37 protein-coding genes (1 of these 37 running past the window's edge) are annotated in these 48,525 nt (G+C 58.6%); 23 read left to right on the top strand and 14 right to left on the bottom strand.

Annotated elements, in window-relative coordinates; genetic code table 11:
- Positions 1-149: 149 nt before the first annotated feature.
- From ACU680_RS07675 to ACU680_RS07665, 3 genes are all read right to left on the bottom strand, one after another.
- Positions 150-1,079: an alpha/beta hydrolase gene (locus ACU680_RS07675; protein ID WP_448179139.1), complete on the bottom strand. Its 930-nt coding sequence runs from the start codon at positions 1,077-1,079 to the stop codon at positions 150-152.
- Between the two features lie 90 nt (positions 1,080-1,169).
- A complete protein-coding gene (locus ACU680_RS07670) occupies positions 1,170-2,432 on the bottom strand; it encodes an MFS transporter (protein WP_448179125.1) in 1,263 nt (420 codons plus the stop codon).
- Between the two features lie 52 nt (positions 2,433-2,484).
- Positions 2,485-3,426: a DMT family transporter gene (locus ACU680_RS07665; RefSeq protein WP_367084730.1), complete on the bottom strand. Its 942-nt coding sequence runs from the start codon at positions 3,424-3,426 to the stop codon at positions 2,485-2,487.
- Between the two features lie 99 nt (positions 3,427-3,525).
- Here ACU680_RS07665 and ACU680_RS07660 point away from each other — a divergent pair, with 99 nt between their 5' ends.
- Positions 3,526-4,392: a LysR substrate-binding domain-containing protein gene (locus tag ACU680_RS07660; RefSeq protein ID WP_448179124.1), complete on the top strand. Its 867-nt coding sequence runs from the start codon at positions 3,526-3,528 to the stop codon at positions 4,390-4,392.
- 48 nt (positions 4,393-4,440) lie between these two features.
- Here the strand turns inward: ACU680_RS07660 and proP are convergent, their stop codons facing one another.
- Positions 4,441-5,943: a glycine betaine/L-proline transporter ProP gene (gene proP / locus ACU680_RS07655; RefSeq protein WP_448179123.1), complete on the bottom strand. Its 1,503-nt coding sequence runs from the start codon at positions 5,941-5,943 to the stop codon at positions 4,441-4,443.
- Positions 5,944-6,182: 239 nt separating this feature from the next.
- On the opposite strand from proP, the gene ACU680_RS07650 reads away from it, so the two are divergent.
- Positions 6,183-8,387: an OsmC domain/YcaO domain-containing protein gene (locus ACU680_RS07650; RefSeq protein WP_367084727.1), complete on the top strand. Its 2,205-nt coding sequence runs from the start codon at positions 6,183-6,185 to the stop codon at positions 8,385-8,387.
- Between the two features lie 338 nt (positions 8,388-8,725).
- Here the strand turns inward: ACU680_RS07650 and ACU680_RS07645 are convergent, their stop codons facing one another.
- The gene (locus ACU680_RS07645; RefSeq protein WP_367084726.1) at positions 8,726-9,007 is read right to left on the bottom strand and encodes a hypothetical protein; all 282 of its coding nucleotides are present in this window, start codon (positions 9,005-9,007) and stop codon (positions 8,726-8,728) included.
- A gap of 88 nt (positions 9,008-9,095) precedes the next feature.
- Between ACU680_RS07645 and ACU680_RS07640 the strand changes: the two genes are divergently transcribed.
- A complete protein-coding gene (locus ACU680_RS07640) occupies positions 9,096-9,593 on the top strand; it encodes a P-loop nucleotide/nucleoside kinase family protein (RefSeq protein ID WP_448179122.1) in 498 nt (165 codons plus the stop codon).
- 74 nt (positions 9,594-9,667) lie between these two features.
- Here the strand turns inward: ACU680_RS07640 and ACU680_RS07635 are convergent, their stop codons facing one another.
- A complete protein-coding gene (locus ACU680_RS07635; protein ID WP_123588110.1) occupies positions 9,668-10,576 on the bottom strand; it encodes a LysR family transcriptional regulator in 909 nt (302 codons plus the stop codon).
- 178 nt (positions 10,577-10,754) lie between these two features.
- On the opposite strand from ACU680_RS07635, the gene ACU680_RS07630 reads away from it, so the two are divergent.
- Positions 10,755-11,192 (top strand): DoxX family protein, encoded by a 438-nt coding sequence (locus tag ACU680_RS07630; protein WP_123588109.1) that lies wholly within the window; start codon positions 10,755-10,757, stop codon positions 11,190-11,192.
- A gap of 36 nt (positions 11,193-11,228) precedes the next feature.
- The gene (locus tag ACU680_RS07625; protein ID WP_448179121.1) at positions 11,229-12,152 is read left to right on the top strand and encodes an NADP-dependent oxidoreductase; all 924 of its coding nucleotides are present in this window, start codon (positions 11,229-11,231) and stop codon (positions 12,150-12,152) included.
- Between the two features lie 121 nt (positions 12,153-12,273).
- Here ACU680_RS07625 and ACU680_RS07620 read toward each other — a convergent pair whose 3' ends face one another.
- Both ACU680_RS07620 and ACU680_RS07615 read right to left on the bottom strand, forming a co-directional pair.
- Complete coding sequence (locus ACU680_RS07620) at positions 12,274-12,795, bottom strand: P-loop nucleotide/nucleoside kinase family protein (protein ID WP_367084723.1); 522 nt, start codon at positions 12,793-12,795, stop codon at positions 12,274-12,276.
- Between the two features lie 57 nt (positions 12,796-12,852).
- Positions 12,853-13,329 carry a hypothetical protein gene (locus ACU680_RS07615; protein WP_367084722.1) on the bottom strand — a complete coding sequence of 159 codons (477 nt, stop codon included), beginning with the start codon at positions 13,327-13,329 and terminating at the stop codon, positions 12,853-12,855.
- A 376-nt stretch (positions 13,330-13,705) separates the two neighbouring features.
- Between ACU680_RS07615 and ACU680_RS07610 the strand changes: the two genes are divergently transcribed.
- Positions 13,706-15,625 carry a tyrosine-protein phosphatase gene (locus tag ACU680_RS07610; protein WP_448179120.1) on the top strand — a complete coding sequence of 640 codons (1,920 nt, stop codon included), beginning with the start codon at positions 13,706-13,708 and terminating at the stop codon, positions 15,623-15,625.
- A 114-nt stretch (positions 15,626-15,739) separates the two neighbouring features.
- Here ACU680_RS07610 and ACU680_RS07605 read toward each other — a convergent pair whose 3' ends face one another.
- Both ACU680_RS07605 and ACU680_RS07600 read right to left on the bottom strand, forming a co-directional pair.
- On the bottom strand, positions 15,740-17,263 hold the full coding sequence (locus tag ACU680_RS07605) for an EAL domain-containing protein (RefSeq protein WP_448179119.1): 1,524 nt from the start codon (positions 17,261-17,263) through the stop codon (positions 15,740-15,742).
- A gap of 197 nt (positions 17,264-17,460) precedes the next feature.
- On the bottom strand, positions 17,461-18,447 hold the full coding sequence (locus ACU680_RS07600; protein ID WP_448179118.1) for an AraC family transcriptional regulator: 987 nt from the start codon (positions 18,445-18,447) through the stop codon (positions 17,461-17,463).
- A 537-nt stretch (positions 18,448-18,984) separates the two neighbouring features.
- Here ACU680_RS07600 and ACU680_RS07595 point away from each other — a divergent pair.
- Genes ACU680_RS07595 through ACU680_RS07570 form a run of 6 tightly spaced genes read left to right on the top strand, consistent with a single transcriptional unit; the run spans position 18,985 to position 24,764 of the window.
- Entirely contained in the window at positions 18,985-19,455 is a 471-nt protein-coding gene (locus tag ACU680_RS07595; RefSeq protein WP_367084720.1) for a hypothetical protein, read from the top strand.
- 41 nt (positions 19,456-19,496) lie between these two features.
- The gene (locus ACU680_RS07590) at positions 19,497-20,177 is read left to right on the top strand and encodes a 2OG-Fe(II) oxygenase (RefSeq protein WP_007969042.1); all 681 of its coding nucleotides are present in this window, start codon (positions 19,497-19,499) and stop codon (positions 20,175-20,177) included.
- Between the two features lie 14 nt (positions 20,178-20,191).
- A complete protein-coding gene (locus tag ACU680_RS07585; RefSeq protein WP_007969043.1) occupies positions 20,192-21,043 on the top strand; it encodes a hypothetical protein in 852 nt (283 codons plus the stop codon).
- Positions 21,040-22,989: a nitroreductase family protein gene (locus tag ACU680_RS07580; protein ID WP_400759644.1), complete on the top strand. Its 1,950-nt coding sequence runs from the start codon at positions 21,040-21,042 to the stop codon at positions 22,987-22,989. The genes ACU680_RS07585 and ACU680_RS07580 overlap by 4 nt, the downstream gene beginning before the upstream one ends.
- The gene (locus ACU680_RS07575; protein ID WP_367084718.1) at positions 22,979-24,241 is read left to right on the top strand and encodes an MATE family efflux transporter; all 1,263 of its coding nucleotides are present in this window, start codon (positions 22,979-22,981) and stop codon (positions 24,239-24,241) included. The genes ACU680_RS07580 and ACU680_RS07575 overlap by 11 nt, the downstream gene beginning before the upstream one ends.
- A 10-nt stretch (positions 24,242-24,251) precedes the next feature.
- The gene (locus ACU680_RS07570) at positions 24,252-24,764 is read left to right on the top strand and encodes a GNAT family N-acetyltransferase (protein WP_007969048.1); all 513 of its coding nucleotides are present in this window, start codon (positions 24,252-24,254) and stop codon (positions 24,762-24,764) included.
- A 311-nt stretch (positions 24,765-25,075) separates the two neighbouring features.
- Here ACU680_RS07570 and ACU680_RS07565 read toward each other — a convergent pair whose 3' ends face one another.
- The gene (locus ACU680_RS07565) at positions 25,076-25,438 is read right to left on the bottom strand and encodes a DUF6124 family protein (protein WP_448179117.1); all 363 of its coding nucleotides are present in this window, start codon (positions 25,436-25,438) and stop codon (positions 25,076-25,078) included.
- A 460-nt stretch (positions 25,439-25,898) separates the two neighbouring features.
- Between ACU680_RS07565 and ACU680_RS07560 the strand changes: the two genes are divergently transcribed.
- From ACU680_RS07560 to ACU680_RS07550, 3 genes are all read left to right on the top strand, one after another.
- Positions 25,899-26,771 (top strand): helix-turn-helix domain-containing protein, encoded by an 873-nt coding sequence (locus tag ACU680_RS07560; RefSeq protein WP_448179116.1) that lies wholly within the window; start codon positions 25,899-25,901, stop codon positions 26,769-26,771.
- A gap of 117 nt (positions 26,772-26,888) precedes the next feature.
- Positions 26,889-28,157: a YbiU family protein gene (locus ACU680_RS07555; protein ID WP_448179115.1), complete on the top strand. Its 1,269-nt coding sequence runs from the start codon at positions 26,889-26,891 to the stop codon at positions 28,155-28,157.
- A gap of 370 nt (positions 28,158-28,527) precedes the next feature.
- Positions 28,528-28,779, top strand: coding sequence for a DUF2790 domain-containing protein (locus ACU680_RS07550; RefSeq protein WP_448179114.1), 252 nt, complete (start codon positions 28,528-28,530; stop codon positions 28,777-28,779).
- 44 nt (positions 28,780-28,823) lie between these two features.
- On the opposite strand, the gene ACU680_RS07545 is transcribed toward ACU680_RS07550, so the two are convergent.
- Positions 28,824-29,768 (bottom strand): LysR family transcriptional regulator, encoded by a 945-nt coding sequence (locus tag ACU680_RS07545; RefSeq protein ID WP_367084714.1) that lies wholly within the window; start codon positions 29,766-29,768, stop codon positions 28,824-28,826.
- Positions 29,769-29,855: 87 nt separating this feature from the next.
- Between ACU680_RS07545 and mug the strand changes: the two genes are divergently transcribed.
- Complete coding sequence (mug, locus tag ACU680_RS07540; RefSeq protein WP_448179113.1) at positions 29,856-30,371, top strand: G/U mismatch-specific DNA glycosylase; 516 nt, start codon at positions 29,856-29,858, stop codon at positions 30,369-30,371.
- Between the two features lie 89 nt (positions 30,372-30,460).
- Here mug and ACU680_RS07535 read toward each other — a convergent pair whose 3' ends face one another.
- A complete protein-coding gene (locus tag ACU680_RS07535; protein ID WP_448179112.1) occupies positions 30,461-32,062 on the bottom strand; it encodes a hypothetical protein in 1,602 nt (533 codons plus the stop codon).
- 11 nt (positions 32,063-32,073) lie between these two features.
- A complete protein-coding gene (locus ACU680_RS07530) occupies positions 32,074-33,132 on the bottom strand; it encodes a hypothetical protein (protein WP_448179111.1) in 1,059 nt (352 codons plus the stop codon).
- A 182-nt stretch (positions 33,133-33,314) separates the two neighbouring features.
- Between ACU680_RS07530 and ACU680_RS07525 the strand changes: the two genes are divergently transcribed.
- From ACU680_RS07525 to ACU680_RS07495, 7 genes are all read left to right on the top strand, one after another.
- Positions 33,315-34,595: a hypothetical protein gene (locus ACU680_RS07525; protein WP_448179110.1), complete on the top strand. Its 1,281-nt coding sequence runs from the start codon at positions 33,315-33,317 to the stop codon at positions 34,593-34,595.
- A 315-nt stretch (positions 34,596-34,910) separates the two neighbouring features.
- Entirely contained in the window at positions 34,911-35,426 is a 516-nt protein-coding gene (locus tag ACU680_RS07520; RefSeq protein WP_027613808.1) for an Hcp family type VI secretion system effector, read from the top strand.
- Positions 35,427-35,553: 127 nt separating this feature from the next.
- Complete coding sequence (locus ACU680_RS07515) at positions 35,554-38,460, top strand: type VI secretion system Vgr family protein (RefSeq protein WP_448179109.1); 2,907 nt, start codon at positions 35,554-35,556, stop codon at positions 38,458-38,460.
- Positions 38,457-43,142, top strand: coding sequence for an RHS repeat-associated core domain-containing protein (locus tag ACU680_RS07510; protein WP_448179108.1), 4,686 nt, complete (start codon positions 38,457-38,459; stop codon positions 43,140-43,142). Before ACU680_RS07515 ends, ACU680_RS07510 begins: the two co-directional genes overlap by 4 nt.
- Positions 43,132-43,614, top strand: a complete 483-nt coding sequence (locus ACU680_RS07505; protein WP_007969242.1) for a DUF4265 domain-containing protein — start codon at positions 43,132-43,134, stop codon at positions 43,612-43,614. The genes ACU680_RS07510 and ACU680_RS07505 overlap by 11 nt, the downstream gene beginning before the upstream one ends.
- 59 nt (positions 43,615-43,673) lie before the next feature.
- A complete protein-coding gene (locus ACU680_RS07500; RefSeq protein ID WP_007969244.1) occupies positions 43,674-43,937 on the top strand; it encodes a PAAR domain-containing protein in 264 nt (87 codons plus the stop codon).
- A 124-nt stretch (positions 43,938-44,061) separates the two neighbouring features.
- A protein-coding gene (locus tag ACU680_RS07495) for an RHS repeat-associated core domain-containing protein (RefSeq protein WP_448179107.1) crosses the window boundary here: on the top strand, positions 44,062-48,525 show its 5' portion. The gene runs 240 nt beyond the window's last position; 4,464 of the gene's 4,704 nt are visible here — the first part of the coding sequence; the start codon lies at positions 44,062-44,064; its stop codon lies beyond the right edge, outside the window.

Below are 48,525 nucleotides of genomic sequence, written 5' to 3'. Positions count from 1 at the left end.
AAGTGAAACGATGCATCGCCGATGGTAGTGTGGGGTTTCCCCATGTGAGAGTAGGTCATCGTCAAGATTAAATTCCGAAACCCCAATTGCGAAAGCAGTTGGGGTTTTGTTTTGCCCGCAGGAAAGTGTTTTGCCTGCCAATACAGGCCCTAACTGCTTGTTTTTGCCCCGATCTGACGCGAAAGCCACGCCCGGCTGTAGGCCAGAACACGGCTGGCCATGGTGGTTGGAAAATGGATAAAGCCATGGGCGGACGAGGGCAGTAGATGTACTTCAACAGGTGCTGATCGTTGCCAGCGCTCAGCCAATTCCAGCGTGTCATCTCGCAGCGGATCCAGTTCACCGGTGAACATCAACGCCGGTGGCAATCCGCTCAAGTCGCCGTACAGCGGAGACAATGGCGCCTGCCGGCGTTCATCATCGCTCAATCCTGGAGTCAACAAACGTAGCGCCTCGACCATGCCCGGCCCGTCGAGCACCAGCGTTTCAGCGGGTGCTGCGTGCACGCTTGGGGTGCCCGCGAGATCGTAGACGCCGTAATAAAGCAGGGCGCCGCTGACCCGCTGCAGTAAATCGGCTGATTGCTTGAGCGCCAACAGCGTGGCGACGGCCAGGTGCGCGCCCGCCGATTCGCCGACAACGATCACCGGCAGACCGACGAACTCCGTGCAATCGTCGCTTAGCAGCCAGCGCGCGGCGCACAGACAATCCTGCATGACATCCTCAATAGGCGTATTGACTGCCAATCGATAGTCAACCGATACCACTGCCACGTTGCATGCCTTGACCATGGCGATATTGAGGTCGTCGTTCATCTGCGCATTGCCGATCACCCAGCCGCCACCGTGGTAATCCAGCACCACACCTTGAGCCTTCCCTTGCGGTCGGATGATTCGGACGGGCACTGAAGCACCTTGCGAATAGACCACAGTGTTTTGCGCAAGCAGGTCATATTTGAGCGGTTTGTCCGTGCCGACAATCTGACAGAAGCGCAGCAATGCCTGGATCAAACGCGGAGTCAGCCGATTGCGGATGCGAAACCGCGGCAGCCAGGCGAGTTTGCGGTTGAAGCGCTGCATCTGCGCCAGATCACTTTCGCTGAATTCAAGCGTGTTATCAGCCAAATCCTTTCTCCCTCATCAGCAATCCCCCCTTAAAGATACATGCCGTTACGGCGGAGAGGTGAAAGGCGCCGCGCGGTCAGGAACATGTGCATCATTCCCCACACGCTGCAATGTTTCCGGCACCGCCAACCACAACAGCACAAACGCCACCCCGGCAATCACCGCCAGGGTCAGAAAAGCCGCGTTGTAACCGGCCTCCTGCAACACAATGCCCGCGACACTACTGCTCAATGCCGCGCCCAGGCCGAACACCGTCGAAAGAGCGCCGAGGCTGATGTTGAAGTGGCCGGTGCCCAGCGTCAGGTCTTTCACTACCACCGGGAACAGTGCACCGAAAATCCCCGCACCGAGGCCGTCGAGCATTTGCACCGCAACCAGCCAGTAAGGATCAGCAGACAAGGTGTAGAGCACGCCACGCAACGGCAGAATCAGGAAGCCTGCGAGCAGCAGCGGCTTGCGTCCCCACACATCGGCTTTGGCCCCGACCAGCAAGGCGACCGGCACCATGACCAGTTGCGCGGCGACAATGCAGGCCGAGGTCAACGGCGTCGCCATCTGCAAGTTGACCTGCGCCAGTTTCTGGCTCACCAATGGCAGCATCGCCGCGTTGGCCAAGTGGAAGAGGGCACAGCAGATGGCGAACATCAGCAGCGCCTTGTTGGTCAGCAGCACCGCCAATCCCGAAGGTGCCTTACTGTGTGTGGCGTCGCTGGGGTCCAGTCCCCGGGCCAGATCATGGTTGATCGCGTTGCCATCGACGAAGCTCACGGCGATTACACTGCACAGCGCCATGACCGCCATCAGATAGAACACCGCCACCGGCCCGAACAGGTAGGCGAAACCACCGGCCAGCAGCGCCGCGCAGGCGTTGCCGGCATGGTTGAAGGTTTCGTTGCGTCCAGTGCGTCGGGTGAACGCGCGCGGCCCGGTGATGCCCAGGGTAATCGCCGAAATGGCCGGAGCGAACACCGACGCTGCTGCGGCGCTCAGGGCTTGGGTGATCGCCACCAGACTGAAGGACGTGACGAAGGGCAATACCACGCAACTGCCGGTCACCAGTAACGCGGCAATCGCGATCACCGCGCGTTTACTGCGGGTGTTGTCGACCAGGGCGCCGGCGGGTGTCTGGGTGACAAGGGCGGCGATGCCGGCCAGGGTCATCACCAACCCGATGCTGGCCGGCTCCCAGTGGTGAACCGCCAACAGATAAATCGCCAGATACGGCCCGAGTCCGTCGCGCACATCGGCGAGGAAGAAATTCAGGCTGTCCAGCGAGAGGTTGTTGCGACGATCGTTATGAGTGACCACGCTGGCATCTTCAATAAACGAGGTTTGGCGAAATGCCTCAACCTCCGCTAAGTCAGTGACTAGTCGCCCGCGGATTTAGTTTCGTGCAGGGTGCAGGCGCGAGGCTCGAATCGCTCGACGTTCTCCCGAGCAATGGCAACCCGAAAAAGGTCAAGCCAATACCGAACAGGGCGCTGACACTCAGCGGATCGTCGAACTGCAGCCACGCCCACAGCAGCGTCACGGGTGGCGTCAGAAACAGTGCGCAACTGATGCGTTGCATGCTGAAACGCTGCAGGCAAAGCCAGTAAAACCCATAGCCGCCGAAGGTCGAGAAAATCACCAGCCACAGCACGCCACTGGCGAAATCCGTACTGATGGGCGGGCACAATTCACCCTCGACACCGGCCAGCAACGCAAACAGCGGCACCACGGCACACACCTGAATGAACAGCGCTGTAGTGACCGGCATTGCCACGCCGGCGCGGGCTTTTTCAAACAAGGTGGCAGCCGCCAGCGACAGCACCGCCAGCAATGGCAAGCTGTAGACCCACAGCGTCGCATTGGCCCATTCGACACTCGCGGCGCTGGCCAGCAGCATGCCGATCACACACAACGCCAAACCCAGCCATTGCCAGCCGCGCGTGCGCTGGCCCGGGACGCTGCCCGCCAACAATACAATGGTCAGCGGCAACAGATTGGCAAACAGTGACGCGGTGCCCGGCGTGACGCCAAGTTGAATCGAGGCAGCAATCGGTCCGATGTAGCCACCAATAGCAAACAGTCCCAGCAGTGCCTGATGCCGCACATCCTTGCCGCGCAAACCACGCAAGCCAGCCCAGGCGAAGGGCAACAACAACAACGCCGCCAGCATAAATCGCCACAACGAGGCCAGGTACACGCTGCCCTGATCGGCGATGTAGCGATAACCGATGAATCCGGAACTCCAGCTGACCACCATCGCCATCAGCAAGCAAAAATTCAGCAGTGAAAATCGAATCGGCATGACGTTCATCGAATGGCACCTGACAGAGGGCTGAGTTCGATGATATGAATCAACCGATGATGCATTCAAACGATACGATTCGCACCACTGATGCAGGAATTCTCAAGCATGGCCGAAGCCCTTGATATCGAACTGTTGCGCACCTTTCAGGCGATCGTGCGCTTCGGGCAATTTCTCGCCGCCGCGAGTTTCCTCAACAAGAGCCCGTCGGCAGTCAGCCTGCATGTGCGGCGTCTGGAAGCGCTGGCGGGCGGGCGATTACTGGAGCGCGATAACCAGACTGTCAATCTCACGCCGCTGGGTCGACGCTTCGCCCTGCAGAGCGCCGAACTGTTGCGCCATCACGATCAATTGCTGGCGAGTTTCAGCACGCCGCTGGCCAGTGGGCGGGTTCGCCTAGGGATTTCCGAGGAGTATGCCGGCGCGGTACTGGGCTGTACGTTGCCGCACCTGTCGGCAGATTTTCCGCACATCGAGCTGGAAGTCGAAACCGGTGCCAGCGGCCGTCTGAGTGCGCGTCTGGAGCGCGGGCAACTGGATCTGGCGTTGCTGGTGGTCGTCGCCGATGCGCCGTCATCGACGCGTTGCGTAAGGATGCTGGGCCTGACCCAGCCAGTGTGGGTCGCCGCGCACAACTACACGCAGGATCTCACCCGGCCGGTACCGCTGGCGTTGCACGGCAAGGGTTGTCCTTATCGTAGCGTTGCCGTGGATGCATTGAGCGAGCAGAGTCGGCGGTGGCGCGCAGTGATTGTCAGCGCCGGTGCCAGCGCGCTGGAAACAGCCATCGAGGCCGGACTGGCGGTGGGCATTGTTGATCGCGCGCAAGTGCGACCCGGCATGCGGGTGCTGAGCAGTGAAGAGGGATTACCCGAGTTGCCGCTGCACGAGTTGCGCCTGATGCGGGCACCGGGTGAATTGAGTGAGGCGGGGGAGGTTTTGGTGCGTTTGATCGGTGACGGCTTCGTGTTGTGAGGTGTTGATCGACGGCAGCCCTGGGCAGGGCCGCCGTCAGTCATCGCATCAGTTGATCCGCGGATGCTGCTGCACTAACTCCTTGCGCTTGGCTTCCAGCTCGGCAATTTCGGCGTCGATGTCTTCGATTTTCTGCTCGATGTTGTCGTGGTGCTCCTTGAGCAGTTCCTTCGCTTCCTCAAGGTCCGACGCCGCCGGCGCGGCACCGCGCAGCGGTTTGTTGGCGGTCTCTTTCATGGTCACGCCGGTGATCAGGCCGACCACGGCAATCACCATCAAGTAGTAGGCCGGCATGTACAGGTTATCGGTGCTTTCTACCAGCCAGGCCACGGCAGTCGGGGTCAGGCCGGCAATCAGCACCGAGACGTTGAACGCGGCGGCCAGTGCGCTGTAGCGGATATGCGTGGGAAACATCGCCGGCAGGGTCGAAGCCATGACGCCGATGAAGAAGTTGAGCAATACCGCGAGGATCAGCAAACCTGAAAAGATCAGACCGATCTTGCCGCTGTTGATCAGCATGAACGCCGGAATCGCCAGCAGGAACAAGCCGATGCTGCCGATCACAATGAAAGGCTTGCGGCCGATCTTGTCGCTGATAAATCCAATAGCCGGCTGCACGAACAGCATGCCGACCATGATCGCGATGATGATCAGCACGCCACGGTTTTCGCTGTAGTGCAGGTTGTGCGACAGATAGCTCGGCATGTAGGTCAACAGCATGTAATAGGTGACGTTGGTCACCGCCACCACACCGATACAGGTCATCAGGCTGCGCCAGTGTTTGGTCGCGACTTCCTTGAACGAGACTTTCGGGCCGCCGGCCAGACCTTCACGATCGCCTTCTTCGAGCTTCTCGACATGCTGTTGAAACGCCGGGGTTTCTTCCAGCGCATGCCGCAGATAAAGGCCGATCATGCCCAGCGGCAGGGCGAGGAAGAACGGCAGGCGCCAGCCCCATTCGAGGAATTTCTCTTCGCCGATGATCGCCGAGATCAGCACCACCACACCGGCGCCGAGGACGAAGCCGGCAATCGAGCCGAAATCCAGCCAACTGCCGAGGAATCCTCGCTTGCGATCGGGCGCGTATTCGGCGACGAAGATCGAGGCGCCGGTGTACTCACCGCCGACCGAGAAACCCTGGGCCATTTTCGCCAGCAACAACAGGATCGGCGCCCAGATGCCGATCGACTCGTAGGACGGTATCAGGCCGATGGCGAAGGTACTCAGCGACATGATCACGATGGTCGCGGCCAGCACTTTCTGCCGCCCGTACTTGTCGCCCAGCGCACCGAAGAACAGCCCGCCCAACGGACGGATCAGGAACGGCACCGAGAAGGTCGCCAGCGCTGCAATCATCTGCACGCCAGGGTCGGCGCCGGGGAAGAAGATCTTGCCCAGTGCATAGGCGACGAAGCCGTACACCCCGAAGTCGAACCATTCCATGGCGTTGCCCAGTGCGGCGGCGGTGATCGCCTTGCGCATCTTGGCGTCGTCGACAATCGTGATGTCTTTCAATCCGATGGGATTGACCTTGTTTTTCCTTGATTTCATGCGGGTCACTCATAGCTGAACGGATTCGATGCCATTGTTTTGCTGGCATGGCTTCTTTCCGTCAGATACAAGAAGACACGAAAAAATTCACTGCTCAGGGCATTTTTGTCGTTTACCCGTGCTGATGCACCGCGCAAGCAGCGGCTCCCACCCGGCGGCGATTACGCAAAAGCACAAGACGTCAGGCTGAAAACCCGGATAATGGCCGCCAATTCGTTTTTGCTCTCTGGTAAACCCGCATGGAAATCAAGGTCAACTTTCTCGACAACCTTCGACTTGAAGCCAAGTTCGACGACTTCACGGTGATCGCCGATCAGCCCATTCGCTACAAGGGCGATGGCTCGGCACCGGGGCCGTTCGACTACTTCCTGGCGTCGTCGGCCTTGTGCGCGGCTTACTTCGTGAAGCTGTACTGCGAAACCCGCAACATCCCGACCGAGAATATTCGCCTGTCGCAGAACAACATCGTCGACCCGGAAAACCGCTACAACCAGATCTTCAAGATCCAGGTCGAACTGCCGGCGGACATTTCCGAGAAGGATCGTCTGGGCATCCTGCGCTCGATCGATCGCTGCACGGTGAAGAAGGTCGTGCAGACCGGCCCCGAGTTCGTGATCGAGGAGGTCGAGAACCTCGACGCCGATGCGCAAGCGCTGCTGATGCCGCATTCGACCTCTGAAGCGGGAACCTACATCGCGGGTAAGGATCTGCCGCTGGAGCAGACCATCGCCAACATGTCGGGGATCCTCGCTGATTTGGGGATGAAGATCGAAATCGCTTCGTGGCGCAACATCGTGCCTAACGTCTGGTCGTTGCACATCCGCGATGCGCACTCGCCCATGTGCTTCACCAACGGCAAAGGCGCGACCAAAGAGGGCGCGCTGGCCTCGGCACTCGGCGAGTTCATCGAGCGCTTGAACTGCAACTTCTTCTACAACGACCAGTTCTGGGGCGAGGACATCGCCACCGCCGAGTTCGTGCATTACCCGAACGAGCGCTGGTTCAAACCGGGTCCGAAGGACGAGCTGCCCGCAGAGATTCTCGACCAATACTGCCTCGACATTTACAACCGCGACGGCGAGCTCAAAGGTTCGCACCTGTTCGACACCAACTCCGGCAACACCCAGCGTGGCATCTGCTCGCTGCCGTTTGTGCGCCAGTCGGATGGCGAGGTGGTGTACTTCCCGTCGAACCTGATCGAAAACCTGTTCCTGAGCAACGGCATGAGCGCCGGCAACACCTTGGCCGAAGCCCAGGTGCAGTGCCTGTCGGAAATCTTCGAGCGCGCGGTCAAACGCGAAATCCTCGAAGGCGAAATGGCCTTGCCCGACGTGCCGCAGGAGGTGCTGGAGAAGTACCCGAGCATTCTTGCCGGGATCAAAGGCCTGGAAGAGCAGGGCTTCCCGGTGCTGGTCAAGGACGCGTCGCTGGGCGGCGAATTCCCGGTGATGTGCGTGACCCTGATGAACCCCCGCACTGGCGGCGTGTTCGCCTCGTTCGGCGCGCACCCGAGCCTGGAAGTGGCGCTGGAACGCAGCCTCACCGAACTGCTGCAAGGCCGCAGTTTCGAAGGCTTGAACGATCTGCCGCAGCCGACTTTCTCGGGCCAGGCAGTGACCGAACCGAACAACTTCGTCGAGCACTTCATCGACTCCAGCGGTGTGGTGTCGTGGCGCTTCTTCAGTGCCAAGTCTGATTTTGAATTCGTCGAATGGGACTTCTCCGGGCAGGGCGAAAACTCCAACACCGAAGAAGCCGCAACGCTGTTCGGCATCCTCGAAGACATGGGCAAAGAAGCCTACATGGCGGTCTACGACGACCTCGGCGCCAACGCCTGCCGGATTCTGGTGCCGGACTACTCGGAAATCTATCCGGTGGACGACCTGATCTGGGACAACACCAACAAGGCCCTGCAATTCCGCGCCGACATCCTCAACCTGCACAGCCTGAGCAAGGTCGGCCTGCGCAACCTCGCTCAAGGCCTGGAAAACAGCGAGCTGGATGATTACACCGACATCACCACGCTGATCGGCATCGAGTTCGACGACAACACGCCGTGGGGCAAACTGACCATTCTGGAACTGCGCCTGCTGATCTACCTCGCCCTGCAGAAATTCGAACAGGCCAAGGATCTGGTCGAAGCCTTCCTGCAATACAACGACAACACCGTCGAGCGCGGCTTGTTCTATCAGGCGGTAAACGTGTGCCTGGAAATGGAGCTGGATGAGGATCTGGAGCTGGCCGATTACGAGGCCAACTTCCGCCGCATGTTCGGTGACGAGCGCATGGACGCGGCGATCGGCTCGGTCAACGGCAGTGTGCGTTTCTACGGTCTGACACCGACCAGCATGAAACTCGAAGGGCTGGATCGTCACCTGCGTCTGATCGACAGCTACAAGAAGCTGCACGCGGCGCGCGCCAATGCGGCGGGTTTGAATCGCTGATTGGTAAGCCTGTAGTGAGGGGATTCATCCCCGATGGCGTGCAAAGCGAGCCCGGCTTCTTCAACCAATAGAGAAGCGGGCCTGCTACGCAGTCCATCGGGGATGAATCCCCTGGCCACAAATAAGTATTCTGGTGACACAACCTCATGTGGAAGCAAGCCGGCTCGCGAAGAGCGCGTGTCAGTCGCCATCGTCCTGGCTGACAGATCGCATTCGCCAGCAGGCTGGCTCCCACACTGGATCTCTGGCCGCCGCCAATCCTGGGTCCACCCAACAACCCTGTGGGAGCTGGCTTGCCAGCGATTGGGCCGTGTCAGCCAACATCACTTTCGGCGCTCTCAGCGCTTGCACTGCGCCTGCACCACCTGACAGGTGTTCGGCGTGCCTCCGGAGCGGCTCGCATAACGCATGCAGTTATTCATCGACTTCTTGCGCGCCATGCTCAAGGTGTCCCCCCAAGCCAAGCCACCTTCGCCGGAACTGGGCACGGCTTTGGCGTAGCAGTTCGAGCCGTTGGTGGCGTAGCGCTTGCTTGAACAGCCGGCCGTCAGCGCCATGGCGGTGGCGAGCAGGGTCAGTAGCACCCAGGACGAGCATTGGCGTGCGGTGATTGTGGTCATCTGGGTTCCTCGTTGGGTCATGCGCCTCGATTGCCTCGCTGACAGGCGTTGGGCATTATCCAGCAATCGACATAAGGAAGCGTCCCCAATGCGTGCACCCACACTACACCTGATGTGCGGCAAGATCGCCTCGGGCAAATCGACACTGGCCCAATCACTGGCTGAGGAGCACCGCGCGCTGGTGCTCAGTGAGGATCAGTGGCTGTCGCAGCTGTATCCGGAGCAGATCAGATCCGTGGCGGATTACCTTCGATGTGCGCGGCAGATTCGCGGGGTGTTGGGGCCGTTGGTGATCGATGTGCTCGCGGCCGGGGTGAGTGTGGTGCTGGATTTTCCGGCCAATACCGTGGCGGATCGGCAGTGGCTGCGAGGGCTGGCAGATAGCGCGCGAGTGCCGCACTGCCTGCACTATCTCGAAGTGGATGACGACACCTGCCGCGTCCGGCTGCATGCACGCAACGCGCTGGCGGAGCATGAGTTCGCGGCGTCGGATGCGGAGTTTGATTTGATCACGCGCCACTTTCAGGAGCCGGACGTGGGCGAGGGGCTGGAGATTGTCATGCACCGCAATCGGCAACAGGGCTAGTTCCCACAATGATCTCAGTCTGCCAACCTGCTGCATGACCCTGTAGGAGTGAGCCTGCTCGCGATGGGGCCATGTCAGGCACCCCGCACACTCTGCTGCACAAACCGCTCGATCAACCACCGCGCCGCCGGTCCCGGTGGCAGGTCGGTGCGGTAGATGACGTCGAACGGGTAGATGCCGCTTTGGTACTCCGGCAGGTTCAGCTGTACCAGTCGGCCAGACTGCAAATCTTCCTCGACCATCGGCAACGGCATGTTCCCCCAGCCAATCCCTTCGCGCAGCAGCATGTGTTTGGCACCCAGATCCGCCAGGCGCCAGGTGCGGTTGCTGAGAACGGCGAAGTCGCGATCCTTGGTCAGTTGCGAGCGATCGGACAACACCAGTTGCGTCAGTTCACGCCCGGCCCCCGGTGTGTTCGCTTCACCCGAAGCCAACGGATGATGCGGTGCCGCCACCGGAATCAACTCGACGTTGCCGGCACCGATACGCTCGATCGCATCGATGCCTTCGTTCATTGGCCCACTGACGCCAATGATCGCGCCACGATTGATCACCCGCTCAGTCACCGCCCCCAGCGCCTCCATGTGCAAATGCAGAGCGACGGTGGGAAACGCCTCGCGAAACGACTTCAACGCATCCACCACCCGCTGCGGCGGCAGCATCACGTCCAGCACCACATGCACCTCGGCTTCCAGCCCCTGCAACAGGCCTTTGACCTTGGCGCGCAAGCCATGCACGCCGTTGGCGATGGTGCGCGCCTCGGCCAGCACCGTGCGGCCGGCCTCGGTGAGTTGTGGTTTGCGCGTGGTCTGGCGATCGAACAGCGTTACCCCCAGCTGCAATTCCAGATTGGCCATCGAATAGCTGATCACCGACGTTGCGCGGTGCAGCTTCCTCGCGGCGGCGGCGAAACTGCCCAATTCCACCACCGTCAGAAACACCCGCAGTTGATCCAGCGTCGGCGTGCCCGGGTCAGAAATCATGGCTGTTACCTCGTCATCATCAGCGAACTGGCATCGTCGCTGAGCTGCGTCAGCTTGTCTATTTTCTAGAACGTAATGATCGAAATTAGTCGGCTATTCAGATTAGATGGCCAGGCGCACCATTTCCTCACTTGGACGATTCATCTCGGATCGCCGCACCTTTGAAGGAAATACGGTCATGACCACTACCGCAAACATTGCTCCAACCGCTACTGAACAAACCCGCAATGACGTCACCCAGGCCTCGGCCTCGTTGATCGGCCGCATTCTGCTCAGCGCGATCTTCATCCTCTCCGGTTTTTCCAAACTGGCGGCGCCGGCGATGATGATCGGCTACATCGGCTCGGTCGGTCTGCCGCTGCCGCAAGTGGCGCTGGCGCTGGCAATCATCGTAGAAATCGGTGGCGGCCTGGCACTGATCGCCGGCTACCGCACCCGAACCGTCGCCGCCGTGCTGGCCGTGTTCAGCGTGGTCACTGCGCTGGCGTTCCACAACGCCTTGGGCGATCAGAATCAGTTCATCCACTTTTTCAAGAACATCGCCATGGCCGGTGGCCTGTTGCAAGTGGTCGCGTTCGGCGCCGGTCGTTTCAGCCTTGACGCTCGTCGTCACTGATCACGCGCTACCCACTCCAATCGATCGAGGTCTCTCATGAAAGCCATCCGTGTGTACGAATACGGCAACCCCGAAGTGTTGCAACTGGAAGACATCGCCGACCCTGTGGCCGGCGAAGGTGAAGTGTTGATCGAGGTCGCCGGGGCAGGGGTCAACCCGATCGACTGGAAGGTGCTGTCCGGCGCGATGAAAGCGTTCATTCCGCTGCCACTGCCATTCACCCCGGGCGTTGAAGTGTCCGGCAAAGTAATCGCCACTGGCCCCGGTGTGACCCAACTCAAGCTCGGTGATGAAGTGTTCGGCTTCATCAACATCGTCGGTGGCTATGCGAGCAAAGCCGTGGCCCCGGTGAGCAAACTGGCGCTGAAACCGCAATCCCTCAGCGCCTTGCAGGCTGGTGCCGTTCCGGCCACCGCGCTCACCGCGTGGCAAGCGTTGACCGAGCACGCTGGCGTGCAGCGGCGGCAGAAAGTGCTGATCCACGCCGCCGCCGGTGGCGTGGGCAGCATGGCGGTGCAGATTGCCAAGTACCTGGGCGCCGAGGTCATTGCCACCGCCTCGGCCAGCAACCACGCGTACCTCAAGCAGCTTGGTGCTGACTACGTTATCGACTACACCACGCAGGCGTTCGATGAGCTGGTATCTGAAGTCGACGTAGTGCTCGATCTGGTCGGCGGCGACACCCAGAACCGTTCGTTCCGCGTGTTGAAACGCGGAGGCTTACTGATCTCGCCGGTCAGCGCGCCGAGCATCACGCTGGCCAATGACTATGGCGTAACCCCGATCAACTTCGCCACCCGCTCCGACGGTGCGCAGTTGTCGTTGATCGCCGAACTGTTCGATCGCGGCCACCTCACGGTCGACGTCGAAGTGTTCCCGCTGAGCGAGGCGCAACGTGCGCTCGAGATAAGCCTGAGCCGCCGTGGTCACGGCCGGCTGGTCCTCGATCCCACGAAGTAGTTCGCCGCTCACGATTGCACCTTAGAGACCTGCTTGCTCTTCATCGGGCAAATACTGAAGTCGGGTCAAATGGTCGACCCGACCTCAGCACGCCATCAGCAAAATCGGCACTTTGCCCGCATTAGGGCAAAACGCTCGGGTGTTGATCAGTCAGTTGGCGCACGACGATCTCCACCGCCTGATCCACGCTGACATTCGCGGTGTCGAGACACAGAATCGGCTGCGTCCAGGCCTCATATTCGTGATTCACAACAGAAAACCAACTCGGTGGCGTCAGCCCCATGATGTCTGATTTTCGCTGCTCGACCCGACGACGATGCTCACGTCGATCCGAGCAAATCACTTCGATGTTGAGCAACGGCACACCCGAGCGAGCCGCGATGTCGGCCCACGCTTGCCGGCTTTCCTCGACGGGGTTCACGCAATCAACCACGACACTGTGGCCAGGACGCAGGTTGTTCACGGCCAGCTCGTTGGCGACCCGGTAACCACTGGTACCCACATCATCAGCCAGAACCCCGGTGTTGCGGATGGCTTGTTCGATCGTGTCGATCCGCAGACAGGTCGCATCCAGCCGGATCGCGAGTGATCTGGCGATCGTGGTCTTGCCGGTTCCCGGCAGGCCGCTGAAGACAATTAGCATTGGCAGTCCTTGTTCGCAGTGGCCCATGTCGCGTTCAGAAGTGGATGAAGAGCTGACTTACAACGCCCACATCCGAACCAGGGCAAATTGCAGATCCACAGGGACGCATGTCCGGCCATCCACCCACTCATCTTCGCGAAGACGGCGCCCGGTATTGGTTTCGCGCTCGCCTTTGGCGATGACCAGGACGAACAGGCGGGTAGGGCACTCGAAAGAGCGCAACCGATCAACATCGGCCCGCACCGACCAATCGCCCTCCAGGCACTTGGCCTGCGAGACATCGCCCAGGCATTTGATTTCGGCGACCATCCTCGGAGCACCGTTGTCGTCCAATGAGTACAGGTCTGCCTTGCGTCGGTCGCCTATCGGCAGATCCGTCCAGATCTCGGTCTCATCTTCGAACCAGGCTTGCAGACTGATCTGGGCTTGAATCCAATGCTCGCGGCAACTGTTGAGTTGCAGCACTTGCTCAAGATTCTTCTCCATGCCTTGAAAGGCGCGCTCGAACAAACCGAGCCATTGAGCGGTGTCCATTTCCGATTTCCTGTTTCAGTCCATTTGGGGGAGGGATTATGGACGGAATCGCCTTCAACCGAAAACTCCACATTCATCACCGGCAGACATCATTCCTGTGGCCAACACAAACAACTGTGGGAGCTGGCTTGCCAGCGATGGGGCCGTGTCAGTCTCCATCCTTCCCACTGATCCACCGCCATCGCTGGCAAGCCAGCTCCCACAGGGTTATCTGTTGCTCCCGGAATTTGCGAAACAAACTGATCCCTGACGGACAAAAAACGCAGTCCACGGCCCGATCGCGCAGCCATTTCCTTGCGCAGTCGTTCTGTCATATTTGGTATCAGTTGCTTGCAGATAGTAGCCAGCCCAAAGCTAATTCCAATGAGGCTGCACTGTGTTTCAACGTCTTGTGTGTTCGCTGTCCGTTCTGAGCCTGTCCATCGCCGCTGCCCACGCCGCCGAGCCTGTCGCGCTCGACACGCCGCGCCTGCAAAGCATCGACAATTTCCGTGATGTCGCCGGCCTCACCACCGCGTATTCCACCGCCCACGACGGCACCATGCGTGGCGGGGTGTTTTACCGCTCCAACGCGATCACGCCGTCGGCAGCGGATCTGGCGATCCTCAACAGCCTCGGGATCAAAGCCGTCTACGACCTGCGCACCCCGAGCGAAATCGCTGGCACGCCGGACACGATGCTGAGCGGTGCGACCTACCAGAACATCGACATCATCGGCAGCACCACCTCGGGCGCGAACATCACCACCGTGTCGTTCAAAAGCGCCGCCGACGCCATCGCCATGATGGAACAGACCAACCGCGCCTTCGTCAGCGATGCGGGGATGCGCGGTCAGTTCGGCAAGCTGTTCAACGAACTGGCCAGCACCGACGGTGCGCAACTGTTCCACTGCACCGCCGGCAAGGACCGTACCGGCTGGACCGCCGCCGTGCTGCAGAGCATCGCCGGGGTCGATAACGCGACCATCATGGCCAACTACCTGGCGACCAACGACTACACCGCCGCCCGCGTCGCCGCGACTCTTAAAGCAATGCCGCCAGGCATGGCCTCGGTCTACGCGCCGTTGCTCGGCGTGCAGGCCAGCTACTTGCAGGCCGGGCTCGATGAAGTCACCGCCGAATACGGCAGCATGGACAACTACCTCAAACAAGGCCTCGGCCTGTCGCAGGAAACCATCTACGTGCTGCGCGGCAAACTGGTCGAGTACAACAGCCTTCCGGGTCAGGCCGGATTGATCGGCAACGCTGCTGCCGGTGCCGAATTGCTCCGCGAGTTGCAGAACACCAGCCTGTCCGGCACCTACAGCGCCTACAACTACTACCTGCAATCGGCGATCGATGCCGGCACCCTCGGCGGTGTCGAGTCCCAGGTCGGCGGCCAGGTTCACGCCGATGCCGCCAGTTACCTGCTGCGCCAGAATGCAATGATCGAACAAGCCGCCGCATCGTACGCCAGCGGCTCCGATCTGAAAGTCGGGCAATACCGTTTGTGGACCACCGCGCTCGCCGGTTACCTCGGCACCGACGGCTCGTCTCACGCCGAGAGCAGCAACGAACACAGCCAAGGCCTGATGGTCGGCATCACCCAGCGCTTCTCCGAACAACTCAGCGCACGCGGCGGTTTCGGCTACAGCAAAGGCACCGTCGGCGGCGCGGGCGGCGAGGCCGATACAGATTTCACCTTCTTCAACCTCGGCGCACGCTACGGCTTCACCAGCCTGGAACGCGGCCTGTTCATCGACGCCAATGCCAGCGCCGGCTACGTCGATTACGACAGCAAACGCGACCTCGGCGGCGGCCTCGGCACGGCCAAAGGCGATACCCACGGCAACCTCACCGGCGCCACCATGGCGCTGGGTTACCGCGCACCGGTCAACGGCATGATCTTCGAACCGAGTCTCGGCGTGCGCGTCAGCCACCTCGACCTCAAAGGCTTCCAAGAGAAGGGCAGCGAACTGGCACTCGACGTCGACGACAACACCGCCACCCGCCGCAGCGCCGTCGCCAACCTCAACGTGGCCTTCGCCCCGGTAGCAATGGGCGCCTGGCAACTGGTGCCGGGTGTGCAAGTCGGCTACGAACGCACGTTGGGCAACAACGACGTCAACAGCAACGGCCACCTGCTGGGCCTCGACATCGAACAGCGCGCCGCCTTCGACAACCGCGACCAGTTCAGCGGCGGCGTCAACCTGATGGCCAGCCTCGGCGCCGTCAGCGTCGGCGCGGAAGTCGGCGCCAGCGGCGGCGGTGACAGCCACGGTTTCAGCGGCAGTCTCAAGGCCAGTTACGCGTTCTAAGTGATCGGATGACAATCAGGTCAAGGATGACCCCAAAACTGAAGGACGCTCCCAAACCTGTGGCGAGGGAGCTTGCTCCCGCCGGGCCGCGAAGCGGCCCCAAAACAGCTCGATTCAAACACACCCAACCGGCTCGCCAACCTGACCATCCAGCTCAGCAATCCCCCCACAACGCCCCCCAACAAACCGCAAAAGCTCCCCCGCAGACATCGGCTTGGCAAACAACCAACCCTGCCCGAAATCCACCCCACGACCGCGCAAATACTCCAGTTGCGCTTCCGTCTCAATCCCTTCAGCCACCACCTTCAAGCGCAAACTCTTGGCCATGTCGATGATATGCGCCGTCACCGAACTCGCCTGCGGATCGCGCCCGATGGTGTCGACAAACGACTTGTCGATCTTCAGCACATCCAGCGGCAGCTGCTGCAAATGCTGCAGGCTGGAAAACCCCGTGCCGAAATCATCGATGGCTGCCAGATGCCCCGACTCCCGGGCCTGATTCATCGTGTGTCGAGCCGATTCGATCTGCACAAAACCGCGCTCCGTGGCCTCCAGCCAGATCTGGCCCGGCCACACATCAGCCTTGCTCATCGCGGACTTGAGCCGGGGCAGGAAACGACCGCTGCTGACATCCGCCGCCGCCAAATTGATCGCCACGTGCAGGCTGCGCTCCTTCACCAGCAGCGGCCCGAGATCCTGCATGACGTGATCGATCACCTGATCGGTGATCGGCAGAATCAGCCCACTTTCTTCCGCCAGTGGAATAAACAGATCGGGCCGCACCAGGCTGCCGTCCGGATGCCGCCAGCGCACCAGCGCTTCGGCCCCGACACACGCGCCATTGCGCAAATCAATGATCGGCTGATAGTGCACGATGAACTCACGATTGCGCACCGCCAGCTCCAGCTCCGCCAGTGGCGACAGACGCTTGCGCGTACGCCGCACAATCACCAGCGCAAGCATCCCGGCAAGCAACCCGCCGATCGGCAGCAACAGCATCTCCCGGCGCACCAGACCTTGCAGCAACTCATGACGCGACACCGCCGCAATCGCCACCCAGTCACCGCTGTGCACCAGCGTATACAGATAACCGTCCTCCAGCGCGGAAGCGGGGCCCAGGTGCACGCGACTCATGAAGCGCTCCGCCCCTGGCCGCGACACGCCCACCAGATGCCCGGCAGCGGTGCCGACCATCAAGTGCACGTCGTCCTCAACCAGCACCTGCAAAAACTGCTCGGGGTCGACCAGCACATTGAACGCCGCGTACTGCAGCGCCATCATCGGCTTGGCCGGCACAATCCGCGCCTGCACCCCGAGCGACACACGCACGCCATCAGACGTAATGAAGTCTTCTTTCCACGGCGTCACCCGATGGCCCACCGGCCCCCAAGAGCCGCAGGCATAAACCTCTTCCTCGACATAGCCGATCGACTTCACCGCAAAGGTGTTGATCGTCAGCAGACGCATCTCGTCGATGCTCTCCGGCGTACACGGCGCAAGGCTCGACGCGGCGACGCTCTTCAGCACCCCGGCGGCTTCATGGAACGTATTGTTGGCGCGGCTGGACGCCACGGACGCCAGCGATTCGAGACGTTGCTGCGCCGCTGCCAGGTTCAACACCCAGGCGACGTAACCCATCAAAAGTACTGGAAGCAAGACACACGGAAGGCCCAGGAGAATGCTCCCCCAGACAATGCGTTTTTTGTTCATTTGACGCCACCTTGGCCCACGGCCCGTGACGTGCGGCTGCACGGCTGTTAATCAGCAACTACAGATTAGCGCCGGCGCCATCAGCCGATCTTGCCGCAGATCAATACTCCTGCCGCCCACGCCTGTCAGCGTCGCGGGCGCGCGCCCGAGCGCAAATCCGCCGGACTCACCCCATACGCCTGCTGAAAATACTGACAAAACCGCCCGACATTACTGAAGCCAAAGCGCAGCGCCACCTCCGTCACCGACGCCGAATGCCGCTGTCCCAGCGCCTCGAAAGCCCGCTCCAGCCGCACCTGACGCTGATACGCGACAATCGACATCCCGACAAACCGCCGAAACCCCTCCTGCAATGCACGCTGACTGACATTGCTCAACCGCGCTAACTCCACGCCACTCACCAATTGCTCCGGATGCGCCTGAATAAACTCCATCGCCAACTTCACATGCCGCGGCGCCACCCTCGGCGCCGGCTGGCGCAACGCCTCGGTGAAATTGTGCGGCCACGCCTCCAGCACCGCATCAATCAACATCTCGCGCAACCGCGACGGCATCAGCGTGCCGCTGTTGAGCAACAGATCAAACTCCGTCCCTGTCGCCAGATCAATCAACGCCTTGATCCCGCCAAACGCCGCCGTGTGCAGATCCACCACCGGCTCAAACACAATCTTCTGCACAACCGGCCGCCCCAACAACGCCGCCAACCGCTCGGTCAACTGCCCCCGATTCACCGAAATCCCGTGCTGCGCATGATTGTCGAGAAACCGCATCGAACGGATATCCGCCTTATCAATCGCCAACCCCACCTGCGCCACGCCGACGGACTCGGTACGGTGGTTGAACACAATCTTGCCCGCCGTGGGAATCACGAACGTTATCTCGTCCTGCGGGTCGGGGAAGGTGACGGTGAAATCGCCGTGATAATGCATGCGCCGGAAACTGACGCCGTCGTGTCTGCCGTAGACGCCGCCGATGATGATGCTGGAAGGGATCGGTGGGGTGTCAGCGTAGCGATTGCCGAAGAGCCGGGAGAAGAGGGCGCCGAAGTCATCGGAGTGGAGGTTTTCGGAGCGGAGGATGATTTTTGGGCGGGGTGGGGCGACGGAGTACACCTTGGGGCACCTTTTGTTGGGGCTCTTGGGTAAGTGGGGAGGAGGCGCAGGGGAGGTTAGCAGGTTGGGGGTGACTGGTTTGTGACGGGAAATTGAGTCGCTGGAGTCCAGTCCGCTTTCCGGCATCAGTGGACATTATTGCTTCAGAGCGTGAAATGCCACCAGACGTAAGTTCCGATAACGAACGTCGTTGTTAGCTGTGATGAGATTCCTGTTGGTGCAACGGCTTCGTGCGTAAATGAGGCATTGCCGTTCTAATACCACACCTTACAGTTCAACGAGTCAGGAACACGCCTGAGTTGTACCACCCGCTATCGCACTGTTCATCCTGCTGCACTGCTGAGCTTGTACTGACTAGTTACTTGTCGGGTGCGCAGAAATTCCCGATCTTTGTGCGAATGACGCCCGAGGCTATTGGTTATAACGAAAATACAGGCTGGCAGCTGAAAATGATTTAAGTCGCGCCGTTGACAGTCATGAATGAACTAAGTGATATTTCAATTGCTTTCAAACCCAGGAAATGGAGACAACGGAAAAATGTCATTCAATTATCAGGAAGTCCCTAGCGTACTTATTCAGGATCCGCTGGCGGGGCATGCTTATGTCATCAGCAGCGATGAACTCAAAGAGTTTGAACTTACACCGGCCAGCCTGAAAAGCATAAATGACGGAGTTGTGACGTTTGTCGTTCCTGATGACGAGTTCATCGAAACGACGCCAGCATTCAACGCCAGCGGTAGTAAAACTCCTAGTGTTATTGTTCAGGTACTTTCTGTAAACAAGTCCTTTCTGCTCAGCTATGAGCAACTTCAGTTATTCCGGGTGCAGCAGCCAAACGATTACGGTGGTTACGGTATTTCCTTCGTCATTCCTTCCGGCAACGAATTCCTCGAAGACCTTTCACCTGTTCAACAGGCGATGTTGCAGAGCGGAGAGGTCTGCGACGCGGGTACGTCCAGTCGCAAGATCTGCTCGCTGCCGGCACAGAGCGAGCAGTACGCTCACTAGTCAATCGGGCCCGGCGCGTTGTGCCCGGGCCATTCAGCAGAATGGATGCCCGCAGCAATGGAACGGTTTTCCCTTTCAAAAAAAAACTTGCCCTGAATCCGTCAGATGATATTCGCTATTTAGTCATTGATGATTTTCTCGAAGATGAAGTCTGCAAGGCACTGCACGCAGAGCTTTTGGCAAATCAGATGTGGCGTCAGAAAAATCCGTTATCAAAGCATCTGCACAACGCTCGTCCTAAAAGCGACCTGATTATCTCTTTGGTTAACGGAATAACTGCGCAAATAAGACAGGATGCGCTTGAAGATGTCGAACTTATAGATTATTGGGCGCTGTTATATTCGCTCAATACCGACGGCAATGTACACGCCGACTTTGGCCAGCTCACACTGACGTATTGGTTGACGCCGGAACATTACAATCTTGATCCGGTAACGGGCGGGCTTTTGTTATATGACGTGCGGCGCGACCCTGGACAGGGTGCCAATATATATTTGGCGGCGGGAAAGGAGTCCGAAGACTATGTTAATACACGTACGCGAAGAAAAGTGGTTATTCCCTATCGATGCAATCGGGCTGTGCTGTTTGATTCCAGTCACTATCATAAAACCCATTCGCCGAACTTCGATAACTCTCGCCCTGAGGGTATGAGAATGAATTTGACGTTGGCCTATGCAAGCGCCGCACATGTTGAACGACAGTTCAAACTCATCGAAGGCTGATTCGGGCGATCCTCATGCAAGGCATTATTTATAAGCTGTTCAACGAACATTATCGACTGCTCACCGACAGCGCCGAAATGTACGCCTTTCTTCTCGATGTGCTGGAAAAGCACGTCGTCGTCGACGCTCGGGTCAAGCCTAAGTACGACATTCGTATTCCATGGCTGAGCCCGGAGAGAAGGCGCTATCTGACGCGCACGGCTCCCTCGTCGGATCATGCCTTGACGGAGGTTTCCATCCGCGAAGGGGCGACATCGTTCTCGGCATGGTCCAGTACTGCGCCGCCGCTCGTTCCATTCAACCTGGACGTGATTGACGGTCGTTACTTCGCTTTCCATGCGGCGGCTGTCGAAGTTCCCCGGTACGGCGCAATCATCCTGCTTGGCAACAAGGGGGCAGGTAAAAGCACCAACTCGCTGGCCTTGTGCAAGGAGCAGGGCTGGTCATTGCTCACCGATGAAACCTGTGTGATTGACGCTCATGACCTGAGTATTCAGGCCTTGTTGCGCCAACCGCATGGTTATGAAATCGATGAACAGCGCGTCGCGCGCAAAAGCGTACTGCGCTATGCCGACAACCCGTGGCTGGTCACGGCCAGTGTCGCGACCCCGCGACTGGCTTTCGAACTCGTGCACATTCAGGGGCTGTCGATACCCCACGTTCAGCCGATCAGCGACCCGAAGATTGCGACCCAGATATTGCTCAGGCATCAGTTGCAATTCGGCAGTTCGCCCAGTGCTGCCTTGTCGTGCGCGAAAGCATTGGCGGCCAACGTGCAACTGAGTCAGATACATCATGGTGGTTATGAAAGCTTTGCACTGACCCGCGAAACCATTTTCAGCAGCGTCAACAGGATGTTCGCATGACTGCGTTTTTTACTAATCCCTCGCTTTACATACTGCAGACCAAACTGGTTTCCCCGAACAGCCAGGGCAATAGCCGCTGGACGGTCATAAACCCGGATACCACTGCACTTTACGGGGCCGTCGGCAAAGATGTTTACCCCAGACTGCTGCAGATTCTGAAGCGTGCAGGTACGCCGTCCGGCGTGGATCCGGCGGATGTTGCAAACCTGGTGGAGAAGGGGCTGCTTACCGAAGACCAGCACCGCCGGATACGCACTGAGGGCCGATGGTTTCTCGATCATTACCATGAGTTTGTCCACGACTACCGCTTCCATAACTACGCCTCGGTAGAGCGCTTCAGGAAAGATCGAGAACAAATGGCCGAATATGGCAAGATCCAGACGCCGCCATCGGTCTATACGCAACGCGACCAGCGTTCTGAAACCTTCTTGCTTGCACCGCCCCGAATGGACCTCGATGAGGTAGAAGACGAGCTGCAATTACTCAGCAATATTCTGTCGGGTACGTTCCTCGCTGTAGGTCAAATCGAGGGTGGAGATTTCGGGCCTTGGCTGCGCAAGGCCAGCCCCTCGGGCGGCGCACGCCATCCGACCGAAGCGTGGGTGATGGTGTATGGCAAGCGTGACATCGCGGACGGGCTCTATTATTTCGACGCACCTTCCAATCAATTGTTTTGGAAAGGCCCTTATCGGTCGGCCGACGATAGCGAGCAGTTAGCGCTCATCATTACCGCTCACGTAGAGCGACCAATGTGGCGCTACCGTGAAAGCAGAAGTTTTCGCGCCGTACTTCTGGATGCCGGGCACTGCATGGAAACGCTCAACCAACTGAGCGTAGCGTTTGGCTGGACGCTGAAGGGGCGGGATATCCCACAAGCCGTTCTGCAGGTCCTGGACCTTCAGGACATCGCGCTGTGTGCCCTGGACATCTGTCGAGGGGCCGGCGACGGATCGGCTGTCGGGATCGAGCAACCGACGTCTTGTGCCCCTCAAAAGGTGCCGCGCGTAGAGCGAGATACCGAATACCGGACCAATCCTTTTCTGTGGGGATCGTTCACGGGGGCGGAGCTGACCGGCACGATTGCCTACCCGCAAAGCACGCGCCTCACGCTGAGTGACGATATGCTGCGCATATTGAGCTATGCCCAGGTATCCCGACGCGGTGACCGTCCCTCGACGCCGGGCGCTATCAGCGCCAGTCTTGGCGTTCCAGACGAGCTGATCAGAGTCCTTGTCGAGTCGGGACTGCTGCTCGAGCAGGAACGCGTCAAGGCGCTCTATGCCGAGGCCGCTCACTGGATCGCTCACGGCTGGTACCAAAACCTCTTGCTCTACCTGGAATACCGGTCGACCAAGATTCACGCATCAAGCCAACAAAACCTCACGCTTCTCGCACCCCCCAGACCTGAACACCCTGGCACCCTCTGGCGGGCGCTTTCGCGCCATCGAAAAACCACCCGATCCTTTACCGCTGACACTATTTCGGCAGAGCACTTGAGCCAAGTACTGGCGCCTTGCCTGGAACTGCTGCAGAGCCACGCCTCGCTGGAGCTGTTTCATCTGAAAAGGCATGCCTACGGTCATTTCGAGGGGGAAAAGTGGAATAAGGCGTCAGCGAGTTTCGTTGCCCAGGCGTCGGTTGCCGCCGCGGCGCTGGAAAGTGCGGTCATCGGTCAAAGCCCGATCATTCAGGCATCGAACGTGCTTTGGCTTTCCATCTCGGTACGGGATCTGACTGCGGAAGGTTATTTCAACGCCTTGATGGTACTGGGTATCGCCGCGCAGAAACTTTGCATCCAGTGTGCATTGCTGGGGTTGGGTATATTCGTGACCCCTGCATCAAACGATGGCGAGGCCGCGACGATCAGCCAGCTCGACTCGCTGCATACTATCAATTACTTCGCAGCCATCGGGCACGGGGCAGGAGCTGTCAAACGTGAAGACTGAAAATGGATCTTTGGCCTACAGCGATCAGCGGCGTCTGCTGAGAAACATCAACCACTCGACACTTGTGCAGTTCGCTACGCTGGCGATGTCGCTGCTCTTCGGCGCCTACATGATCAGGCGCGTCGGTGCCGACTATTTTGGACACATCACGTCGGCCAATGCGGTCATCTCCATCTGCATCATCTTTACCACTTTCGGCTGGCCGGTCCTGCTGACCAAAATTTTCGCCAACGGGCATCGAGCAACAGCGTTGCGGGCACTGCGAAAATCTGTCGGCGATGCATGTGTCATCACAGTCCTGACCGGGGCGGTGCTTTATGTGCTGATTCTGCTCGGCGTTCTGAAAGAACCGGCGTACCACTTTGCCTTTTTGCCCTTGCTGATCTTTCTGCGATCGCTGGCAGCCTTGGCAAAGGCGGTACTTGACGGGCTCGGCAAGGTCGTCGTCGAGCAATATGCACTGGGAATCGTCCTGCCTCTACTGACCATCCTGTGTTTCATATTCGCCGGCACACTGGACAGCGTTGACAGCCTGTTCGTCATTTACAGCCTGTCAGCGCTGATCGGCCTGGCCGTGCTGGCGGGGATCGCCACTACGGCTGCCGGCCCGGGGCTCGACGCTAATCAGGCACCACCAGCGGAAAAGCGCTCACACAACTGGTGGCTGATGTCCGCAGGCCTGTCGAACGTCGTGCTGCTGAACACCGACATCATCATCATGGGCCACTACGTCGCAGAAGGGGTGATCGCCGTCTACGGGATCATCAGTGTGGTCGTGGCAGTGATGACCATGGCAATCTCGGCTGGAAACGCAATCTATGCGCCAGTCATCGTCAAGCACTATCAGAACAATGATTACAGGGCCGCGCGCATTACCTTCCGCAGCGTGCAGAAACGTGTATTGATCTGGTCACTGCCGTTCTTCCTGATCGTGTCCCTGTTCCCGGGCGAAATTATCGGCGCCCTGGCTGGAAACACGAGCGACCCGGATCTGGCCGGATGCCTGATTATTCTCGCCGTCGCTCAACTGGTGAATGCAGCGACTGGCCCCGTGGCCACTTCGCTTTACATGAAAGGCGAGATTGCGTTCTTCGCCAGCAGCATGATGATCGCAGTCGTGTTGAATATCGCCGGTAACCTGTGGCTGGTCCCTGAGTTCGGCGTGCTGGGGGCAGCTGTTTCCACTGCCGCTGTCATCGCGCTCGCAAACGTCGCCCAGTACCTCAGGGCCCGTCAGTTGCACATCGTCTAGGAGACACGAAATGAGCATCCGCCGTGCCACCCCCGAGGACGCCGTTCAGATCGCCCGGATTCACTGGGCGTCCTGGAAGAGTACCTACCGCGACATCATTCCCGAGGCCTATCTTGAGCGGATCACGGTCGAGTCGCGGCTGGCTCACTGGGAACGCCAGATCGCCAGCGCAGAACTGGACATACAAGTCTGGACCGATGACGCAGGGGACGTCTTGGGCTGGATCGCGACCGGGCCCGATCGCGAAGATCCGAGCAACCCGAACATCGCCGAAATACATGCGTTCTACATTGCACCGCAACACACAGGTAAAGGCATCGGCCGTCAGTTACTCGGCCATACAACGGTGCAGCAGCAGAGCGCCGGAAGATCAAGGATTGTGCTCTGGGTCTTGGAAAGAAATGAATCGGCCGTGATTTTTTACCGCCAGTCCGGCTTTCGCAAAGACCCCGTCAAGACCCAGCTCATCGAGCGCGGCGGGGCTGAACTGGTTGAGTTGAAACTGCAGAGAGTCATTGCCTGACGCATTGCTGGAGCTGTTCGGATAACGCGTTGCGGATGTGCCGTGCACAATTGACGTACCAACGCGGCAACAAAAAACGAATTGACGAAGAGTTTCGTTAAACCATTGCGCAACACGGCATTAAAAATGTGGAAATCAAAAAGGAACACACGGTGCCAGGGGCCCGTCGCGAAGGCGGAAAACGGCCGTTTGATGTCCACAGGATTGTTCTCAGCCCACCGGATCGCTGGTTTGTGACGAATCATTGCATGCCGATTTCTTACAGCTCCCTCCTTGATCCTCACAATAGAGCGCCAAGGAGGGAGCGTTCGTTATGCCGTCGGCACAACATTATCCAGCGCCTGATTCACCGCCAGTTCCCCCAGCATCACCACCTGCGCAATGCCCAGCAGCGTCTTGCGAATCGGTCCCTCCACCAGCGCAGCCACATCCCCCAACATCACCGTCGCCGAACCCAGTGATTCACTGGCGTTCGCCAGCAATTCCTCGGTGGCGGTTTTGGGGTTGACGAGGAACATGGCGTTGGGTGTGTAGGGCGTGGCCATGATTGGGCTGGCGGGGTTGAGGTAGCGGTCGAGGGCGCGTTCGGCGGCTTCGCTGAGTTTTCGGGAATCGGGGGATTCGTAGGGGGAGACCGTTTCGGTTTCGGGTGGGTTCGGTGTGACCTTGAACATGGTGACGCTCCATATGTGGCTAAGGGAACCATCACATTCGCTACCAAACGAGGGTGGTGGCCATTACGAAGGTTGGTAGACCGGCACACATGGAAAAACCGGCGCGCTCGAAAGCGCCCTGCGCATGGCCACCATTAAGACAGGCGCCAGAAGGCATCTGCGTAAGGTGACGTTTTGCGCCATGTGTGAAACCGGGCTACCAAACCCGATCGCTGCTTTTCAGCGACCGACCCACGATAGAACCCGCACCCTGGGCGCACAAGCCGGCGGATTCTGGCGTAGTCGTAGGCAATGGCGCAAGGCGTTGTAGCCCGGGATGACGTAACACCGGGTGTCTTTAAACGGCTCTGGCAGAACCTTAAACACGAGCGAGAAACTGACCGATTCGCGGCTTGAGCATTTCGATCGCGGTGATACGATCGTGGCGCGCTACCCACGCCAAAGAGCAGAATCGATCACCATGAAACCCAGTTTCGAAAAGATCCCCACCGAAGCCACTGCCTCGTGGACGCTGCTGAACCGGCGCCTGCCGCAAGCGATTCCGTTTGAATGGCACCATCATCCCGAGTACGAGCTGACGCTGACCTTGAACAGCCGTGGCCATCGCTACATCGGCAATGATGTCGCGCCATACGATGACGGCGATCTGATTCTGGTCGGGCCGAATGTGCCGCACAGCTGGTCGTCGGCGGAGCGGGTCGATGCCGGGCAACCGCATGTGGCGCTGGTGATCTGGTTTTCCGCGGCGTGGGCGGAGTCGCTGGTGGCGCTGTTTCCGGAGCTGGGTTCGTTGCGGCAATTGCTCGCGGCGGCGCGGCAGGGGTTGAGTTTCAGCGCGGCGGCGTCGCGGGAAGTTCGGCCGCTGATCGAGGCGATGGTCGAGCAGGAGCCGTCCGAGCGATTGATCGCGTTGCTGGTGGTGTTGAACAAACTGACGAGGGACGTCGATGCCAGGCGAATTCTCTCTGCCTCGGACTCGCAGGCTGGCACTCAGATTGTTGAAGACCCGCGCATCCATCGGGTTCTGGATTATTTGCATGGTCACTACGCCCAGGCTATCAGCGTTCCAGCGTTGGCCGAGATGGCGTGCGTCAGTGTGTCGGCATTCCATCGCATGTTCCGTCGGCATACGCGCTGTACGGCGCTGGACTACATCGTGCGGCTAAGAGTCGGACATGCCTGTGCGCTGTTGATGCAGGGGCATTCGACGGTTTCGCTGATTGCCGAGGAAGTGGGTTATTCGTCGCTGGCGCTGTTCAATCGCCAGTTCAAGGCGTTGAAAGGGCTGACACCTTCGGAGTTTCGGCGTCAGCACGGTTATCACTTTCAGTAAGCGGCGCGCCGCTACAACGCCACAATCGTATTACTCGACGCGGCAAATCAGGCTGCCGTCGCCACCCTCGGAAGTGATCCCATACCTGCACCCACAACAAGGTCTGCAGGTCCCCCGATGAGCAAATACCAGGCATTCGAGAGCGCAACGCTTCCGGACAATTACCGCGACAGCATCGTAAAAATGAAACGCACCTTGCGCGCGCAGATCGGCGATGTGCAGGGGCTGTTCGCCGAGGTCAGTGAGTTTATTGCCGGCGAGATCGCGTCGATCAAACTGCAGGAAGCGCAGACGGGTTCCGGTTGGCCGGTGCTGGAGTTCGCTGAGATCGCCGCCGGTGAAGTAACTGCCGAGCAGTTGGCATTGATCAAACGTCGCGGCTGCGTGGTGATCCGCAATCACTTCCCCCGCGAGCAGGTGCTGCAATGGGACCAGGGTTTGCTGGATTACCTCGACAGGAACCGGTTCGATGCGGTTTACCGTGGGCCGGTCGATCAGTTTTTCGGGAGTCTTGAGGCGTCGCGGCCGGAGATCTTTCCGATCTACTGGTCGGCGTCGCAGATGCAGTTGCGCCAGCATGAGCGAATGGGCGCGGCGCAGGCGTTTCTCAATCGGTTGTGGAAGACTCATTCCCATGGTCAGGACTGGTTCAACCCGGATATCAATGCGCTGTATCCGGATCGGGTGCGCCGGCGTCCGCCGGGTACTCACTCAAAAGGCCTTGGGCCGCACACCGATTCCGGGGCGCTGGAGCGCTGGCTGCATCCGGCGTATCTGAAGGTCTTCGACAGCATCTACAGCAACGACTTCGCAGCCTACGATCCGTGGGATGCGGCGTTTCGTACCGAGGTCGATGAATACGCCTACAAGGACACGGTCAAGTGTTCGGCGTTTCGCACCTTTCAAGGCTGGACTGCGCTGTCGGACATGCAGGCCGATCAAGGCGTGCTGCACACCGTGCCGATCCCCAAGGCGATGGCGTACCTGCTGTTGCGGCCGCTGCTCAATGACGTGCCCGAAGACGAGTTGTGTGGGGTGGCGCCGGGCAAGGTGCTGCCGGTATCGGCGCATTGGCATCCGTTGTTGGTTGAGGGCTTGAGTCCGATTCCGGATGTGCAGGCCGGTGATTCGGTGTGGTGGCATTGCGATGTAATCCATAGCGTCGCGCCGGTGCAGAACCAGCAGGGCTGGGGCAACGTGATGTACGTCCCGGCAGCGCCGATGTGTGCGAAGAATCTGCGTTATGCGCGGGATGTGTTCAGGGCGTTTGCGCAGGGGGCTTCGCCGGATGATTTTCCGCGTGAGGATTATGAGCGCTCGTGGGAGGAGCGTTTTGCTGTGGAGGGGCTGAACTCGCTGGGGCGTGCGGGGCTTGGGCTGGAGTAGGGGAGTTTGGGAATTGGGGCCGCTTCGCGACCCATCGGGATGGTGCGATGTTTCGCTAAACCATTCGCCATGGGTGTTGTGTTGTCTGGTCGCTGGCGGTGGTCTCGGGTAGTTTGTTGGTTGAGCGGGCGCCATCGCGAGCAGGCTCGCTCCCACATGGGGTCTGCGGTGGACACCAATGTTGTGGCCGATACGAAACCTGTGGGAGCGAGCCTGCTCGCGAATGGCATGTCCACGGTTCTTAGATCTTATTCATCACCATTCTGGACACAGTGTTTGTCCAGCCGGCCGATTTTTGTCGAGCGCTGCAACCCCTAACATCGTCTCCACTCCGTGAACAAACACGGTTCCCCACGAGACGGTGAACATCATGAAATTTGTAAAAATCGCTCTTCTTCTGGCTCTTGGCGGTATCGGCGCGCAGGCGTTTGCAGCTGACGAGACCGCGCAGGTCGAGGCTTACAACGCCGCCGCTCAGGCAGACATCGCCCACGTCGTGTCGATCTCCGAAGCGGCCAATCAGTGCGGCGCGGTGCCGGTGCAGATGACTTATGACGACTCGACCGGTGCACGGCATGTCGTGCAATACCAGGTGATGGGCAGCGGTTGTTCCAACGGTTGATGTCGGTGCAGGCGCTGGAGGGTCGACACTCCAGGTCTGCGGCACTAAGCGTTGGCGAGTTCTTTGGCCGCGGCCATGTCTTCATCGGACGCCAGCAGTTGCGGGATGGCGGTTTTCAGGAACTCCACCCAGGTCTTGATTTTGGCATCGACGAATTTGCGCGACGGGTAGATCGCGAACAGGTTGTATTCCTCCAGGCGGTACTGCGGCAGTACCCGCACCAGCGTTCCTCCGACCAATCCTTCGACGGCTGATGCCAGCGGCTGAATGCCGATGCCCATGCCATTTCTGATCGCCGTGGCCATGCCGTCGGCGGTGTTGATGTGAAAAGGGGAGTCGGGGATATTCTGCGTTTCCATGCCTTGTGGCCCTTCGAACACCCAGTTTTCTGCCGGCATCACCGTGTTGACGATGCGCAGGCAGTCGTGTGCGGCGAGGTCGGCGGGTGTGGCGGGGTGGCCGCGTTTGGCCAGGTACGCCGGCGAGGCGCAGAGGATGCTGTAGGTGGTGCCGAGGCGTTGCGCGACGAAGCCGGAATCCGGCAGGTCGCGGGCGAGGACGATCGACATGTCGTAGCTTTCTTCGAGCAGATCGGGCAGGCGATTGCTCAGGGTCAGGTCGAACATCACCGTCGGGTGAATCTCGCGGTAACGGGCGATTGCATTGATCACGTAGTGGTTGCCGATGGCGGCCATGGCGTGAATCTTCAGACGCCCGACCGGCAGGGTCTGGGCGGTGCCGGCTTCTTCATCGGCTTCGCGCAGGTCATCGAGAATTTTCTCGGCGCGCTGCAAATAACGCACGCCGGCTTCGGTCAGGGCGAGGCGGCGGGTGGTGCGGTTGATCAGGCGCGTGTGCAGCCGGGTTTCGAGGCTGGAGACGGCTTTGGAGACGTTGGTCGTGGTGGTGTCGAGCACGTCGGCCGCAGCGGTGAAGCTGCCGCTCTGGGCGACGGCAACGAAGCAGCGCAGGGTCTGAATAACGTCCATCGTTGTGCTTGGCTCTGTGGCTGGGATGGCCATTCTAGGGTTTGCTGTGGGAAGTGGTGCAAATGTTTGCGAACGAGGGGCGCGCGCATGGCGGGTGAAGGGCTTGAAGACATTCTGGCGCCGGGGCTTGCGGTGGTGTTTTGCGGGATCAATCCGGGATTGCTCGCGGCGGCGCAGGGGCATCATTTTGCCGGGCGCGGCAATCGCTTCTGGCGCACCTTGCATCTGGCCGGGTTCACGCCGCATGAGGTGCGAGCGGAGGACGATCGAAGCATCCTGCACTTTGGCTGCGGCTTGACGGCGGTGGTCGAGCGGCCCACGGCGCGGGCGGATCAGTTGGCGGCGCAAGAGTTCGCCGCTGCGGCCCTGGGCTTTGAGCAGAAGATCAGCCGCCATGCGCCGCGCTTTGCGGCGTTTCTTGGCAAGGCTGCGCATGCGGCGTTGTCGGGGCAGAAGGTGGTGGCGTGGGGGCCGCAGGCGAAGACCTTCGGCTGCGCGCACGTGTGGGTGTTGCCCAATCCCAGCGGCCGGAACCGCGCGTTTACGCTTGAACAATTGGTGGTGGATTATCGGCAGTTGCGTAGGGCGGTAGAGCACCAATAACTGCGCGATCGGGATTCAAGCCCGGCTCGCGAGGCCGGGCATGAATCGGTTCCGTGCAAGTGCAAGGTTTGCGACTCAGCCCGGTGCAGCTATACCAGCAGGTAGTTGTCCAATTCGTCGATAACGCTCATCGATACGGCCCGTTGTGCGCTGATCCGTGTATCCAACTCTCCAATAATCTGCTTGTCTCTCTCGGCACGGATGGCACCAAACAGATCCAGCTTGTCGAGCAGATAACAGACGAACGTCATACTCAGTGCGGTGGCTGCGCCGACGAGTATGGCCGTAAGCATCCCAGCGATGGGGGTGAACAAGGGCACGCTCAGGATGAGCTTCTCGACCGCTTCTTCAAGCGCTACACCTCCCACGACGACACCGCCTGCCGCGAGCAACTTTAACGCTTCATGTGCAGCCTGCGAAAAACTCAGTTCCTTGGGAGGAAACAGGAACGTCTTCAGCGCCTTGAGCAGAGAGAAAATGCCTTCACGGATCATTCGCACGGCACGCTTGCCGGTGGTGACGAAAAGGTTGATCAGCACCGTTACCGCATTGGAAACGAAACCCGAGACAAAACCGCCGCTGAAGCTATCGAGCATTTGCTCCCATTTTGCAGAGACAGTCGCGCCGACGCGTTTCAGTCGCTCACCTAAATCGGCGAACAGGGTTTCGTTCTGACGACCGTTACGGTAAAGATCCTTGATCTCGTCCAGGGCACTGCTGAAAAGCTCGACCATGAGCATGCCAAAAGCCTGCTGGGCGCCCATTTTCAACCCTTCGGTGACGCCGGTCTGTGCGGCATGCGTAGTGTAGAAAGCGGCTTTTTCGCCGGTGGTGGGTTGGTGTTTCTCGGCGGTCGCTTCACCGCGCTCTACGGCTTTCTTGAGGTTGTCTTCCTGGATGCCGTAGTGCTTTTCGTTGGTTTCATCGCGGCCATTGGCTTTCCTTTTGGCCCATTCCTGCTTTTCGACATCGCTCATGGATTGGTTGATGCTGCGCCGGGTCGAGATCAGGTTTTCGGTATCGGTCGCAAAGTCGGCGCGCCGGGTCTTCGATTGCATGAAGCCGCCGTCCTTGTGATAGGTGTGCAACGGCACGATGTGGTCGGGGCTGGTCTCGCTGCCAAGGACCGTTTCACCGGTATATCCATCAACCAGTTTGTTGTAAGTGTCTGACTGATTTTCGTCTTTACCCAACTGATCCTTGGTGAACGTTGCGCCCACGGATTGCTTCGATTTTCCGGCGAATTGCTTTTCTTGGGAATTCTTGGTGTGGGTGTAGTCCTTGCGGTTGTACTCGTCATCGGTACTGGCATAAATGCCTTGCCGGGCATTGTGAATGGTCGTCACGTTGCCACCTTGTTTGTCGTACACCGACAGTACTTTACCCAGACCGAGCGGCCCGGCGATGGCACCCACGATATCCCTCTGCGCCTTGGTCAGAAGGGCATCAACCCGGGCACTTTCGAACTGCTGCTCGAGTTGTTCGAGCAGTAAGCGTGCCTCATCAGGGGCTGATTTTATCGAGACGGACAGCGACGCGTGGTAGTCGAGGCCGGCGAAGCGCGAAGCGTTGCCTTCGGCAGCGAGGAGAGCGGCCACGTCTTCGGGCGCTGCGGCGACGTGGATCAATGGGCGGTTTGCAAGTCGCGTGCGCAAGGCTTGCTGCTTTTTAAACTGTTCGAGTTTACTCACTGGCGTGTTCCTCAGGCGCTTTTCAGTTCGTTCCAGGCCTGCATGAACGCAGCTTCCTGAGGATGTACAGTGGAGTCGGCGTGCACGACGAGGTTGATGATTTCGTCGAATATCGCCATATCTACCCCTGAGTCTTGCGCCAGGGCATAGGCTTCACTGACGGTGGGAGGCTCGCGGTAGAGCGATTCGATGCGTTCAAGCACGACCGGCGGCGTGGTGCCCGAAGCAAGCCCGGCAATGAACAGTTCAATGCCTTCGCGCTCATCATCACCGATGCCTCCGTCGCAGTGGGCGGTTGCGACGGCAACGGCATGCAAGGCGATAATGGCGTTGAAATGCTTGCCGGCCGCCTTGAGACTCTCAAGGGCGCTGGCCAGATTTTCCTGAAGTACGCTCACTTCTGCCACGTGCTCGGCTTTGGCGTCTTTGCGACCCTCCTCGTAGCTCGCCTTGCGCAACTGGGCGTCACCATCGAGGTTTGCCCCAACCATCGCACCGGCGACACCGACACCCACTGCGGCAGCAAGGGTGCCTGCTCCTGCAAGGGAACCAGCCAATGACGCGGCACCCAAGAGCGAGCCTCCCCCTGTAAACGGGGCAGCAGCGACGGCACCGACGCCGATGGCCGCACCACCGAGCACCTTCCAATAATTGAGTTCCTTTTCGCCAGACGCGACGTCATCGACGTAATCGCAGGTGGCATCAAAGCCTTTTGTCACGGTTTCACGTGTTGTGTCATAGGCATCGAAGACCGCGTCCCCGACGGTTTCTGCTGCCTGGGACAGCGTTTCAACGGTGGCCTCATAGGCGTTGGAAGCGGTTTCGGAAACGACGTCGGCGACAAGCTCCGCAACGTTGCCGACTGACTCGCGCGTTGTGTCGTAGGCATCACTGAGCACATCAGCGGCATTTGACGCGGTGCGGCTGGTGGACTCGTAAGCCTCGGATACGGTATCGACGACCTTGTCAGCGACTTCGCTGACAGTTTCTTTTGTCGAGTTGTACGCCTTGGACAAGGCGTCACCGATGCTCGAGAAAATCCAGGTAGTGCCTAGCGCATCGCGTGGCATCTGTGCGCGATCCTGACTCAGAACGCTGGCGCCGTAGCCTTGGCCGGATTGCAGGAAATTGCGTCGATACACAGGTAAGCCATCCATGGTGGAAAAAGAGTGAGGAGATTCTCCATGATGGCTGTTTGATGTCAATATGCCTATTGGGTAATGGTCTATTGCAATTTCAAGGGAAGGAATCGATGACGAAAGAGTACGCGGAGTACGAAGTTCAACGGGCGCTGCATTACGTATGCTCGGCCGAAAGTCACACGCAAGCACTGGAGCGCTTCAAAGAGGAAGTCGAGTTGCTCGGTGACTGGCGCATCATGTATGCATCGGCTGAATCAGGCGGGCCGTTTGCATTGGAGCGAGAGCAATTCAGTGGCCAGGGATTCGTTTCTACCCTGCTGCGTGGCAAATCCGTCTGGATCATCGACAAGACTTCTGCATTGTCCGAGACGCGGGTTAACTACATGCTGGTTAGTTCGCTGTTCATGGATTCAAACACGGCCAGTTATATCCGGAAGCTGTCATATGTCGAGTCTGTTTCCGAGGAGCTCGAGGCCATTCGGGCAGACTTGCAACGCACATTCTGCGCAGACGATCTCGCGCGGTTGAACTCTTACATTTACCTGTGCGAAGCACAGAAAAAATGGATACCGAAAACCCGCCAGCGCTGCAAGGAAACGATCGCCGCCGTATACGCTCTCTCGCTTGATGAGGCCCCGCTAAGTGAAGGCTGGGGGACGCGTTATCGAAATCGATACCAAGATCAGGCCGAAACCTGGGCGGAGAACTGGATCGCAGGTTTTGAACAGACTCGGGAGGGAGGGCTGGATGTTGCCCTGACTCAGCAAGTTGCTGCGGCCGAGTGCATGATTCTGCGAGCGAAAATTCTGGAAAACAGCTCAACCGCATCGCCAGAAGCGAAGATGGAGGCGCTGCTCAAATTCATGCACGATGAACTGCGCATTTTCATGCTACGTGAGCTGATTGTTTGCGCGGATATTCTCTTTCATACCCAAAAAACCTCACTGTCCAGGAAGCTCAATTCGGTTCTGGACAAAAAAGACCCGTTGCTCTTTATCAATAATTGCGCCTGGGATCTGTACATACTCAGAATCATGGAATCGTTGGCTAATCCCCAACGATTGAAGGGAGCTGATTTCTGCCTGGATCGGTTGATCACCTTCGATGAGGACCTCGCGGATATTATGCGCCTGACGGAGTTGCGCGCCGTCGCCGTTCACCTCGGTTCCCATAGAGCCTATCCGTTCTTCAATAGTGAGTTGACCGGCTGGCTGGCAGGGTTGATCGGCCACAGGCGCATGGCCGCCTTTGCTGAAAATCTTCAGGAAGAGGCTTTCAATCACCGCGCCGATTTCAGGAGTGTGGAAAATGTACAGAGAGTTCTGGCGCAGGATCGGCTTCGGCTGATGGAACTGAAAGCACAGAAACTTGGCAGGCCCTTGAAAACCTAAACATTGAGTTGATTTTGCAACTGCGCAAAAAGTTGCGCAGTTGCTTCGCCAATTTCACCCGAGAATTCCCTTTAAGCCTCTCTAAATCAAGCCCTCCAGACAAGTGCGCAAGAAGTTGCACAGTACTGCGCAACTTCTTGCGCACTTTTTTCTGTTTATCGAAATTTTAAACGCCTAAACGCAAAGGCATGGCCGCCAACCCGTTGATCCGTAATAGCTAGCTGATGGCTGGCACGGAATTTGATCTCTGAGCAGGCACCCGGACAGGCAATGGTGCCTGTCGGTTGTGTATTTTCGAGCAAGGAGAGCATCCCCATGGCAACACCAGCGTACATGTCCGTCACTGGCGAAAAACAAGGTCTGATCACTGCCGGCGCTTTCACCGCCGATTCCGTGGGCAACACCTTCCAGGAAGGTCACGAAGACCAGGTCATGGTTCAGGCCTTCACCCACGACGTGATCATCCCGCGTGATCCGCAATCCGGTCAGCCAACCGGTCAGCGCGTGCACAAGCCAGTGGTCATCACCAAGGTCTACGACAAGGCTTCGCCTCTGCTGCAAGCGGCGCTGACTTCCGGCGAGCGCATGAGCGAAATCGTTATCCAGTGGTACCGCACTTCGGCTCAAGGTACTCAAGAGCACTACTACACCACCAAACTGGAAGACGCGATCATCGTCGCCATCAACAACAAGATGCACAACTGCCAGGACCCGTCGAACGCCCACTTCACCCACCTGGAAGAAGTGCAGTTCACCTACCGCAAAATCACCTGGACCCACGAAGTCTCCGGTACTTCGGGCTCCGATGACTGGCGTGCTCCAGTCGTTTAATCGCGACTGATGGTTGTACTGCCCCGGCCAGTGCGGCTGGCCGGGGCGGCTTTGACCTACAGAATTTTTTGCGTGCGTCACGCTTCATGGAATGGCGCCCGTCGCAGCATTGCGCGAGGAACAAGGGATGTTCTCACCGGCCAATCAGCCTCATTTCAATCTGACCATCGATGGCGCGGACAGCGATTTCCAGGTGCTGTCGTTCACCGGGAAAGAGGCGCTCAACACCCCCTTCGAGTTCGAACTGGAACTGGTCAGTGAGAAGGCCTCGATCAACCTCGAAAGCCTGCTGCACAAACTCGCGTTCCTGCAGCTGTCGCCCAGCGGCACGGGGATTCACGGGCTGATCTACAGCATCGCCCAGGGCGAGGCCGGCAAACGCCTGACCCGCTATAAAATCTCCCTGCGCCCGCAGCTGTCGTACCTCGCGCATCGGGTCAACCAGCGCATCTTCCAGCAGATGACCGTGCAACAGATCATCAGCAAGGTCCTGGAAGAACACGGCATCCTCGCCAGCGACTATCACTTCCAACTGAGCGCGATTTACCCGGAGCGCATCTACTGCGTGCAGTACGACGAAAGCGATCTGCATTTCGTCCAGCGCCTGTGCGAGGAGGAGGGGATTCACTATCACTTCCAGCACACCGCCAGCGGCCACAAACTGATGTTCGGCGATGATCAGACAGTGTTCCCGAAACTGGCGCCGGTGGCCTATCAGCAGGACTCCGGACTGGTCGCCGATCAGCCGGTGGTCAAGCGTTTCGGCCTGCGTCTGGCGACCCGTACCAGCCGCACCACTCGGCGTGATTACGACTTCGTCAAACCGAAGATCGAGCTGGAGAGCGATGCCAAGAGCAGCGCTCAGCCGGATCTGGAAGATTACGATTACCCGGGGCGTTTCGTTGGCCGCGAGCGCGGCAAGCACCTGGCCAATCGCGCGCTGGAGCGCCATCGCAGCGACTATCGACTGGCCGAAGGCAACAGCGATCAGCCGATTCTGGTCAGCGGGCATTTTCTCGCCCTCACCGAACACGCCAACCCGACGTGGAACGATCTGTGGCTGCTCACCGAGATCTTCCACGAAGGCAAACAGCCGCAAGTGCTCGAAGAGTCGGTGACCAGCGACACCACCGACAACAAGGACGATTTCCACCAGGGCTACCGCAACCGCTTCAATGCGATCCCGTGGGATGTGCCGTACCGGCCGCCGCTCGATCACCCGAAACCGAAAGTCCTCGGCACCCAGAGCGCCGTGGTCTGCGGCCCTGAGGGCGAAGAGATCTACTGCGACCAGTACGGTCGGGTGAAGGTGCAGTTCTTCTGGGATCGCGAAGGCGAGCACGACGACAAGACCAGTTGCTGGATGCGTGTGGCCTCGAACTGGGCCGCGGAAACCTTTGGCGCGATCAACATTCCGCGGGTCGGCATGGAGGTGTTGATCACCTTCCTGGAAGGCGATCCCGATCAGCCGCTGATCACCGGTTGCCTGTACCACGGCGCGAACCTGCCGCCGTACAAACTGCCGGACTTCAAGACCCTGGCCACGGTCAAGAGCAAGGAATACAAGGGCAGCCGCGCCAACGAACTGCGCATCGACGACACCACCAGCGAGATCAGTATTGCGCTGCGCAGTGATCACGGCGCCAGTGCGATCAACCTCGGCTACCTGACCCACCCGCGCCCGAGCGGCGGGCAGCCGCGTGGCGAAGGTTTCGAGTTGCGCACCGACCGCCATGGCGCGGTGCGTGCCGGCGCCGGCCTGCTGATCACCACCGAGCCGCGCCCTAACGAATCGAAGCACCACAAGGACCTGCCGGAAACTGCCGAGCGCCTCGCCACCGCGAGCGATCAGCAGGACGGTTTCGCCACTCAGGCCAAAGAGCTTCAAGCGCAAGAAGCGGGTGATCAGGACGATGTGGCCAAGGCGTTGCACGCGCAGCATCAAGGCGTGCTCGGCAGTGGCCCGGCGAACATGACCGCCAATGAATTTCCGGAATTCACTGAACCGCATCTGGTGCTCGCCAGCCCGGCGGGTATCGCCCTGACTACACCGCGCTCCAGCCATATCGCCACCGGCGAACACCTGGCGCTGAGCAGCACCGGGCACACCAGTTTTTCCATCGGCAAACGCCTGCTGGCCAGTGCCAGCCGTGGCATGCGCCTGTTCGTGCAAAGTATGGGCTGGCGCCTGGTCGCGGCGTCCGGCGACATCGACGTCAAGGCCTTGAAGGACAGCATCAACCTGCTGGCCAAACTCAATATCACTGCCAACGCCGACCGCATCACCATCACCGCCAAGACCGAGCTGGTGATCCAGGGCGGCGGTAGCGCGACCACCTACAACGCCGGCGGCATCACCCACGCCACCACCGGCCCGTACACCGCGCACGCGGCGAACTTCGCCTACACCGGCGCCAAGAGTTTGGCCGGGGTGTTCCCGGAACCGCCGAAACCGGGCAAGGGCAATCTGGAACTGTTCAACCAGTACGCCGGGCGCCAAGGCATCAAGGAAGGCGACTACGAAGTCATCGACGCCCTCGGCAAAAGCATCAAGGGCAAGCTCGACGCCAAGGGTTTCGCCAGTGTCGCCGGTGCCGCCCCAGGCCCCGCGCGTGTGGTGTTCGGCAAGGATCCGGCGGACACCTGGAGTGAGGGCAGCTACATCGGCAAAGCGGAATGGCCGCTGAAACCGCCAGCCACTGAAGACGTGCCAAGCCAGGTGCAGGCGATGGTTGCGCAGGTTCTGCCGAGCAAGAACTGGGAGATGCTGGAGAAGGGCAAGGAACTGGCGCAGAGCGGCATGGGCGCCATGCAGACCGCACAGGGCGCAATGCAGACGGCGCAGCAGGTGAAAGGGGCGGTGCAGGGCGGGGCGGCCGGGTTGCCGAAACTGGCGAGTGCGGCGCTGCCGAGTGCATCGAGCATCCTCGGGGCAGCGAGCAAGGCAGGGAAACTGCCAAGCCTCCCGGCCCCGTCCTTGCCCAAACCATCGCTCAAGACGCCTGGCCTGCTGAATGGGGAGGTGCTCTCATGACTGAGGCAGCCGTTGCCAAGAAGCGCGAGCCGCAGGTCGCTATCGTTCCGCTCAACACGCTGGACGTGCAGGACGTAGGTCGTGGTGCCGCCCGGTTTGATGGCTGGCTGCGATCCATTAGCGGTGGTGTCGTCACGCTCGATCGAATCAAAGGAGTTGCCGGGTCGCTGCCGGTTGTCGGCAACATCATGGCGCTGGTCGATGCGCTGGGCGATATCGTCACGCTTGCCAGAAGCAAGCAGCGGGAGTTGCTTGATTGGGTCAGCCTGGGGATCAACCTGATCGGTGTTTTACCTGCGCCTCCGACCATGGCGGCTGCTCGTATGAGTTTGCGCCCGACCTTGTTTCTGGTACGTCAGGAATTGCGTAACAGCGTCAAGATGCTGTTGGGCGATTCAATGATCGAAGTGCTGGTCGGGCATTTGAACGCAACCATCGTCGGCACGATCGATGACTTCGTGAAACAGGCTCAAGGCAAACTCTCGGGCATTCTCGCCGATGCAGGAAAACTCGGCGAAAGCGCAGTCACCGAAATTGCCAAGGGTCTTGAGGCCGTTGTAAATGGCAAGCTTGATTCAAAAGGCGATGCGCGCGCGGCTGGACAAAAAATCACGGCGGCGGGCAATCAACTGCTCAGCGATCCCAAAGCGGCTATCAGTAATATCTTCGGGGCGGCATTCAGTGCCTACAAAGCCGTAGGTAAGGGGGTTGCCAACAGCGCAGCGAAGAATCTTCTGCCGGATCAGGCCAAAAAACTGGTGATGACGCACACCGGTTCATTGAGAGCGATGGGGCCTGAGATCAAAACCCAATTGAGCAAATTGGGTGATCCGGGAACGCGTCACACGATTGGTTGGTTGTTGCAAATGCTCAGCGGTGCTGTGGTGACGTGGCGCAAGCGTCGTGGGCATGGACAGAGTGCCAGCGTTAAACCCAACGCCACCAGTAAGGCTCAGAACAAGGCAGGTGAAGGGCGACTCGAGGCCAGCAGCCATCAGGCTCCTGCGAACGCCAACGCCAATGGCCAAAAAAATGGTGCTTGTGCGGGTACTTGCAACAGCATCAGCTTTGCGTTGGGATCGGAGTCACTGAGCCATACCGATTTCAGCCTGCCAGGTCCATTTCCTGTCGAGTGGGTGCGCACCTACAGTTCCCGGTTTGATGCTTTTGACAATGGCGAATTAGGGGCACGGTGGGTAACAGAGTTTACGACCCGATTCGACTGCAAGGACGATGGACTGGTTTTTTTCGGAGCCGATGGTCGTAGCATCGATTTCCCCCTGCCCAAGCCAGGCCTCTTTCACTATGACCCCGTTGAAAATCTCACGCTGGTTCGTTCCGCTGAGGATCAGCTGCTCGTTTGCTTCGGTTTCGAGCGCAAGGAAACCTATGTCCGTCGTGGTCGTTGCTTCTGGCTGACGGATGTGAAGATGCGCAGTGGTTCCGGGCTGATGCTGCATTACGAGCATCGCCATGGGGATGCCCGCGTATTATCCGATCTGATCACCTATCAAGGTGACGTCACGCAAGTCCACTTGCACGTCGGAACGCTGATAGATGATCAAGGACGCTTGACCGGTCTCTGGGAGATTCGTGACGGCGCGCCTGTGCGGCAATTGTGTCATTACCATTATGACCTCCATGGCGACTTGATCCAGGCGCAGGATGAAAACGGTGCGGCCTGGAGTTATCAGTATCAGCATCACCTCCTGACTCGGTATACCGATCGCACCGGCCGCGGTTTGAATCTGCAGTGGGATGGTCACACATCGCACGCCAGGGCTGTGCGCGAGTGGGCGGATGACGGCAGTTTCGATACTCGCCTTGAATGGGACGAAAACATCCGTCTGACTTACGTCACTGATGCCCATGGCAACGAGACTTGGCATTACTACGACATCAAGGGCTATACCTACCGGATTCGCTATGCCGATGAACGTTCAGAGTGGTTCTTTCGCGATGATGCGAAGAACGTGATTCGTCACGTTCATACAGATGGCACCACCGATCGCTACAGCTATGACGAGCGCGGTAATTTGCTCGAGCACATCAGTCCCGACGGCAGTGTCGCTCACTACGCCTACGATGATCTCAACCAACTGATCAAGGTAAGTGATGCAGAAGGCGGTCAGTGGCAACGAGCTTACGATGACGCCGGCAATCTGCTGGAGTCGGTCGATCCGCTTGGCAACAAGACGGAGTACGCCTATGACAAAGCAGGTCAGTTGATCGCTATCAAGGATGCAACAGGCAACGAGAAAACGCTTGAGTACAACGTTGCCGGTCAGCTTCTCAAATATACCGATTGCTCCGGCAAGACCAGCGAATGGGAATACAACGATCGCGGTCAGATGATCTGCTTTACCGATGCGGCGGGGCAAAGCACCGAGTATCAGTACAAGGCCGGGCATGTCGCCTTGATAACGCATCCGGATAAAACCGAGGAGCGATTCGAGCGTGATGCCGAAGGGCGTCTGCTCGCTCATGTTGACGGTCTGGATCGCTGTACGACGTGGAGCTATAACGCGGCCGGTCTGGTTGCCGAGCGAGTAGACGCCTGCGAGCAAACGCTTCGTTACCGTTGGGACCGGTTAGGCCGTTTGATAGCGCTCGAAAACGAAAACGAGCAGCGCACCCGGTTTCACTATGATCCTGTCGGAAGATTGCTTGAGGAAAAAGGCTTCGACGGCCTTGCCACACGCTATCAATACGACGCCGAGAGCGGGCGGTTGGCGAGCGCCATCAGCGGTGAGCGCATCATTTCGATGGCGTTTGACCCAATGGGGCGGCTTGTTGAACGCCATGCGAGCCTGGGCAATGCGACACAAAGCGAATCCTTTGCGTATGACGGTAATGGCAACATGGTTTTGGCCACGAACGACCAGAGCCGGTTGCTGTGGTTCTATGATTCGGCCGGTAATCTGATCAGAGAGCACCAGCATTATCAGGATCTGGATGCACCGCTCGTTGCCATCTGGAGGCATGAGTACGATGCCCTCAATCAGTGTGTCGCCACGACTCGTCCGGATGGCCATCGGGTGAGTTGGTTGACGTACGGCAGTGGGCATTTGCTCGCGTTAAAACTCGATGATCACGAACTGGTCGGCTATGAGCGAGATGATTTACATCGCGAAGTCGCTCGTTATCAAGGGAATCGCCTACACCAGACGCAAAAGTGGGATCCGGCAGGGCGGCTACAGGAGCAACTGCTCGGTCGAAGCGACGACAATTCGACGTTGCTCAAACGCCAGTACCAATATGATGCGGTCGGCCAGTTGACCGAGCTGAACGATACGCGTCGCGGACCGCTTGCCTACCGCTATGATCCGGTCGGGCGACTGATCAGCGCAGCAAGTCGCCTCGGCGTTGAAAACTTCGCGTTCGATCCTGCCAGCAACCTGCTGGACGAGAAGGTGACAGAAGTGCGCCGGCCTCTTGATCAGGCCCCGACACGTAGTCGGTTGGTAGACAATCTTTTACGTGAATACGTCGGTACTCATTACGAGTACGACGATCGTGGCAACCAGACATTGCGTTGGCACAATGGTCAACGCAGTCGATTGCAATGGGACCTGTTCGATAGGTTGGTGCATTTTGAGGATGATCGTCTTTCGGTCAGATACGCCTACGATGCCTTGGGTCGCCGGCTGTATAAGCACTCGACAGCCCATTATGTGAACCGTCCTGAAGCAGGTTCGCACTGGAATAAAAATGAGCAGGGGCGCATTCAGCGCTTGCTTGGCTGTGGCTTGACCTTGTACGGGTGGGACGGGGACAACCTTTCCTGGGAAAGCAGTCCCGCCCCTATTGATGGGGGGACAGGTCGCACCGTCCATTACGTTTATGAACCCGGCACATTCGTACCGGTGGCTCAAGCCCTCACACACGCCTCGATTGATCTGTTGAGTCAGCCTGAATATGTCGGCGGCGACAATCTTGAAGATGATCCGCTGTGGAGTCACGCGCCTGAAGCACAACCCTTCGATGCCCTGGCCTGGTATCAGTGTGACCATTTAGGCACACCATTGGAACTTACCGATCAAGACGGTGAGATCGCCTGGAGCGCTCAATACAAAGCGTGGGGGCAGGTGAAAGAACAGACATCAGCCTCGGCAGTGCAGCGCGGGCTGACTAATCCTATTCGTTTCCAGGGCCAGTACCACGATCACGAAACAGGCTTGCACTACAACCGCTACAGGTACTACGACCCCCATGTAGGTCGCTTCATCTCGAAAGACCCGATAGGTCTGATGGGCGGTATCAACCTTCATCAATACGCGCCTAACCCGACGCAGTGGGTGGACCCTTTAGGTCTGGTCAGAAAACCGCCATCCAAGCGCGCGCTGAAGGACGGTGCTGGAGCCTCCGCTAAAGACATCGCTGCGAGCAAGGTCGGCGGCGGTAGTCGGAAAGGACAAGCGGCATGCCGCAAAAAACTTATTGCCAAAAGCAAACCGGTGGGTGTGTACAAGTGCTGGCGGTGCGGGCATACCTCTAGCAATCCTGATGACATGCATTTGGGGCATAAAAATGTGGCGACCTCGAATGGCGGCAACCTGGCCGATGTCAACGTAGATCTTGAGGGCGCATCGTGTAACCTGAGTGCTGGAAACAGCGGTTACGTGAAAGAAGGGATGTCGTGTGTCGAACGTGGAAGTTGTGGAGCGCCGTATGGACGATAAAGAATTGCCTGTTCTGATTGAGGTGTTTGTATCAGATGACGATGGCCCTGTATTCGAGGAGCTCCCTGCAATCGCGATGGGGCAGGATACTTATCAGCTGCTGTCCTCACCTGGTCTTGCGTTGAATTTGGCTCGAGGTGACATCATCTCGATAAAAAACAAAAACACTCACGCTGAAGTCCTGAAGCGCGGAGGAAATTTTTGTATTCATATCTACGCCGACTACATCCCCGAGGACGTCATTGCACAACTGGAAACTGATGTTGGCAATGAACTGGGTGGAACGCTGGATGGCGTTTTCGAAGGCAACCTGTCACTGGCTGTGCCCTCAAGCAATGGCATGGACAGCATCAATGCGTTTTTTGATCGGTTCCGCGAGCAAACGGGACTCGAATGGTATTACGCCAACATCTATAAAAACATTGATGATGAAGATGATGAAACGCTGCTCAATTGGTGGCTGCAGAGCTGACTGATAGACCAGCAGACGGCAAAGTCACGAGACCAGGATCAAGTCAAAGGAGTGACAACATGAAAGACGCCATTCGCTTGGGCGACTCCACCACTCACGGTGGCAAGGTGCTCGAAGCCTTCTCCCAGACCGATCTCAACGGCAAGCCTGTTGCCGGAGTCGGTCACAAGGTCAGCTGTCCACTGTGCAAAGGGGTTTTCCCGATTGCAGAGGGCAGCAGCACCTACACCGTTGATGGCACGCCCATCGCTCTGGACGGTATGAAAACCGCTTGCGGTGCTGCGCTGATTGCAAGCGGCCCGAAAGGGGCTGTGATCAGTTGAATCAACATGTACCGCATCGGCATATGCCGGGCATCCCCTGATGTTTGTTGCATGAGTGTTGGCAGGCCCAGGCCATCAATCATTTCTTTAAAGTCTCGAACTATCTTACGGATGAGATGCAGTCATGACGACTGAAACGCCTGTCGCGAAAGTACGTGAACCTCAAGTGGCGATCGTTCCGCTCAACACCATTGACATGAAGGATGTCGGACGCGGTGCAGCCAGATTCGATGCCTGGCTGCAATCGATCAGTGGTGGAGTAGTCACGCTTGAGCGCGTCAAGAACGTTGCCGGAGCGTTGCCGGTGGTGGGCAACATCATGGCCTTGGTGGATGCGCTCGGAGACATTGTTGTCCTTGCCAAAAGCAAGCAACGCCAGATTCTGGACTGGGTCAGCCTGGGTATCAATCTGATCGGTGTTTTGCCGGCCCCACCCACAATGGCCTCGGCGCGTATGACCTTGCGTCCGACCTTGTCGCTGGTGCGTCAAGAACTTCGTAACAGCGCCAAGATGCTGCTGGGCGATTCGCTGATCGAAGTCCTGATCGGACATTTGAATGCCACCATTGTCGGTACGATCGATGACTTTGTAGAGCAGGCCAAGCCGAAGCTGGCTGAAATACTCGACAACGGCGGCAAGCTTGGCCAGAACGCGGTCAACGAAATCGCCAAGGGACTGGAAACGGTCGTCAACGGCAAGCTCGATGCAAAAGGCGACATGAAGTCGGCGAGTGCCAAGATGAGTGCGGCCGGAGGACAGTTGTTGCATGACCCCAAGGCAGCCATCAGTAATATTTTCGGCGCAGCCTTCAGCGCCTACAAGGCTGCCGGTAAAGGTGTTGCCAACAGCGCGGCAAAGAACCTGTTGCCGGACAGTGCCAAGGCTTTGGTGCTGAGCAATACCGCCATGCTTCGTACTATGGGTGTGGAGTTGCGCACTCAAATGAACAAGCTGGGTGATCCGGCTGTTCAGCATTCAATCGGTTGGCTGCTGCAGATGCTGGCAGGTTCTGTCATGACCTGGCGCAAGCGTCGAGCACATGGTCAAGGAGCCAGCGTCAAGCCGGATACTACTTCAAAGACTCAGCACAGGGCTGGAGAGGGGCGGCTTGAGGCCAGCAGCCAACAAGCGCCAGCGACGCATAACTGCAAAACATGTAAAAACGGCGTCATGCCGGGCACGGCGCATAGCATCAGTTTTGCCCTGGGCTCTGAATCGCTGAGCCATACGGACTTCAACCTGCCTGGTGCATTCCCTCTCGAGTGGACACGCACCTACTGTTCGCGTCTGGATGCGTATGACGCCAGCGAGATGGGCGCCCGCTGGATTACGTCGTTGACTACCCGTTTTGACTGTGTTGGCGGGAGTCTGGTGTTCCATGACGCTGATGGTCGCAGCCACGACTATGTGCTGCCCGAGACAGGGCAGACTCACTACGATGCCATTGAAAACATGACGCTGGTACGGGTGACCGATGACCAGCTTCTGTTGTGCAGAGGGTTTGAACGCAAGGAAACCTATCTGCGTCGCGGACAACGTTTCGTGCTGGTCGGCGTGGTTTTGCGCAACGGTGCGGGAATCATGCTGCACTACGAGCATCGCCACGAAGGAATGCCGGTGCTGTCCGACCTGATTACCTATCAGGGTGATATGGCCGACGTCAGATATCACCTCGGCACCCTGCTTGATGAGCACGGTCGCGTGAAGGGGCTTTGGCTGATCAGCGACGGTGTTCCTCAGCGTCAACTGTGTGCCTATCACTACGACAGTGTCGGTGATTTGATTCAGGCTCAGGACGAGAACGGGGCGGCCTGGAGCTATGAGTACCAGCATCATCTGATCCGTCGTTACACCGATCGGACCGGACGGGGCATGAATCTGGAATGGCAGGGCACAGGCGCTGATGCCCGGGCCGTTCGCGAGTGGGCGGACGACGGCAGTTTCGACACGCGCCTTGAATGGGACGAGAATATTCGCCTGACCTATGTCACCGATGCATACGGTAACGAAACCTGGCACTACTACGACATTCTTGGTTATACGTACCGCATTCGCCATCCGGATGAACGTTCCGAATGGTTGTTCCGTGACGAAGCGAAAAACCTGATTCGACACGTACATGCTGACGGCACAACTGATCGCTTCATCTACGACGCGCGTGGCAACGTCGTCGAACATTTGCGTGCCGACGACAGCGTGCTGCATTTTGCCTACGACGATCTGGATCAACTGATCAAGACCAGCGATGCAGAAGGGGGGCAGTGGCAGCGTGCTTATGACGATCATGGCAACCTTGTGGAAGCAGTCGATCCCCTTGGTAACGTAACGGAGTTCGCCTACAGCGTGGCAGGGTTGCCGACAGCGATCAAAGACGCCGAAGGCAATGAGAAGAAGCTCGACTACAACGATGCCGGTCAACTGATCGAGTATGTCGACTGCTCAGGAAAGACCAGTGCCTGGGAGTACAACGAACTCGGACAGATGATCTGTTTTACCGACGCGGCCGGCCAGAGTACCGAGTACGGGTATCGACTGGGCCAGTTGGCCTGGATCAGGCACCCGGACAAGACCGAGGAGTATTTTGAACGAGACGCTGAAGCCCGGTTGCTCGCGCACACGGATCGTCTTGGCCGCTGCACTACCTGGAAATATACGGCTGCTGGACTTGTAGCCGAGCGCCTCGATGCTGATGAGCATACATTGGTCTACCGCTGGGATCGTCTCGGGCGCTTGCAGGCGCTGGACAACGAAAACGAGAGCCGGGCGCATTTCCTCTACGACCCGATAGGTCGCCTGCTGGAAGAAAAGAGCTTTGATGGTCGTATCACCCGCTATCGGTATGATTCTGATACGGGCCATTTGAGTCATATCGTCAACGGCGAGCATGTGATTTGCGTGAGCTTCGATGCCATGGGACGCCTGATTGAGCGACGCGCCAGTCAAGGTGAGAAATCGCAAAGCGAGCGCTTCATTTATGACGGCAACGGTAACCTGATTGAAGCCGCCAACGCAGACAGTCGTTTACAGTGGTTTCACGACCTGGCCGGCAATGTGCTGCGCGAGCATCAGCATTACCTTGGGCTGGACCAGCCCCCGGTAGTTGGCGTGTGGCAGCACGAGTACGATGTGCTCAACAATCGGGTCGCGACAGTTCGTCCGGACGGGCACCGTGTCAGCTGGCTCACCTATGGCAGCGGTCATTTGTTGGGGCTACGCCTGGACGAGCACGAGCTGATTGGCCTGGAGCGCGACGACCTTCATCGTGAGATTGTCCGGCATCAGGGCAACCACCTGCAGCAGACGCAAAAGTGGGATTCTGCCGGTCGTTTGCAGGAGCAGGTGCTGGGGCGGAGTGAGGACGGTGCGACGCTTGTCAAACGGACATATCAATACGATGCCGCTGGTCAACTGACTGCGATCAACGATACCCGAAGAGGCCCGATTTCATACCGTTACGATCCTCTCGGTCGACTGTTGGAAGCGGCGACACGACAGGTGGTTGAAACATTCACCTTTGACCCGGCCAGTAATCTGCTTGATGAAAAGGCGAGTGAAATTCGACGACCACTGGACCGGTCTCCGCGCCAGGAGAGGCAGGTAGACAACCTGCTACACGAGTACGAAGGTAATCAGTTCACATACGATGAGCGCGGCAACCTGGTCGAGCGTCTGCAAAACAATCAGCGGAGCTTCCTGCAATGGGATCTGTTTGACCGTTTGGTGCGATTTGAAGATCAACGCTTGTCGGTTGAATTCGCCTATGACGCTCTTGGACGTCGTCTTCACAAAAACTCTGTCGCCCATTCCAAGGGGCGTCCCGAGGCGGGGTCGCACTGGAACCGGAACGAGCATGCACGCATACAGCGAGAGTACGGCTGTGGCTTCACGCTCTACGGCTGGGACGGTAACCGACTTGCCTGGGAAAGCAGTGCCGCGCAACTGGATGGCGGTGCCGGACGCACGGTGCACTACATTTTCGAGCCCGGTAGTTTCATTCCTGTAGCACAGGCCATACGACATGCCCCGATTACACTGACGAATCAGCCTGAGTATCAGGGAGAGTACAGCCTGGATGACGATCCGTTGTGGAATCGCAAGGTCACGGTTCAGCCAATTGACGTTTTGCTCTGGTATCAGTGCGATCACCTGGGTACGCCTCAGGAACTGACCGACTCTGAGGGGCAGTTGGTCTGGACGGCTCAGTACAAGGCATGGGGGGCGATATCGGAGCAGCAATCGCAATCGGCCCGACAAAGTGATGTGAGAAATCCTATAAGATTTCCAGGGCAGTACCATGATCATGAGACCGGGCTGCATTACAACCGGCATCGTTACTATGACCCGGCGGTGGGGCGATTCGTCAGCCAGGATCCGATCGGTTATGCGGGTGGTCTGAATCTCTACACCTATGGTCCGAACCCTACAGGGTGGGTGGATCCGATGGGTCTGACGGGGGTCGATGTCTATCGGGCCATGAAAACCGACGAAAAAGGAAAGCCCATTGCTGACTCGACCGCGCGTGGCTTAGGGGTACGTCCTGTCGATATTCCAGTTGATAAAGATGGGAACGTTCATCCCAATACCGGT

Source organism: Pseudomonas sp. LF020, from assembly GCF_053456425.1.
The sequence above is the reverse complement of the archived record's forward strand: the minus strand, read 5'-3'. Positions and strand labels throughout refer to the sequence as shown.

What these genes read in the sequence shown, in the direction of transcription:
- ACU680_RS07675 (WP_448179139.1), bottom strand. Translation starts at nt 1,079, where the DNA reads ATGCAGCGCTTCAACCGCAAACTCGCCTGGCTGCCGCGGTTTCGCATC.
- ACU680_RS07665 (WP_367084730.1), bottom strand. Translation starts at nt 3,426, where the DNA reads ATGAACGTCATGCCGATTCGATTTTCACTGCTGAATTTTTGCTTGCTG.
- ACU680_RS07660 (WP_448179124.1), top strand. Translation starts at nt 3,526, where the DNA reads ATGGCCGAAGCCCTTGATATCGAACTGTTGCGCACCTTTCAGGCGATC.
- proP (WP_448179123.1), bottom strand. Translation starts at nt 5,943, where the DNA reads ATGAAATCAAGGAAAAACAAGGTCAATCCCATCGGATTGAAAGACATC.
- ACU680_RS07650 (WP_367084727.1), top strand. Translation starts at nt 6,183, where the DNA reads ATGGAAATCAAGGTCAACTTTCTCGACAACCTTCGACTTGAAGCCAAG.
- ACU680_RS07645 (WP_367084726.1), bottom strand. Translation starts at nt 9,007, where the DNA reads ATGACCACAATCACCGCACGCCAATGCTCGTCCTGGGTGCTACTGACC.
- ACU680_RS07640 (WP_448179122.1), top strand. Translation starts at nt 9,096, where the DNA reads ATGCGTGCACCCACACTACACCTGATGTGCGGCAAGATCGCCTCGGGC.
- ACU680_RS07635 (WP_123588110.1), bottom strand. Translation starts at nt 10,576, where the DNA reads ATGATTTCTGACCCGGGCACGCCGACGCTGGATCAACTGCGGGTGTTT.
- ACU680_RS07630 (WP_123588109.1), top strand. Translation starts at nt 10,755, where the DNA reads ATGACCACTACCGCAAACATTGCTCCAACCGCTACTGAACAAACCCGC.
- ACU680_RS07625 (WP_448179121.1), top strand. Translation starts at nt 11,229, where the DNA reads ATGAAAGCCATCCGTGTGTACGAATACGGCAACCCCGAAGTGTTGCAA.
- ACU680_RS07620 (WP_367084723.1), bottom strand. Translation starts at nt 12,795, where the DNA reads ATGCTAATTGTCTTCAGCGGCCTGCCGGGAACCGGCAAGACCACGATC.
- ACU680_RS07615 (WP_367084722.1), bottom strand. Translation starts at nt 13,329, where the DNA reads ATGGACACCGCTCAATGGCTCGGTTTGTTCGAGCGCGCCTTTCAAGGC.
- ACU680_RS07605 (WP_448179119.1), bottom strand. Translation starts at nt 17,263, where the DNA reads ATGGGTTACGTCGCCTGGGTGTTGAACCTGGCAGCGGCGCAGCAACGT.
- ACU680_RS07595 (WP_367084720.1), top strand. Translation starts at nt 18,985, where the DNA reads ATGTCATTCAATTATCAGGAAGTCCCTAGCGTACTTATTCAGGATCCG.
- ACU680_RS07590 (WP_007969042.1), top strand. Translation starts at nt 19,497, where the DNA reads ATGGATGCCCGCAGCAATGGAACGGTTTTCCCTTTCAAAAAAAAACTT.
- ACU680_RS07585 (WP_007969043.1), top strand. Translation starts at nt 20,192, where the DNA reads ATGCAAGGCATTATTTATAAGCTGTTCAACGAACATTATCGACTGCTC.
- ACU680_RS07580 (WP_400759644.1), top strand. Translation starts at nt 21,040, where the DNA reads ATGACTGCGTTTTTTACTAATCCCTCGCTTTACATACTGCAGACCAAA.
- ACU680_RS07570 (WP_007969048.1), top strand. Translation starts at nt 24,252, where the DNA reads ATGAGCATCCGCCGTGCCACCCCCGAGGACGCCGTTCAGATCGCCCGG.
- ACU680_RS07565 (WP_448179117.1), bottom strand. Translation starts at nt 25,438, where the DNA reads ATGTTCAAGGTCACACCGAACCCACCCGAAACCGAAACGGTCTCCCCC.
- ACU680_RS07560 (WP_448179116.1), top strand. Translation starts at nt 25,899, where the DNA reads ATGAAACCCAGTTTCGAAAAGATCCCCACCGAAGCCACTGCCTCGTGG.
- ACU680_RS07555 (WP_448179115.1), top strand. Translation starts at nt 26,889, where the DNA reads ATGAGCAAATACCAGGCATTCGAGAGCGCAACGCTTCCGGACAATTAC.
- ACU680_RS07550 (WP_448179114.1), top strand. Translation starts at nt 28,528, where the DNA reads ATGAAATTTGTAAAAATCGCTCTTCTTCTGGCTCTTGGCGGTATCGGC.
- ACU680_RS07545 (WP_367084714.1), bottom strand. Translation starts at nt 29,768, where the DNA reads ATGGACGTTATTCAGACCCTGCGCTGCTTCGTTGCCGTCGCCCAGAGC.
- mug (WP_448179113.1), top strand. Translation starts at nt 29,856, where the DNA reads ATGGCGGGTGAAGGGCTTGAAGACATTCTGGCGCCGGGGCTTGCGGTG.
- ACU680_RS07530 (WP_448179111.1), bottom strand. Translation starts at nt 33,132, where the DNA reads ATGCCACGCGATGCGCTAGGCACTACCTGGATTTTCTCGAGCATCGGT.
- ACU680_RS07525 (WP_448179110.1), top strand. Translation starts at nt 33,315, where the DNA reads ATGACGAAAGAGTACGCGGAGTACGAAGTTCAACGGGCGCTGCATTAC.
- ACU680_RS07520 (WP_027613808.1), top strand. Translation starts at nt 34,911, where the DNA reads ATGGCAACACCAGCGTACATGTCCGTCACTGGCGAAAAACAAGGTCTG.
- ACU680_RS07515 (WP_448179109.1), top strand. Translation starts at nt 35,554, where the DNA reads ATGTTCTCACCGGCCAATCAGCCTCATTTCAATCTGACCATCGATGGC.
- ACU680_RS07510 (WP_448179108.1), top strand. Translation starts at nt 38,457, where the DNA reads ATGACTGAGGCAGCCGTTGCCAAGAAGCGCGAGCCGCAGGTCGCTATC.
- ACU680_RS07505 (WP_007969242.1), top strand. Translation starts at nt 43,132, where the DNA reads ATGGACGATAAAGAATTGCCTGTTCTGATTGAGGTGTTTGTATCAGAT.
- ACU680_RS07500 (WP_007969244.1), top strand. Translation starts at nt 43,674, where the DNA reads ATGAAAGACGCCATTCGCTTGGGCGACTCCACCACTCACGGTGGCAAG.